Origin of the sequence: Bacillus cereus, from assembly GCF_015071065.1 — a bacterium.
GTDB lineage: Bacteria > Bacillota > Bacilli > Bacillales > Bacillaceae_G > Bacillus_A > Bacillus_A cereus_BA.
Genome location: NZ_VOVA01000003.1, coordinates 173,015 through 229,698, shown reverse-complemented (window position 1 = coordinate 229,698; position 56,684 = coordinate 173,015). Strand labels below are relative to the sequence as shown.

Here is a 56,684-nt window from a genome sequence, read left to right as displayed (position 1 = left end):
CACAAATGGTTCTATCTTGTATGATCAGGACGAACCAACGATTCGGAAAACAAATGATTGCACAAGTATTAACTGGATCGAAAAATAAGAAAGTTATTGAATTCAATTTTCATACTTTGCCAACGTACGGTCTTTTATCAAACCGTAGTGTAAAAGAAGTCAGTGAGTTTATTGAGTTTTTAATTTCAGAAGAGTTAATTGCAGTTGAACATGGTACGTATCCGACATTAAAAGTAACGGAAAAAGGGAGAGAAGTATTACTTGGTAAAGAGAATGTTTTACGCAAAGAACGAGTAGAAACGAGACAAATTGTTCAAGACCATCCTTTATTTGAAGTGCTTCGTGAAGTGCGTAAAGAAATTGCGCAAGGAGAAGGTGTACCGCCGTTCGTTATTTTCTCTGACCAAACGTTAAAAGATATGTGTGCGAAAATGCCGCAAAGTGACTCCGAACTTCTAACTGTAAAAGGGATTGGAGAGCACAAACTTGTGAAGTACGGCTCTCACTTTTTACAAGCAGTTCAGCACTTTATTGAGGATAATCCAAACTATGCTGAAACAATTAAGACTGAAGTTGTTTCAGAGCGTAAAAAAGCAGGAAAAGCTTCAGCGAATTCTCATATAGAAACGTATGAAATGTATAAACAAGGCATTGATCTAAGTGAGATTGCGAAAGAGCGTGGTCTATCGAGACAAACGATTGAAAATCATTTAATTCGTTCTTTTGAAGATGGTATGGAAGTAGATTGGAAAAGCTTCGTTCCAGCAGAGTATGAATCTCTTATTGAAACTGCCGTACTAAATGCAGAAGGCGGTTTGAAATCAATTAAAGAACAACTTCCAGATGAAGTGAGTTACTTTATGATTCGTGCATATTTACAAATAAGAAAATAGAGACATATAAAGGGGATAGGGATATATGCATCATGTTTTCGTTTATGGCACGTTAAGAAAAGGACAAACGAATGCTCATTATATGCAAGGAGCAACCTGCATTGCAGACGGAGCGTGGACGTATGGCAAATTATTTGATACAAACGAAGAGTATCCTGCAATGATTTGCTCAAACGAGGAAAAGGTATATGGGGAAGTTTACGAAGTAGATGATGAGGTTTTAGAAAAATTAGATGAGCTAGAAGAATACACAGGTAATCCTGAGACTGATTTATATGATCGAATTACACAAACGGTATATTTTGCTGATAAAGAACTACATGCTTATGTGTATATTGCTCAGGATAAAGAGATATTAAAGAAAATCATTGATTCTGGGGATTGGCTCGTGTATCAAAAAGTATAATTAAAGCAGCTAGGGATAAAAATTGGAAAGCAGATAATGGAATAATTCATTACCTGCTTTTTATTGTGTTTTCAGTTGAAATTCTCATTTTTTTATATTTCTATAAAAAGAATAGCGTTTTTTTCGTTATATGGATACAAATTTACATTATCTTGATAATAATAGGGCGAGAATCTATTATGTTTAATCAATAATATAATGACACAATTGACAAAACATACATCGGTGTTATAATGATACCCTGTTACCAAGGTAACAAGGTATCGTTTTTTTACGGTAAGGATGTGAAATTATGAAACAAAATAATGAACAAATAAATGAAAAAAATACAAAAATTAAAGTTGAACGTGTGCAAACTGGAATTAGGATGGAAAAAAGAATGGTAAAAGTTTTGAAAGCGATGGCAGAATACCATGATATTTCATTAGGCGTACTTCTTGAAAGAATAGTTCTTCATTCTTTTGAAAACAAACCTGTGTTTAGCGATGAAAGTCTTGAAAAAGTTAAAGCTATAAAAGAAGTTTACGATATGGATTATGGCCTAGAAATAAGTCGTAAGTGGAATGATTCGGATAACTAGAATATTTATAATACCATTTAGATTTATGTAAGGGGTCTATGAAATATAGAAATGAAAATAAATTATCAGGAGCGATATTAAATGAAATTCAGTACATTAACCATATTTGATAATTACCCCGATCGATTATCTCGAACTCCGAGACAATTCTATAATGAGGTATTGGAGCAAGCCGTTCGGGCTGAAGAAGTGAATTTTGATGGGGTATGGTTTGCAGAACATCATTTCTCTGATTTTGGTATTAATCCTTCTCCAGCAGTTTTGCTCGCTGCGGTATCTCAAAGAACGAAGAGAATTCGCCTCGGTGTGGGTGTTGCAGTCCTTCCATTACACAACCCTATACGAGTTGCTGAAGATTATGCGATGGTTGATCTTTTATCAAACGGAAGGTTAGATTTGGGGTTAGGTAGTGGATATGCACAGAAAGAATTTGATGGTTACAATATTTCATTGGAGGACAAAACTGAACGTTTTAACGAGTCTCTAGTAGTATTACGTAAGGCGTGGTCAGGCAAGCTTTTTTCTCATCAAGGGAACTTTTTTCAATACAAAGACCTTAGGCTTAATGTTCAGCCAATACAAGCTCCGTTTCCGCCTCACTGGATTGCAACCTCTAGTGAAAAAGGTGTTAGTCATGTTGCTAGTATGGGAAACAATTTCATGGGGCTTGGGTTTAGTAAATCACGAGATGAATTAGCAAAGCTGATTGATACTTACAAGAATACGTATCTAAAGTCAGGACACGGTAATCCAGAAGAATTGGAAATCCCTGTTGCATTTCATGTTCATGTTGGAGAAACATATGCAGAGGCTGAATCCAATGCAAAAGATCCTTATCAACGATTTATGAATACTCCGCGTGGGACGAATATTTCATATGAAGACCTTAAATGTAAATTCAACCCAGTAATAGGAAGTCCTGATGAAGTTATTAAACAAATTCAGTCCTACAGTGAAATAGGTGTTACGAATTTTATGGCAGTAATGAATTTTGGTGGATTAGAACATCATAAAGTGCTTTCATCTTTAGATTTATTTGGTAAGTATGTAATTCCTGCATGTAAGTGAAAAATTGATTGTTCCCCAAAACAAAAAAATGAATGTAATTCTCATAAATATAGAGAGAAAAAATTATTTTGGGGATACTTCAAAATCTTAGCTTAATGGGTATGGGTTTATCCTTACCTTTTCTTTATTTTGGAAAATTCCCACTTAAACTATTGACTTTATGATTGTGTTTTTTATAGAATTATATCTCGACTGAAAAAATTGGAACGGACAGGAGGGAATCATCAAATGAACAACATTTTTGACGAAGAGTTACAAAAAATGAAAAATACTTTATGTACGATGGATGATCAATTAGAGCAGCTTGAAAAAATCCCAGTTTATTATGGAGAAGATTTCAAAGAGCAAATTCTTGAAAGTATGAGGGAGTCTAATAGACAAAACTTACGTATCGGTGTGCAAGAGCCATACTTTGGAAGATTAGACTTTCAGGAGGATGGAAAGGAAGAAGTTATGCCGATTTATATCGGTAAAGTAGGGGTTTCGGATAAGGATACGATGAAACCAATTGTTATTGACTGGAGAGCACCTGTCGCAAGTATGTTTTATTCATTTACCGGTGGTGATGAATTAGCATTTTATCAATCACCTGACGGGTTAGTAGAAGGCGATGTGTATTTAAAACGAAACATTTCCATTCGAAAGAGAGAACTAGAACGTGTTGCTGATACATATGTAAAAGGAAATGAAGATGTCTCGCATGCTGATGATTTTCTTCTATATCGATTAGGTGAGAATAAAGATAATAAATTAAAAGATATCGTTTCGACTATACAATCGGAGCAAAATGATATTATTCGTGCGGAAAGAAACTTACCATTATTAATTCAAGGGGTTGCAGGGAGCGGAAAGACAACAATCGCTTTACACCGCCTTGCTTTTTTAATTTATGAATACCGTGAACAACTTGAAGCGGAGAGAATGATCGTATTCGCTCCAAACAGTTTGTTTTTAGACTATATTTCGAGCGTACTTCCTGAATTAGGGGTAGGAAATATTAGTCAAACGACGTTTCCAGATTGGGCATTACGTACGTTAGATGGTTCGGTGAAACTAAAGCAGACAGAAGAAAAATTGAAAGAAGCATTTTCAATTAATCGCGATGAAAAAAAGGTTATGCTCGGTAAATTAAAAGGAACGCTGGAGTTTAAGTCGTTTATTGAAGAGAGAATGGTTCAATTTGAAAAAGATTTAGTACCGACAAAAGATTTTGAGGCGTGGGATAGAGCAGTTATTCCAGTGGAAGACGTTAAAAAATGGATGCAAGTTGAATATAAACATTATCCATTAAAGAAAAGAAGAGAACGTTTAGTCGGCCGTATGAAGCGCTGGATTGAAATTGAACTTAAAAAGTTTGGAGAAACAAACGAGAAAAAGTTACTAAAAAAAGAAGCGACAAAGAGATTGAACACATATATGAATTTTTGGCCGAAAATGAGCCCGCTTTCACTATACAGTTCAATGTTGAAAAGTAAAGAAATACTCGAGGTTTTACCTGAAGAACTTGTTCAAGAAACAGAAAAGAATTGTCGTAAAAAAGAAGTATATGGAGAAGATTTACCAGCTCTAATTTACATACATCATCGAATAACTGGAATTGAAATCGGACAGAAGTTTCATCACGTCGTTATTGATGAAGCACAAGACTTCTCACCATTCCAAGTTTATGTACTAAAAGAAATTACACTAGGTAATTCTTTCACTATATTAGGTGATTTATCTCAAGCGATTTATGATTATCAAGGAATTGAAGACTGGAATGCTTTTAAGGAAGTATTCCAAGAAACAGGTTATTATGAACTGACGAGAAGTTATCGTTCTACAAAAGAAATTATTGAATTCGCGAATGAAATAATTAAAAATGCAGAGATTCCAGTAGGACTCGCAACACCAGTTTTCCGTAGCGGAGAAGACGTGAAAGTAATCCGGGCAGAGGACCAATTTACTGAAGTTTTAAAGACATTACAGCATTTACAAAATGAAGATGTGAAAACAATTGCGGTAATTGGAAGAACAGACGATGAATGCCGTGATATATATGAGAAGTTAACAAATGCAGGATGGACTGTTAACGTCATTGAAGCAGATCAAAGTAAATATGAAGGTGGTATTTCGGTAGTACCTGTCTATTTAGCGAAAGGTTTAGAATTTGACGCTGTAATTCTAATTGATGTTGATGAAGAACATTATAAAAATACAAAACATGATGCGAAGTTACTGTATGTCGCATGTACGAGATCACTTCATGATTTATGGATTTTCCATAGTGGGGAAGCGTCACCTTTAATTAAGGAATTAAAATAAATAAAAAATTCAAGAGGCTTTTCTAGTAATAAACAGAAAAACCTCTTGTTTTTCTATATAAAGATATAGGGGGAATGGATATGATTACAAAAGTAATAACAAAAAGAAATTGGGAAATCGCAAAAACAATTGGAGAGATTAATGAAGCCTCACTTAAAGAAGAGGGATTTATTCATTGTTCATTATTAGACCAAGCTTTAAAAGTTGCTCAAAAACATTTCATTCACGAAGAAGAGGTTTTATTACTCTCAATTAATCCATCCCTGATAAAAGCAGAAATAAAATATGAACTTGCTTCTAACGGTCAAGAATACCCGCATGTATATGGAGTAATTAATATTGAGGCGATTGTAGATATTGTTCCATTTTCTAAAGAAAAGGGAGAATTTATATTACCAGAGGTGCATAGTTAAAAGTATTATTGGTATTTAAGTTTATTAGTGAGCTGCAAAAAAATAAGAAAAGCACAAATTATATAGTTTGTGCTTTTCTTATTTTCTGATTTTTATAAAAACCGGTTGTTTTTGTCACAACTATACTGTACGATACATAGTATAAAACATATACTGTATGACATATAGTAATAAAAATGAGGTGGGTGAATGGATAGTTTATTAAATTCATTAATTACAGAGTTAAGAAGAGGGACGTTGACATTAGCCGTTTTAAGCCAACTAAGAACGCCGCAGTATGGATATTCGCTTGTCCAATTATTGGAGCAATCAGGAATTATAATCGATCAAAGTACGTTATATCCACTACTTCGCCGATTAGAAAAGCAGGAACTAGTGACGAGTAGTTGGGATAAAACGGAGAGTAGACCTCGTAAGTATTATGTTTTAAGTGAATATGGACTAGAGATATTTTTACAATTGAAAAAGGAGTGGATAAAGGATTCGAAAGAACTTTATAACCTATTAAAGGAGGAGGACGAGAATGAGTTTGATTGATATGTACGTCCATGAAGTTGCGAAGAGATTACCTGAAAAAAATCGTGAAGATATTACACTTGAACTACGGTCAACAATAGAGGATATGTTACCTGACGATTATAATGAGGAAGATGTGAAGAGTGTACTCGAAAAATTGGGGAGTCCGGTTTCATTGTCTAATGGGTATTTGGATAGACCGATGCATTTAATTGGACCACGTTATTTTGATGTATATACGACGTTATTAAAAATGATTATACCAATTGCAGCTGTTATCGCACTCATTGCAATGGTTGCAGAAAATTTTATAGGCTATACTGGTGATCAAGCAGTATTAAATGTTATTTTAAAATTGATAGGTAAAGGTATTGGGGAAATTGTCGAGGTAGGCCTCCATGTATTTTTCTGGTTGACACTTGTATTTGTTATTTTAGAAAGAACGGATAAAGACAAAGGTACTCAACCGTTGACGACAAGTTTAAAAAAATGGACTCCTGATGATTTAAAAAACATTTCGTATGTTCCAAAGAAAAAGTCGATCTCAAAGTTTGAAGTTTTTGGAGGTTTGATGTGGACAGCAGTTTGGGCTACACTTTACTTTTATGCGAATCATCTTGTTGGCGTATATAATGGCACAGCAAATGAACTGAAGTTTGTCGCGCCAACTTTTAATCAAGATGTTTTACTCCAGTACTGGCCAATCGTTGTAATTATGATCGTTTTCGAAATAGGTATATCACTTTATAAGTTAGTGCAAGGACAATGGACACAAAGATTGGCAATTGGGAATACTATTCTTCAAGTAGCTGGAACAATAGTATTCATTGTAATTGTAGTAAATCCGCATTTATTTAACGAAGGATTTATTACGTATGTGGTAAATGTGTTTACTATTTCCCCAGAGGAATTTAAAACGTGGTTAATCGGCGGTGGAATTTTTATTTACACGCTGTCTGCTGTAATAAATATATTTGATGGTTTCCGAAAAGCTAATATTCGTGTGCGGAAATGAATCAGAAATTTCGGTAAAATAAAGCTGTCAAACAGATAGTGAAAGAAGATAAACATTATGAAAGGAAGAAAACAATGATAAGGGAAGCAACTAAAAGAGATTTAGCATATATTTTAGATATTTATAATGATGCGATACTTTATACAACAGCTGTATATGCATATAAACCTGTAACCCTTGAAAATAGAATAGATTGGTATGAACAAAAAAAGACTGATGGTTATCCGATTTTAGTATACGAACTAGATAATAAAGTAGTGGGATTTGCAACATTCGGTCCATTTAGGGCATGGCCTGCTTATAAATATTCAGTTGAACATTCGATATATGTTGATAAGGAATATAGAAAAAATGGAATTGGGACGTCTTTAATGAAAGAACTAATAGCAATTGTACAGGACAGCGAATATATGACGTTAATTGCTGGAATTGATATGGAAAATGAAAAGAGTATTGCCTTGCATCAAAATTATGGATTTGTTCATGCAGGAACAATAAAAAAAGCTGGCTATAAGTTTAATAGATGGCTAGATTTAGCTTTTTATCAATTGGAGCTTAACGGGCCTGAAAATCCTATAGAAGAATAGAAGTTTTCCGTGGAAATTTATGTTTTTAGGTAGCAGGGAGTAATTCATGCTACCTTTTTTTTATTGTCATAACAAATATAATCTGCCGAAAAAGGTTTTATATATTCTATATTGAATTATTAGAAGGGGATATAACGATGTGAAAAGAGGAATGGAAATGGAAACTGTTATTCAAAAAATGAAAGAGATACAATTTGGTCATGTAGGAGTAGCTATTTATTCTACAAAAAACGAACGTATAGTTGCTTCATATAATGGTGAATTATATATTCCTTTAGCATCAGCAGCTAAAGTGGCAATTGGATTTGTAGTAGCAAATATGGTAAAGGATAAAAATATTAGTTGGAATGACACACTTCATCACATTAAGTATAATCCAAATGAAGATAGTGCGCAGTTATATCCTCATTTACAAGGAAGAGCTACATTAACACTTAGTAAAGCGGTAGAAGTGATGATAGCTTGTCACGACAGTTATATTGCTCACTCGGTTGTTATGCATTGCGGAGGATGGGATACTGTCAGAGAGTATGTTTCAACATACTTTTCGAAGATTCATATACAGGAAAATCCTAGAGATGAGAAAAATGTCGGAGAATTAAATCAAGTTCTTTCGCTTTTAGTACATATTTTTCAAGGTTATAAATCAGAACCAGAATTATGGGAACCCATTATTAATGGAATGGTAAGACAACAAGGAGAGTATGAAGGAATACCGTGTTATCATTTAGCACATATGACAGGTGGATTACCCACCGCTACAATAAATATTGGTATAATAGGAATGTTTCATGAATTTCCGTTTCTTTATGTTATTGGGGGAAGAGATTTACCTAATCGATTTGATAATAAAGAGGTTGATGAAACCATTACTTCAGCTTTGAAGTACATATACAAAGAATATAGTAAAAGTACATACTATGGGGTGAGCGATTGAAAAGAAATTTAAAAACTTCAACGATCATCATTTTAATTGTAACAATTATTGCTCTTGAAGTTGGAATCGCACTATATGATCGTACTTTGTCATTAGATACAATTTATTTTGCAGCGATTCTTATTTGTATTGTATTGCTTTTTGGCACACGTGTTTCTGAAGAGAAAGAAAGTACATCGAAACAGAGACGAAGAAAAACAGCTCTTATATTTTGGCCATCTATTTTATTGTCAATCGCTAGTTTTGCAGTTATAAGTTATGTAAGTGTAGGCTATGTATCTGTACCAGGGATAATTGGTTTTTCATGCTTTGTTACATATGGCGGATTTGTATTTATTAGTATTTTAAAGAGAAGAAATAAAAATTAAATGTAGCTTACTAATTTGAAAGGAAGAAATATATGAAACACATAGAGAATGGTACTCGTACTGAAGGAGAATACATTAAAAATAAAGTAATTCAATATAACATGTCTATCTTAACAGATGAAGTAAAGCAACCGATGGAACAAATAAGTTTCGTAGTGAAAGATGAGGAAGGAAAAATCTTTGGCGGGGTAACAGGAACGATGTATTTTTATCATCTTCATATCGATTTTTTATGGGTTGATGAATCAGTTCGTCATGATGGTTATGGTAGTCAATTGTTACATACAATAGAAGAAATTGCGAAGGAAAAAGGATGTAGACTAATATTACTTGATTCATTTAGTTTCCAAGCACCAGAATTTTATAAAAAGCATGGCTACCGAGAGTATGGTGTCGTTGAAGATCACCCGAAAGGGCATAGTCAGCACTTTTTAGAAAAGAGATTATAATAATATTATGTAAACTAATTGGCAGGAGAAAGAAAATGTACACGTATAAATTACAACATGAACAACCAATCTGTGCAGGGAAAATAAAGCAGCTTTACGATTCTGTCGGCTGGTGGCCAGAAAGAAAAGAAATCGATATTGAAAAAATGTTAAAGAATAGTATAGCAATTGGAGTATGGGAAGAAAATGAATTAATTGGATTTGCTAGAGTTGTTTCTGATAGTGTTTTTCGAGCATACATAGAAGATGTTGTCGTACATGAGAGTGTAAGAAATAAAGGCATTGGAGAGAAGATGCTTACAATGTTACTTGAAGAGATATCTCATATTGATATTGTTAGTCTATTTTGCGGAGAGAAACTAATAAAGTTTTATGGTGAACAGCAATTTCAAGCGACGAAGCAAATCGTGATGCACCGCAATCAAATTGTGGAAGAATAAGAGGTGTCAGTAAGAATGAATGCAACGAGAGCATATTGTTTATCAAAAAGAAAAGCGACAGAAGATTCTCCAGATGGCTGGAGTGCAACATGTATGAGACTTAATAATAAAATATTTGCGATAGTGAACCATGAAGAAGGTGAAAAAGCTGCAATTACATTAAAATGTGATCCAGAACTCGCATTAAGAATAAGAGAAGATTACCCAGAAACAATAATTCCTGGATATCATATGAACAAAAAGCATTGGAATACAGTGTACATACATAAAGATGTAGGACAAGAACAAATTAATAAGATGATAGATTGGTCGTATGATTTAGTACTACAATCATTTTCAAAGAAAAAGCAGCAAGAGTTATTGGATTAATATGTATTAGGAGTGGATGTAATGAAAGACTCAATCAAAGATACGTATGATAAATTAGCGAGTACATATAAAGAAAATCTAGATTTGGCAAATCCATATAATAGTTATTATGAAAGACCAGCGATGATGGAGATTCTTCCAAAGAAACTAGAAGGGAAGAGAATACTAGATGCTGGATGTGCAGCTGGATGGTATACTTCTCAATTCGTAGGAAGAGGAGCAAACGTTACAGCAATTGACGTAAGTTCTGAAATGGTAAAAGCCGCAAAGGAAAGTACAGGTGATAAAGCAACGTTTCTTTGTCATGACCTTCAAGAAACATTACCATTTGAAGATAATGCTTTTGATATGATTGTAAGTTCGCTTACTCTTCATTATTTGCAAAATTGGAGTAATGTATTTCAAGAGTTTCATCGCGTCCTTAAACCAGGTGGTTTATTTGTGTATTCCGTTCATCACCCATTTATGGATTTTACAAAGTTTCCGTGTGAAGATTATTTTAAAACGCAATTGTTAGTAGATACTTGGCGGAAACCCAATATTACAATTGAAGTAAGTTTCTTTAGAAGGTCACTTCAAGATATTATAAATGAAACAACGAGTAATTTTGTATTAGAAGAGTTAGTCGAGCCGAAACCGATTGAAAAGATGAAGGAAGTAGATGAAAAGTCATATTATTATTTAAACACTAACCCGCATTTCCTTATTATAAAAGCGAAGAATACAAAGTGAAACCGTATATAAATAGCTAGTAAAATGATTATATTTTACTAGCTATTTGCAGTTTTACATTATATATTAGGAGATTTTGAAATGAATACGAAACGAAATAGATTACTATATGCAGTGTTTACTATCATTGTTATTATTTTAGGTCTTAGTTCAAGAAAGTTTGCTTTTGCGTTGCCTAATTTATTAAATGATTACTTAGGCGATACGTTATGGGCGTTAATGGTTTTCACTGGATTCGGATTTTTGTTTCCTAAAATAAAAACAAAGAAATTAGCTTTTATTAGTTTGATGTTTTGCTACGGGATAGAAATTAGCCAATTGTACCACGAGTCTTGGATAGATAGCATTCGTGCAACGACTTTAGGTGGACTCGGATTAGGTTACGGATTTTTATGGAGTGATTTAGTGGCTTACACAATTGGTGTTGGAGTAGGAGTGCTTTGTGAGTTTATGTTACGGAAGAAATAAGAATTTAAAAAAGGAGTATTTGTATATGGAGCATGCACTGGAAATTGCAAAGTTTTGGTTTCAAAATGAACATGTAACGGCCATAGTAATTCAACCGAAAGTAACGAAAATTCATTGTAATAATAAAGCGTATATTTTAAAAGAAAAAGGAGCCATCAAGCAGATTCTAAATGAATTAAATGTATTGGAGCAGCTGTAGGAAAAAGGAATTAAGGTACAAAGAGTAGTAGAAACGGAAAATGACGAAAAGTATGTATTATATAAAGAAAAATATTATTGCTTATATGAGTATGTTGCCGGAAGTGTTTTAGAAATAAAAGATACGAACAAACTGATAGGGTTAGCCAGCATAATTGGAGAAGAAATAGCTAATCTACATCAAGCGCTTAATTCGGTGAATAGTGCCAAGGAGTTAATAAAAAGAGATTTATATAAGGTGGTATACAAATGGGCTTTACCGATTTTAGAAAAGCATGAGCATGTTCATCAGGATGTAATTCAAAAAATGCATCAAATACATACGATTTTCAAGGAAACTGTTCATTCATTACCGAAACAAATTATTCATCGTGATATACACTTATCGAATGTAATCTTTAAAGATAATAGATTTCAAGGGTTTATAGATTTTGAAATTTTAGAAGAAAACGTAAGAATATTCGATTTATGCTATTGTTGTACAAGTATTTTAAGTGAGTTATATATTGATGAAACTTTAAGAGGGCGATGGTTACAAATTGTTAGCAAAGTCTTTGAAGGATATTATAAGCAAAATAATTTAACGAGGGAAGAAATACAGGCCATTTGGTATGTTATGCTTTCGATTCAAGTTATCTTTATTACTTATTTTGTCCAGTTACCAGATTTATTAAAGTTGAATGAAGAGATGTTCTTCTGGATTTGTGCTAATAAGGAAGCTATTGAAGGTATCGTAAAGGTATGAAAAGAATAATATTAATTGGTTCTGGTGGTTCAGGAAAATCTACATTAGCTAAGCAGTTAGGAAATAAACTAAATATTAAGGTGCATCATCTTGATGCACTATTTTGGAAACCGAATTGGCAAGGTGTTCCGAGAGACGAACAAATAACAGTTCAAAACAACTTAATTAAAGATGAGAAGTGGATTATTGATGGGAACTATGGCGGGACAATGGATATAAGAATTAACGCAGCTGATACAATCATCTTTCTTGATATTCATAGAACGGTTTGTGTTTATCGTGCTTTTAAAAGAATTGTACAATATCGAAATAAAACAAGACCGGACATGGGTGCTGGATGTGAAGAAAGGTTTGACTTACAATTCTTCAAATGGATATGGGAGTATCCTAAGACGAAAAGACCTTCAATTTTCAAAAGACTAAATCAATTAAGTCAGGATAAAGAAATTATTATTTTAAAATCTCCAAATGAAGTTCAGCGATTTTTAAAAGAAGTGCAGCAAGTATAAATTTATGCACTAAAAGAGTAAATTTTGTTCCATTTTAAAATGGAGGGGATAACATTGAATGAAATCATTCGCTCGATTGATTCTTATATGGTAAAAATTCCAGCAGGAGAGGTAGTATTAAGAGATGATCGAATAAAAAAAGAATGGCAAGTTCAAATTAAACCATTTCTTCTTGCAAAGTATGTTGTAACGATGGAAACATATTATGCTATTACGAATGGTACAGTAAATGATTATAAAGATAATAATAAACCAGTTGTAAATATTTCATGGAATGATGCAATTGCTTTTTGTAATTTACTTTCTAAAAAAGCGGGATTAACAGAGTATTATTCTATTAGTGATGGCGGTCAAAAGGTTAGTTGTAATTTAGAGTCCAACGGCTACCGATTACCTTCTGAAGCAGAGTGGCAACATGCGTGTAAGGCAGGAACTACTGGATACATATATGGAGAGCTTAAAGAGATTGCTTGGTATAATGAAAATTCAGATGGACACATTCATGAGGTCGGTAAAAAAGAACCGAATGCATGGGGATTATATGATATGTTAGGGAACGTTTGGGAATGGTGTTATGATTTGTATGATGAAAAGGTATATGGATCGTACCGAATTTTCCGAGGCGGTAGCTGGGCTGAAGAAGCGAGAGGTTGCGGTGCTACTTGTCGCCGCCGTAGCCATCCTACATTTCATATAGATGATCTTGGGTTTAGGCTTGCTAGGTCAATTTAGCAGGAAAATGATATAAATAACAAAGAAAAGGGTATGGAGAGTATCTATACCCTGAACAACATAGAAATTATTTAACTTAAGGAGTGTATGTAATGGCTAGAGTTTTATTCATTAACGCCGGATCAGAAGGACATATAAATCCAACATTGAAAGTTGTAGAGGAACTGATTTCTCGCGGTGAAGAGGTAGTTTACTTTTCAATAGAAGCTTTCAGGGAGCGTATTGAGAAGACAGGTGCTACTGTACGAACGATTGATGATCAAAAATTTTTACAAGCTTTTCTTTCCGGTGGCAGAAATTATTTACAGGAAAGAATAAACGGCCTTTTACATACAGCGGATGTTATTATACCGAGTGTTCTTGAACAAATTGAAGGTGAACATTTTGATTACATTATTCATGATTCTATGTTTGGCTCTGGCCGTTTAATTGCTCAAATTCTAAAGCTTCCAGCAATTAATTCATGTACATCTTTTGCGCAGGATGAAAAATCATTTAAACAAATGTTAGACCATCTTTCTAAAAATATCCCAGTGGAAGTTCAGGATAGAATACATAATGATTTTCAAAACTTAACTAAGGGAATTGCAGAAAAATATGGTGTTGAAATAAAATCACCGTATGAAGTTTTTTGTAATCCAGCACCACTTACTATTGTGTATACAATTAAGGAGTTCCAACCTTTTGGTAATACGTTTAATGAAACATTTAAATTTGTAGGACCATCTATCTCTACACAAGTGAAAAATGAAGATTTTGATTTCACTTCAATTGAAGTGAAAAGCCCGATTTATATTTCACTAGGTACTGTTTTTAATGAAGCGCTTGATTTCTATAAACTTTGTATTAAGGCGTTTGAGAATAGTAAGCATACAATTGTTATGTCTATTGGCAACAAAACGAAAATAAGTGATTTAGGTGATATTCCTAAAAACTTCATTGTGAAAAATTATGTACCTCAAACTGAACTGCTTACATATACGAAACTATTTATTACACACGGCGGGATGAATAGTACGCATGAAGGACTATATAACGGGGTGCCATTCGTTGTAATTCCGCAAAATGCAGATCAGCCAGTAATTGCAAAGCAAGTGGAGAATCTCGGAGCAGGAGTTCAGTTACATATGAAAGAATTAACCGAGGATCAACTACGTAAAAGTGTAGAGCTAGTATTAAATAACTCTTCATTTAAAGAAGCTGTATTGAATATGAAGGAGTCTTTCCGAAAAACATGTGGGTATAAACAAGCGGTTGATGAAATTTTTAAATTTACAGGTCGGTATTAAAGCTATACATGTGAAAAGTGTCTATATTAAATGATATAGACGCTTTTATGTTATATGAAGCGAGGAATTGATTAAATGGAAAGAGTGAAAATACTAAATGTAAATTTTGCGGATATGACAGCTACACCATTTTTTCAAGTGGAGGCGAAAAATAGAATTAGATTCGATACAGGATAATTTGAGAAAATTAAGAGGGATTTTGATCGTTAGTATTGTATCATATCGCGAAATAAAGAAGGCGGGAGGCATAAGCTGGATAGAAGTTTTATTTTACTCATTTGGTTTATTATTAGGTATACTACCCCTATAAAGTAAAATGGAAGGTGAAAAACATTGGAATCATTTCAAAGGTTAGCCCACTTGTATGCATTAGGGCTAGGCTGTGGACTTTGGAACAGGGAGGATGTAATTTCGTGGTGTGATAGATTGATTGAAGCAAATAATCACCCGCCTTATGAAATCATGGAGATATCCTTAATGTCTACAGCGAAAATAGTGGATATAGAATCGGCGTTACTGTCATTTAGTCGCACAGTTGATGAGAAAACCTCGGTAAACATCCTTCTTTCTGTCATTAATGAAAAACTAATAGAAAAGAAATGGAAGTTTAAACGGGCTATTACATGTTCCACTAGATTACTAATAAACAGAGGCGTGTATTGGGAAGAGGAATATTTTGATTTATACAGCCTTGATGATAGCTATGATTTAGCCAAGGATGGTATCCATTTTGATGAAGAAGATGTGATTTCTGCTTATTTCGATACATTACGTGCTTTTCGTGTCCATTTTAAAGAGTTTGAGGATCTCTATTTAAAAGTCATGAAACAGGAGTGGGAAGGGTAGAAGGCAGGCAAACAGACTTAATGAATCGTAAGAGGTACTTCCCGTATTCATCTAAAAAAGTGATGCAACCTAATTGCATCACTTTTTTCATAATATAGCTTTGACATCTTCAAGCACCACATTCACGTATACTAGAATTGAATAGAATTTACCTGTTTACTATAAGGGGATTTTTCTAAGAGCAAAATTAGAGTAACTTAGAATGAAAAAGAATAGTCTCGTAGTAATTACATCGCTCTACACGTGAGAATTTCTATGATTCGATGCTCCGACATATTCGAGAAACCTAGATCTTTTTTATGGTAGTTCATAATAAATTATAATTTGTACTGATAATATGTCCGCTTATTTTTCCAGTATCGAAATTATATTCTAACGTTTTCGTTTCGTATTCAAATTTCATTACGATGGAAACGGTCGTATGATCTTTCCATGAAATTTCATAAAGGTCTGGCGTATTCGCCTTATTAAAATTTAATACCCTTACTTTTGTTTGTTCTACGAGTTTTTCTTTTTCTTTAAAGGTAATGTTTATGTATTTATCATCCGAGATATGCCTATATGCGATCCCTGTAATCTCTATTTGATTCACTTGGTTTGGTGACGTATCTTTTAAAAGGGGTCCTTCGTTCTCTTGGAAAAAAGTCCGATAAATAAGTAGTATTTCAGATGAATTATATGTTTTTCTAGAGATTAAATAATCCACTGTCCATATAGTGATACACAAAATTGAGCCAATAATGCTAAATATCAATACCATTTTTTAAAGCTTTATTAACTCCTTTTCCGTATGATTGTGCGGAAATATGCTACATGATTTTCATGTTTAACCTCCTCTAAAAATAGCTATAAATGCCTGCGAACGCCCCTTATCGTAAGAATATTCATTCGATTTAAATATAGCATTTACTAATGAAAAACTAAACATGACCACCTGCATTCAGTAAAAAGAAATTGCATAGCAAGGTAATAGATAAATAAATTCAATTTTTATTTTATTATGTTAAGACGTAGTTTTACATGTTAGTAATGATTTCACTGTTTCTGCACAACTCCTGCACATATTCATGTGATTTCTATGTCATTATATATCCATAAAGTGAAATATTTCACAAAAGGGTGAAATATTTATTCACTACAGTGTATGCGTAATATACGCATACACGAAACAAAATTGCCTCTTGTTATTCTTTTACATCAAAGCCCACATTACACTACAAAGTATAACAAGAAGGGGACATGAACATGAATAATCGAATTTTAAAACATCTACAGAACATGAAAATGAACAAAAAAAGTCTAGGAGCTGTTGCATTAACAGCTGGAATTATCGGTACGACACTAATTCCTCAAAATGCATACGCGCACGGTTTTGTTGAAAAGCCTGGCAGCCGTTCCGCTTTATGTAGTCCAACTTATGGTGCACTAAATGTAAACTGCGGCAGTGTTATGTATGAACCACAAAGTTTAGAAGCTCCAAAAGGATTCCCGCAAGGTGGCCCAGTTGATGGACAAATAGCTTCTGCAGGCGGTAAATTTGGTGGTACTTTGGATCAACAAACAGCAGACCGTTGGTTTAAAAATACAATCACTGGCGGAGAAAATACATTTACTTGGAAGTTTACAGCGCCACACTTAACAAGCAAATGGCACTACTACATTACTAAAATAGGCTGGAATCCAAATAAAGCGCTAACAAGAGCAGACTTTGAGCCAATTGGTACTGTACAACATGATGGTTCTGCAGCTTCAAATAATTTAACCCACAAAATCAATGTACCTACTGATCGTAGTGGATATCATGTGATTTTAGCAGTATGGGATGTAGCTGATACAGCAAATGCATTCTATAATGTAATTGATGTTAACCTCATCAACGATGTGAAACCAGACACAGAAGCTCCAAGTATTCCAAATGGACTTCAGGCGCAAAAAGTAACAGCGAATAGTATAGAACTAACATGGAGCACTTCTACGGATAATGTAGGGGTAAAAGGGTATCAAATCTTTCGAAACGGAGAGATGATTGACACAGTACCAGGCACTCATTTTATTAATAAACAATTACAACCAAGTACGGAATACACTTATACTGTAAAAGCAATTGACGCAGCTGGCAATGTATCGAAAGAAAGTACAGCGCTTACAGTAAAAACAACAGTTGAGGCTCCTGATACAGAAGCACCAACACAACCAAAAGGATTACATACCATGGGAACAACAGCGTCAAGTGTGGATCTAATGTGGAGTCCATCTGATGATAACGTTGGTGTAGACCATTACGATATTTATAGAGAAATAGAAGGAACAATGAAAAAAATTGCAACATCCAATACTACTTCTTATATGGACAAAAATTTATTCGCTAATACTACATATAAGTATACAGTGAAAGCAGTTGATGCAGCTGGAAATGAATCCGTACAGAGTGATATATTCACAATTACTACAAAAACTGAAAGCGATTCATATAAAGAGTGGGATGCAAAGAAAACATATAAAAAGGGAGATAGAGTTTTACACGAGGGAAAAGTGTATGAAGCAGTCCAGAATTATCAAGGACACGGGGATTCAAACTGGATTTATGCTTTATCCTTATGGAAAACAGTATAAGCTTCACCTAGGTATCAACTAAGAAATGATGGGCTTTGATGCAAAAGGGAATCTTGAGAATTCATTTTTCTATTAAAAAATAAAGACGACGTATTCAGCGTCGTCTTTATTTTTAAATCTAGAATATTCATCAAAGAGACTTTCAAACGAATAAGAAAAAGAAAGGATACTATATAAATATATATAGTAAATTCATATAATACCCTTTTTCTTACTTCAATACTTTTGTCATAAGAATATGAGGAATACCATCTTCCATAAATATATCCGAAGAAGTATGATAGCCTAATTTTTCATAAAACCCTTCAGCTTGTGTTTGACCGTGTAGTTTCACTTTGTTTGCTTCTTTGTTACGAGCAATCTCTTCTAACTTTTGAATGATTACTTTTCCTAATCCGTATTTGCGATAGTCTTTTAAAATACAAATTCGTTCTAGTTTACCCATTCCGTCAACGAATCGTATACGGCCAGTTCCTACTGGGAGCGCATTATAATAAACTAATACATGTTTGCATGCCTCGCCAATTTGGTCATATGTATCGAATTCATCTTCAAGAGGGACACCTTGTTCTTTTATAAATACTTCTTTTCGAATGTGAAAGGCAGTTTCTAAATCTGTAAGTTCTGTTATGAGTTTGGATTGCAAATTATTCAGCCCTTTCTAGTGTGATATGAATGTGTTTTCATAGTATATCATACAGTATCGTTATAAAAGGAAAAAGAAAAACTGACTTTCAAAAGTCAGCCTTTAAAATTCTTTTATGCCGTTTTCTGTTCCGATTATCGCTTTGCTCGTCATATTGATAAATAATCCTGTTTCAACTACACCGGTAATCATCTTTAACTCTTTATTTGTATCATTTGGATTCAGTATTTTGTTTGGAAAAATACAATCAATAATTAAATTGCCGTTATCAGTTATAAATGGTCCGTCATTTTTCACTCGTAAACGTGTTTCGTATCCTAAAGATTGAATTCTCTTTTCAGTTTGCTTCCAAGAGAAGGTGATGATTTCAATAGGAAGTGGAAAGGCACCTAAGTGTGAAACGAGTTTGGATTCATCTGCAATAATTATTAGTTCTTCAGAGGAGGAGGCCACAATTTTTTCGCGAAGTAATGCACCACCGCCTCCTTTTATAAGCTGTAAATCAGAATCAATCTCATCAGCTCCATCGATTGTAAGATCAAGAGTTTGTACGTCGTTTAACGAAATTAACGGGATGGATAGTTGCTGTGCTAATACTTCAGTTTCCTTTGATGTCGGTACAGCTTGAATGGATAAACCTTCTTGCACACGTTTCCCTAATTTTTGTATTGTCCAATATACAGTTGAACCTGTACCAAGCCCAACCTTCATTCCATCTTTTACAAAGCCAGCAGCATATTCGCCAGCGAACTGTTTTAAATTCATCAGTTTACTCCGCCGGACGTGGTCCAGCATCAAGACCTGAATTTTCGACTGTAAGTACGGGACGAACGACTATATCTTTATGTACACGCATTTGACACGATAAGCGTAAATGATCTTCAATTCCTTTTTCCGTAATCGCGTTTTTTTCATTAGTGTTTGCTTCACAAAAATCACCGGCTATAATTTCTACTCTACAAGTTGTGCAACGAGCTTTCCCGCCGCAACGATGAAGAATGTGTACACCGTTATCTTCAAGAGCTAATACTAATTTTGTCCCTTCCTCAACATCAAAAGTTCCGGTACCTTCAACTGTTAATTTTGGCAAATTGATTCCTCCTCATGTAAAATGCTATATAACATATTTATGACCTGTATTCATGAACATAAACATAAAATTTATTATAAGCCCCGTAACTTTTTTATTTGTTCAATCGTTTAATAACTAAGCGCTGAAAAGGAGTGGTTATTTTGTGCACAAAAGTAACTCAGATTTTAAAGAACCATATCGATATGAATGATTCAAATATAAATTTTTTAATTGAGCAATATGGAGAGTTAAAAAGGTACTGTACATTTTTAACGAAAAACAAATGGGACGGCGAAGATCTCGCCCAAGAAACAGTTTGTAAAGTTCTTCAAAAATACAGTAATAAAGATATTTGTATGACGCTCGTATATAAAATAGCTAGAAATCGTTGGTTAGATCAGATGAAGTTAAAATCAGTTCATGAAAAAATAAGGGAACAAATTACTTTTGAAGAACCACATGAGAAAATTGCAGATTTGCATGAAGTGGTAGGGAAAGTATTATCGGCGTTAAATGTACAACAATCCACAATTTTATTATTAAAGGATGTTTTTCAATATAGTATCGCTGATATTGCTAAAGTATGTTCGGTATCGGAAGGTGCAGTGAAAGCATCGTTATTTAGGAGTAGAAATAGGCTGAAAACTGTAAGTGAAGAAGGGCTTGAAATAGTTGAATTCACAGAAGATATTGAAGTTGTAGTAACGTCTATTCGAGAGGAAAGACCGGAATTGTTAACAAAGCTTCTTCCAACAATAGATTTTACTAAGTTACCATCAATACAACCGGTGTTATTATTCAGTATGAAAAAACCTTCTTCTTACAGTTGTATGCTTAGTGCGGCATAAAATAGATGGAGGGATTTAATATGAATGCAATTCCTTATGTAGTAGAACAAACAAAATTAGGAGAACGCTCCTATGATATATATTCAAGGTTATTAAAAGACCGAATTATTATGATTGGTTCAGAAATTAACGATCAAGTAGCGAGTAGTGTTGTAGCTCAATTATTATTTTTAGAAGCGGAAGATGCAGAGAAAGACATATATTTATACATCAATAGCCCAGGTGGATCAACGACAGCAGGTTTTGCAATATTAGATACGATGAATCTTATTAAGCCAGATGTACAAACACTTTGTATGGGATTTGCAGCATCATTTGGTGCATTGTTACTCTTATCAGGTGCAAAAGGAAAACGATTTGCGTTGCCAAACAGTGAAATTATGATTCATCAGCCGCTTGGTGGTGCGCAAGGGCAGGCAACTGAAATCGAAATAACAGCAAAAAGAATATTAAAGTTAAAGCATGATATTAATAAAATGATTGCAGAAAAAACAGGGCAACCGATTGAAAGAGTAGCACATGATACAGAAAGAGATTATTTTATGACGGCAGAAGAAGCGAAGGAATATGGAATTGTAGATGATGTCGTTACGAAAAAATAACATAAAGTAGGCTAGAGATTATATTTTATTCTCTAGCCTGCTTTTTTAATCTTTTACCCATTCATCGACTAACGATTGATTCTTTTTTATCCATTTTCGAGCAGCTTCTTCTGGATCTTTCGTTTTATTTAACATGACCATTAACGTACCAAGCTGTTCATCGCTCATTTTCCAATTATCAAAGTATTTCACAATATCCGGATGATCTTTTTCGAAACCTTTACGAACGGAGTAATAAATGTCATCTTTTTCACCATATACTTTCTTAGGGTCTTTTAAATATTTTAAGTCAAATTCTGAAAAGCCCCAATGCGGATTCCAAAGCGTCACAGCGATTGGTTTCTTTTTCGTATATGCCTTTTTTAATTCACTCATCATCGCAGCTTCTGAAGATTGGACAAGTTTGAGCTTTATATCATATTCTTTCATTACTTTATTCGTTAAATTCATAAGACTGCTACCGGGTTCAATCCCGACAATTTTATTATCTAGCTCATCTTTATGAGCGTTTAAATCTTCGATACTGTTTATGTTTTTCACATAAGAAGGAACGACTAAGCCAAGTCCAGTTCCTTCATACCATTTTGATTTTAAGACAATATCATCTTTATAACGAGCATTTAGCGGTTTATCCGTAACAGGCAGCCATACTTCTAAATTTGCATCGACATCACCACGAGCGACTCCAGTCCAAATCGCAGCTTTTTCTAAATACATGAGCTCAACCTTGTAGCCTTTTTCTTCTAATAAAACTTTCCACATGTTTGCAGTCGCAATATTTTCTTTCCAACTTGTTACACCTATTTTAATTTTCCCTTTCGAATTTGCATTTGTTGCATTACATGAAGTGAAAATCATAGTAATAAATAATGCAAGGCATATAAGCCATATTTTCTTTTTCATCGAAACCCTCCTAAGAAACGTTTGCCTTTTTAAATAAATGTATAAGTAAGCATTCTTATTATGAACGGAAACGAGAATTTTAAAGAAAGCTTATGAATGTCATTTTTATGTAATATTTCTTTGCAAAATCGCAACACTATGTAAATAGACGGGTAGAAAAGGAGTAGTGACATGGATAATACAAAGGTACGTGTTGAAAATGTAACAAAAGTATTTGGGAAACATCCGCAACGAGCGCTTACCTTATTAAAAGAAGGAAAAAGCAAATCCGAAATTTTAAAGGAGACAGGAATGAACGTTGGTGTGAAAAAGGCAACGTTTGAAGTATACACTGGAGAAATTTTCGTTATTATGGGTTTGTCTGGTAGTGGGAAATCTACATTGGTTCGAATGCTAAATCAATTAATCAAACCGACAGCGGGGCATATATACATAGATGGTGAAGATATCGCAACGATGGGAAAAGAAGAGTTACGAAGAGTAAGAAGAACGAAGATGAGCATGGTGTTTCAAAAGTTCGCTTTATTTCCGCACCGTACAGTGATACAAAACGTTGCGTACGGGTTAGAAATTCAAGGAGTTCCAGTAGAGGAAAGAGAAAATAAGGCGTTAGAATCGCTACAGTTAGTAGGACTTGATCATCATAAAGATAATTACCCAAGTCAACTTAGTGGTGGTATGCAGCAGCGTGTTGGAATCGCAAGGGCACTAACGAATAATCCAGATGTATTACTAATGGACGAGTCATTTAGTGCATTAGATCCACTAATTCGAAAAGAAATGCAAGATGAATTGTTAGAGTTACAAGATAAAATGGAAAAAACAATTATATTTATTACACATGATTTAGATGAAGCGCTTCGCATTGGAGATCGTATCGCATTAATGAAAGATGGAGAAATCGTTCAAATTGGAACGCCGGAAGAAATTATGATGAGTCCTGCCAATGAATTTGTAGAGAAATTCGTGGCGGACGTGAATTTAGGAAAAGTAATTACGGCGGAATCTATATTAAAACGACCGGAGACTTTATTAATTGATCGTGGACCACGTGTAGCACTTCAAATTATGAGGAATGCAGGTGTTTCTACCGTATATGTTGTAAACAAAAAGTATGAGTTTTTAGGTATATTAACTGCGGATGATGCAAGTAAAGCAGTACAAAAACAGTGGCCGATTGCTGATTTATTACTTAACGATATTCCGCATGTGTATTTAGATACTTTACTTGAGGAAACGTATGCAAAAATGGCGGAGATGAAATATCCGTTACCCGTAATTGATGAGAAGAAAAGGCTAAGAGGAATTATTAAACGTGAAAGTGTCATTCAAGCTCTTGCTGGAAACATTGAGGAAGAGGTGAAAGACGATGAATAGTATACCGCGTATTCCATTAGGGGAATGGGTCGATTCATTTGTTGCAAGTTTATATGAGCACTTTGAAGGACTGTTCCGAGGATTCTCCTATATTATCGGTGGATTCGTTGATTTACTCACTAATTTTTTAACAATAATACCAGCCATGTTGATGATTATTATCCTATGTTTCCTCATTTGGTACACAACGAGAAAATTATCTTTAGTCATTTTTACACTCATTGGATTATTATTTATTTTAAATATTAACTACTGGGCACAAACGATGCAAACATTAGCACTCGTACTTACATCTGTTATTATTTCAATCATTATAGGAATCCCAATTGGAATTTTAGCTTCGCAAAATGAACGTTTCTCAAAATTTCTAAAACCGACATTAGATTTTATGCAAACAATGCCCGCATTCGTATATCTCATTCCCGCAATTACATTTTTCGGAGTAGGTGTAGTACCTGGGATTATTGCATCAGTAATTTTCGCAATGCCACCGACAATCAGATTTACAGACTTAGGAATCAGACAAGTTCCAGAGGATTTAATTGAAGCAGCGAATGCGTTTGGATCCACAGCATCACAAAAACTATTTAAAGTACAATTACCGCTCGCAACCGGAACGATCATGGCTGGAGTGAACCAAAGTATTATGCTTTCGTTATCCATGGTTGTAACAGCGTCACTTGTGGGAGCACCAGGGCTTGGAGTTGATGTATACCGCTCTGTAACACAAGTTAATATCGGAATGGGATTTGAAGCGGGACTAGCCATTGTTGTCATAGCGATTATATTAGACCGCATTACACAAGGATTTTATACAAAAAGAAAATAATGAATAAAAAACACACTTTATACTACAAAGTGTGTTTTTTATTGCATCCAACTTACATACGAACAATTACAGAACCTCCAGCTGGTGCACAAACTTGGTTTTGCTGTTGTTCCATTGATTTTATTAAATGATTATTTTCTTCGATTAAAGAGATCAATTTAGCTAATTGGCTTTCAAGGCTTGCGATGCGCTGCATCATGTATTGCGAATCATAATGCAGTGTATTCCTTGCGGTATGGGGGAGTAAGCATATTGTTGATTTATATTTGGATTCCAATGAGGATACATTTGAATCGTTCCTCCTTCAATGAATAACTGATCTTTCTTATAGTAAATGCCTATGTATATGTAATGGTGACTTAAAAATTTCTTCATAAGAAGAGGAGTTTTTAAGGGGAATGAAAAAGTAATATGTTTACAGCTAAAGTACATTTTTTTGGAAATACACAAGCGAAACAGCGAGTATATTAGGTTATAACAACGTTTTATATGGGGAGAACTGATGGGAGGAGAGATGCTATTTTGGCTAAAAATAAAAAAGGAAACGATGCAATGGCAATGGGTGTCGGTATAGGTATTGTAATCGGCGTAGTTCCTGGTTTATTTACGGATAATTTAGCAATCGGAATTGCGATTGGAATTGTAATTGGTATCGGGATTACAGTTTTGAAGAAATAATGAGTTGTAAATTTTAAATATGAAATTTGATTGAATCGTATATATGATTTTAATGGGAGAATTGCAAAGTTAAGTGAGTGAATTTTCGGAATATAAAACCTGTTTTTCCTTTTTTTATGATACTATATATGAAAAGGGTGGTGATAAATATGTCCATAAACAATCAAGCAGAAAAAAACTGCTTCATTTGCGAAAAACATAAGGGAAACATTATAGTTCCAGGCGGCGCTATTTATGAAGATGATTTCATATACGTTGGACATGTCCATTGGGAGAAGGAAGAAACTTACCTTGGCTACATAATGATTGATATAAAGAGACATGTACCTGGTCTTGCTGAATTAACTGAAGATGAGGCAAAAGCATTCGGACTTATAACTAGTAGAGTAAGTAAAGCACTAAAAGAAAGCGAAGGTGCAGAACATATTTATACTTTCGTGTCAGGAAACGGTGTACCACATATGCATATGCACATTATTCCGCGTTATCCGAATACACCGAAAGAGTTTTGGTCACCAACTGAAGTAGCAAATTGGACTGGCGCACCATATGGTGACGCAGAGAAAATTAAAAAAATATGCGAAAGAATACGAAAGTATATGGTAAATAAGTATGCATACAACAAATAATACACAATATTCATGGGTTGGAAATAAGGAAATGTGTTTAGGAGAAAGTTCAGTAAAGCAATATGGTAATATTATACTTGGTAAATACGGCGGGAATATAAGTGCTGGGGCGAAAAAGAATGAAGATGGTGCATTAGTTTGGTCGAATAGTGATTGGGAATTCGCTGTTATATTAGACGGACATAATAGTGCAGAAAGTGTTGATTTAGTAGTACATACAATTGAAAAAGAATATGAAAATATAAAAGCGATAATGAAAGAACCAATTGAAACCGTATTTCGATCTGTTGAAAATCATATACTTACGATTTTTCAATCACAGTCATTTAAAGAAGAATGTGAAAAAATTAAAGGTGAGACAGCTTGTTTAATCTGTGTAAGAAAAGATAACTACATATGGTGGCTATCTATTGGAGACTGTCTAGTGTATGTATTTCATGATGAATTACATAAATTAGGGCAATACGCACTAAATCAACGTCATTTTTACGAATGGATTGGTAATGTAAATACTTTTGATTTATCTGTCCCTTGCTATTCATCAGGAATTCGTGAATTACGTACTGGAAACAATCGAATTGTAATGGTGACAGATGGAGTATTAGAATGCGGGGAACGTCGTTATGAAACGCCATTAAATCTGTATAACGATATGAATGAAAATGATATAGAGCTTAAAGAAAATGTTCACAATGTTTTAGAACATGTGCATCATCAATTGGGGCGAGATAGTGCGACAATTATTAGTTGGGATGCTGAAAATAAAAGGAATGCTACGTATCCGAGTAATCAGCCGGAGAAAATCCAAACGATTAAGTAAAGGAGGATACCTCTCTGTTTCATGTGAAAGTCATTGTATTAGTTTTATGGATCTTATTCTTAGTTGTTTTAGAAAATATAGTGAGAAAAAAGCTGAATATACCGAAACAAAAAGGATGGAATAATAAATATGTGAACAAGTCTCATAAATGGGGAAACAGAATTATTATTTTTTCTTATATAGTGGTTATTATTATATGTTCTTCTCTTTCAAACCCCCTATACATGGGTTTTCTACCTTTTCTGTTTTTAATTACGTTATATAGTTTTGATGCATATATGGAATGGAAATATGACAGGGAATCGAGGGAGTTTTTGATGTCCTTAGGTGGGGCTGTATCGTTAATGATAACAGGGCTGATTCTATATTTTCTTATTTAATACCTATTGATTACAGCCCTATGGCAATGTCATATAATGAGCAATTAAAGGGAGAGAAGAAATGAAAAACCCTCGATTACGTGCGGAAGCAATGATTTTAAATGAAGATCATTCTAAAGTATTAGTACAATGTGACGAGAACGAATCATTTTATCGTTTTCCAGGTGGCTCTATTGAATTTGGTGAAACGTCAAAAGAAGCAATAATTCGAGAATTAATGGAAGAATATGATTTGAAAGTTGATGTTCAAGAGTTAGCAATTGTAAATGAGCACATTTTTGAGTGGAACAACGAAAAAGGTCATCATTGTACATTGATACATTGGGGAACTGTTGAAGAGATAATTACAAATGAAATAAGACATAAAGAACATGCGAATATTATATTAATATGGAAAGGTATAGAAGAATTAAAGACGAAGCCAACATACCCTGAAGGGATTGTAAGTTATTTAGAAAAGGATAACCGTAATATAGTCCACTTTATTTTTAATAATAAATAAAGTAATAGGAGGGATAGTAATGCGAACTTCTACTTTTTGGATTATAAGTATTGTTTTTTGTATAGCTGTCTATTTTTTTGATAAGTTTTTAAGAAAAAAATTGAATATGCCGAATATAGGTTTTTGGGGATATAAGAAACATGTAAATAGTTTACATAAAAAATTGGAAATAGGACTACTTTTTATTTATTTAATAACTAGTTTTATTTTTATCTTTAAATTCGAAAGTGTTAATATTGCTTATGTCATTTTCACTTATTTAGGGGGCACGTTAATCTTAAGAGCATTGATGGAATGGAAGTATGATAGAGAATCGAAAGAATATATATTTTCAATAATCGGGGTATTCACGTTTATTTTTATGACTTCAATATTATTTTACGTCGTTCCACCTGCTGCATAATAAAATGATTATTGATTGTACAAATAATGAGATAATGAAGTGAAAAGTAACCATTTATCTGTTAGATGATAAATGGCTACTTTTTCGTTTTAAAAATGGATATGATTTTAATCATTTACTTTATCTAATATGCATGTAATAAAACTTGTTTTATCCTCTGCGTACTTATGTTTATCATTAGGATTAGTTTGTGAAAGTTGAATCTTTAACTGTTCATACTGCATACGAAAAGTTTTATTGTTTATTAAGTAATCTCTGAATTTTAATTGTTCCATTAAATATGTATTCCCTTGTTCATACATATGAATTTGATGAGTTCTTGGCTCACCTTTATTGAAATAATACCTTTCGGGTAATACATCGTTTCTATATTTATAATTTAATTGTTCTAGCTTTGTAATACATTTTATACCATCTATATAATCTTTTAATTCAATCGCAATATCAATAATAGGTTTCGCGCTTAAATGTGAAATAGAAGTACTTCCTATATGATGTACTGCTAAAATGTGTTCACCGATGTGTTCTTCAATTAATTGTTTTTCTTTTGAAAACTCAAATTCCCACTCTTCGGACCACGGAACTAAAAACACTTTACCATAAGGTAAACCTAGCATTTAATTAGCACCCCTTACATATTTTTTCAATAAAGTTACTTACATTTTCTTGAAGCTCCTCAATACAAGAAACTCCCACACTCTCCACGGAAGAATCTTTTTCGCGAAGATCATAAATTTAATACCTTTTCCAATTGGATATCGTAATGTAGTACGTTTCGCTTCGGCAATCTCAACAATTTTATTAGCAACATCTATTGGATTACCAAATGTATCACTGCCGCTATTAATATGTTTTTGTATTTTATCCATATATTCTTTGTACGGAGAGGAAGTATCAGATTGGTTTTCAGCTAATTGTTTGCCAACCTCCCATATGTTCGTGTTATAAGAACCTGGTTCAACTAAAGAAACATCTATTCTGAAAGGTTTTACTTCTAAACGAAGTGATTCACTCCAGCCTTCTAATGCATATTTCGAAGAAACATAAGGAGATAGACCAGGAAATCCAACTTGGCCGCTAATGCTGCTTATATTAATGATTTTTCCACTTTTCTGTTTCCTCATATATGGTAAGACAAGTTGAGTGATTGATATAGCTCCAAAAAGATTTGTTTCAAATTGTTTCCGGTATTCCTCTATTGGGATTTCTTCGACAAAGCCCCCATTTGCATATCCTGCATTATTAATGAGAATGTCTACTCTGTTTATTTCGTTTAAAAATAATTGGAAGCTTTGTATAGAACTTTGATCTGTTACATCTAATTGTTGAACTTTTATATTTTGCTGTAAGTTGAGTTTAGTAGCTTGAGATAGTAAGTCTACTTGTTTTTCAAGATTTCGCATTGTAGCAATGACTAAATAGTCTTTTTTCGCAAGTTCAAGTGTCGTTAATAGTCCGAATCCACTTGATGCCCCTGTAATAACCGCGATTTTTTTATTCATTGTCCGCTCGCTTTCTTTTTCTTTTATCATAACGAGTTATGGGGATAAAATCTATTTATTGTATAAAGATATTTGTTATAATTGAAAGTGATTATCAATTAAATTTTAGTTTTTACATAAAAGGAGTGTGAATTTCATGGAGACTAACGGTTTTCATGATATTTTTCATAAATACTTTCATGGTTTACAAGTTGTAGAGGAAAGACATATGAATATGCCTAAAACAATAGGTAAGGGTGAAATACGAAGATGGACTTCGTTTTCAGGAATGGAAATTGTGTTATCAAATTATCAATTTCATAAAAATCATCGCATCCAGTTTGCATCTGATGCAGCAATGGTGGAGCTTAATTTTTGTTTACAAGGGTTCGGAGAAGTACAAGTTGGTCATTCCTCGTATGAATTAATGACTGGAAATAGCTATTTATATTTTATGAATAATTTTGATGTATTATTTGAATATGAAAAAGAAACGCCTCTATATTCATTAGCGATTGGGATACCTGTACAATTGTTTAATCATTTCATGATGAATAATGCTATTGAAAAAAGTCTTGATTTTCATTCTATATTAGGAAATCAATCTTTTAAAAAGTTTCAAAATCCAATTGATTCTATAACATCTAATCTTATTAAGAGAATGATAGAACATCCCCAAAAGGATCGTATTAATCAACTAGAAGTTGAAAGTAAAGCGCTTGAATTGCTTTCCATATATTTCGGAAAATTCTTGTTAAATGATCGTGATGAAAAAAGAAGTAGAGTATTATCAAAAAGTGATGCGAATAAAATAAAACGAGCTGAAGAGATATTATTGCAGCAGATGGATTCGCCGCCATCTTTATTGGAATTAGCTAAAAAAGTAGATTTAAATGATTATAAATTAAAACTGGGATTTAAAGAGCTGTTTGGTACATCCGCATTTGCATATTTAAGAGAAAAACGGATGGAACAGGCGATGCTTTTATTACTATCGGGAACTAGTAATGTAACTGAAACGGCAGTAGCTGTTGGATACAATAATGTTAGTCATTTTTCAGAGTCATTTAAAAAGAAGTATGGAATTAATCCATCGGAAATTTTACGTATGTATTAAAAATCCGCTATACCGTAAATTCCTCCGTCATTTGGTAGTTGCTTTTTGTAATGGTCATTATAATTACAAACAACATCCAATTGGAAATAACTTTTTATGGAGGAATTTAAATGAAAGAGCGGAATGAAAGTCATTTTTGGCTATTTGTATTAACAGGGATGTTTCTTATTATAACAACGACTGGATTTGCTCGTATGGCATATGGAATTATATTGCCATTTATGCAGGAAGGACTCCGCTTGTCCACAGCTCAATCAGGTATGCTAGGAACTGTACTCTTTTTAGGTTATTTATTAACAGTCGGAACATCTGGAATACTCACCATTCGTTTTGGAGCAAAATCAGTTTTATTAATAGGGAGTTGGCTCGTCGTTATAAGTTTAATAGGATTGGCATTTGTTTCTTCATTTTTGATAGCTTCTATTTGTATGTTATGTGCTGGAGCAGGTAGTGCTCTTGTATATACACCACTCATGTCAATAACTGTAGGATGGTTTCCAGACAAAAGAGGAACTGTAATGGGGATTTTATTGAGCGGTGCTGGCATAGGCATGTTATTTAGTGGAATAATTGTTCCTTATGTAGTACGTATATTTCCAGAGTATAGTTGGCGTGGTGCATGGTTTTTGTTTGGTGTTATTACATGTATCGTTGTATTCGTCACTTCAATTGTTTTGAAAAATCCAGGAGTTACTGAAGATGAGGGGAAAAGGAATAATAAATCATTTTTATGGAAAACGAAAGAATTATATATTATTGCTTGGATGTATTTTATTGTTGGTTTAGTTTATTTAATCCCGAATATATATCAAACTAGTTTTATGATTGATAGTGGTATTTCGGCATCAATTTCGGGAACTGTTTATGCGATTGCTGGTATGTTTTCAATCGTAGGAGCTCCTGTCTGGGGATTGATTTCGGATCGGATTGGCATAAAGAGGGCGTTATGTATTGCGCTTTTATTAGCTATAATAGGTGATATGATTCCAATTATATTTGGAAATATAACTGGCTTTATCATATCGGCAATTATTTGGGGTTCTAGCCTCGGAGGTATCCTTTTATTAATTCAAGTTGCGGCAACAAAGCAAGTATCTCCCAAATATGTCTCAATGGCAATTAGTTTTATATCCGTTTTCTATGCAGTTGGTCAAATGATTGGACCAGGACTTGCGGGATGGATTATTGGGGAAATTGGTTATACTGCAGCGTATGGATTAGGTACTTTCGGTTTCTTTATGTGCATATGTATGGGATTGAGACTAAAAAGAGGGGATCTTGCAAACTCAGCGTATATAGAGAAGTGAGTATTGTTTTGAAATGAATCTTTTTAACGGGGGGAAGCAAAGTGTTCCATGTTAAAGATATTTTAGCAGATCAGTTATTAGCAAATGCGAATGATCCCAGTTGGTATATTCCATTTTCAGATGCAGTAAAAGATTTATCTGAGAGAGAGGCTTTCTGGAAGCCAAATGAAGAGAGTAATAGTATAGCTGAAATAGTACAGCATTTACTGTATTGGAACTCGACGTGGCAAACAAGGTATAAAGAATCAAATGTTAATGCCGTGCCCGCTATTGGTGATAATAACAAAAGTTTTATGCTTTCAGATAATCAAACATTTGAAGAGTTAAGAGAAAAACTACTAGAGAAACTGTTACAATGGCAAAATCTCATAAATGAAGACAAGGTTGAAAGTGATGTAATTGGATTTCCTGTATCTGCGAAGTGGTGGGAAGTATTAGCTAATGTAACGACTCATAATGCGTATCATATTGGTCAAATTATTTACATTCGGAAATTACAGAAGAGTTTTGATGGTGAATAACGTAAGGATTCTCAAATTGAGTGAACAAAAGTGGACAAAACGAGACTAATGTCTCATTTTGTCCACTTTTTTATTTTTAAATGAAAGAAAATCCCTATTAAATCAAGGGCTGGAAATTGGCACGGTACTTGCAATATAAAAGACGAACAAGAAAATAGGAGGGCTGGACATGTTAAAAACAACTGAAAGTAAAGGGAATGAAATTACGAAAGAACAAGCTCACTGGATGTACGAAAAAATGTTAGAGATTCGTAAGTTTGAAGATAAGGTACATGAATTATTCGCTCAAGGCGTTCTGCCAGGTTTCGTTCATTTATACGCAGGTGAAGAAGCGGTAGCAGTTGGTGTATGTGCCCACTTAACAGATAATGACAGTATTACAAGTACACATAGAGGACACGGTCATTGTATCGCAAAAGGTTGTGATTTAAATGGTATGATGGCTGAACTTTTCGGGAAAGCGACAGGTTTATGTAAAGGTAAAGGCGGCTCAATGCATATTGCCGATTTAGATAAAGGAATGCTAGGTGCGAACGGAATTGTAGGCGGCGGTTTTCCACTTGCTTGCGGTTCAGCATTAACAGCTAAATATAAAGGTACGAAAGACGTGAGTGTTTGTTTCTTCGGTGATGGAGCGAATAATGAAGGAACATTCCATGAAGGAGTTAATTTAGCGGCGATTTGGAAGTTACCTGTTATTTTTATCGCAGAAAATAACGGATACGGTGAAGCAACGACATTTGAATATGCTTCAAGCTGTAATTCTATTGCAGATCGTGCAAAAGCTTATAACATTCCGGGTGTTCAAGTAGATGGGAAAGATCTTCTAGCCGTATATAAAGCAGCAGAAGAAGCAGTGGAACGCGCGCGTAATGGCGGTGGCCCAACAATAATTGAATGTATGACATATCGTAACTACGGTCATTTTGAAGGGGAAGCACAAACGTATAAAACCGCAGAGGAAAAAGAAGAACATTTAAATGAAAAAGATGCGATTGTGAATTTCCGTAAGCATTTAATTCATGAAGGTGTATTAACAGAATCTGAACTTGTTGATATGGAAAAAGCAGTAGATGAAGCAGTGCAACAATCAATTGAGTTTAGTGAAAATAGTCCATATCCGGAAGATGAAGAATTATTAAAAGATGTATACGTGTCTTACAAATAAGAGGAGGGTGAAAAATAATGACTAGAACAGTAAGTATGTCAACTGCAATTAATGAAGCGATGAAGTTATCAATGCGACGTGATGAAAATGTCATTTTAATCGGAGAAGACGTTGCAGGCGGTGCGCAAGTTGATCATTTGCAAGATGATGAAGCATGGGGCGGTGTTCTCGGTGTTACGAAAGGACTTGTACAAGAATTTGGCCGAAATCGTATATTAGATACACCAATTTCAGAAGCGGGTTATATGGGAGCAGCGATGGCAGCTGCGGCAACAGGCTTACGTCCGATAGCTGAATTAATGTTTAATGATTTTATCGGTAGTTGCCTTGATCAAGTATTAAACCAAGGGGCAAAATTCCGTTACATGTTTGGCGGGAAAGCGAAAGTACCAGTTACAATCCGTACAATGCACGGTGCTGGTTTTAGCGCAGCGGCACAGCATTCACAAAGTTTATACGCATTATTTACGAGCATTCCAGGCATTAAAGTTGTCGTTCCGTCCACGCCATATGATGCAAAAGGCTTATTATTAGCGGCAATTGAAGATGATGATCCAGTAATCTTTTTTGAAGATAAAACGCTTTACAATATGAAAGGTGAAGTACCAGAAGGATACTATACAATTCCGTTAGGGAAAGCAGATATTAAACGCGAAGGTTCTGATGTAACAATTGTCGCAATCGGAAAACAAGTTCATACAGCACTTGCAGCTGCTGAACAATTATCGAAAAAGGGACTTGAAGTAGAAGTGATCGATCCACGTTCTTTATCACCACTAGATGAAGATACGATTTTAGCATCTGTTGAAAAAACAAATCGCCTGATTGTTATTGACGAAGCAAATCCAAGATGTAGTATCGCAACAGATATTGCAGCAATTGTAGCGGATAAAGGTTTTGATTTGTTAGATGCACCTATTAAACGAATTACAGCACCACATACACCAGTTCCGTTCTCACCACCACTTGAAAAGTTGTATTTACCAACGCCAGAAAAAGTAATTGAAACTGTATCAGAAATGATCGGAGACCAATCTTTATTACATGTGTAATGAAACGATGAGAAGGGAGAGAGAAACATGGCTGTAGAAGTTGTAATGCCGAAGTTAGGTATGGCGATGAAAGAAGGTATTATTACGAGCTGGAATATAAAAGCGGGTGATAATGTAGCGAAAGGTGAATTAATTGCTAGTATAAACTCTGAAAAAATTGAAACAGAAATAGAAGCACCCGCTGATGGGACTGTACTGGATATAGCTGTAAGCGAAGATGAAGGAGTTCCGCCTGGTACCGTAATATGTTATATCGGTAAACCAAATGAACAGGTAGCTGTAAATGAAACCGTACAGGATACAGAAGAATCCATACTAAAAGCAGAACTTCAAAATGTACAACATTCAGAACCATATGCGAAAGAAAGATCAAAGAAACAAAGAGTAAAAATATCTCCTGTAGCAAAGAAAATTGCAACAGTTGAAAATCTTGAAATTTCCACATTAATAGGAACAGGTCCTGGTGGAAGAATTACAAAGTTAGATGTATTAAAAACACTTGAAGAAAAAGTAACTATCCCAGAAACGTTTGCAAAAGAAGAAAGTAAAGTAATTCCTGTTACCGGTATGCGGAAAGCAATCGCAAATCGTATGCATGCAAGCTTACAAAATAGCGCGCAATTAACATTAACGATGAAAGTAAATGTTACAGATTTAGTTGCTTTACATAAAGAGATAGCGGAAGTTGTACAAAAACGATATGATAACAAACTAACAATTACGGATTTCGTTTCTCGTGCTGTTGTATTAGCACTTGGGGAGCATAAAGAAATGAACAGCGCTAATATAGATGATGCTATCCATCAATTTGAACATGTTCATTTAGGTATGGCAGTGGCGTTAGAAAATGGACTAGTCGTTCCAGCTATTCGATTTGCTAATAATCTATCTTTAGTAGAGTTATCTAAACAAATTAAAAACGTTGCACAAAAAGCAAGAGAAGGCAGTTTAAGTAGTGGTGATATGCAAGGGACAACCTTTACAATTAGTAATTTAGGTAGCTTTGGAATTGAATATTTCACACCAGTATTGAATACGCCTGAAACCGGTATTTTAGGTGTTGGTGCCATTGAACATGTACCGGTATATAAAGGAGAAGAATTACAAAAAGGTAGTATGTTACCTTTAAGTTTAACATTCGATCATCGTGTATTAGATGGTGCGCCAGCAGCTGCGTTTTTACGCACAATTAAACAGTATTTAGAAGAGCCTGTAACAATTCTTTTATAAAGAGAAGGTGAGAGAATGAGTAAATTAGTTGTTATTGGAGGCGGACCTGCTGGATATGTAGCGGCAATTACCGCAGCTCAAAATGGGAAAGAAGTCACTCTTATTGATGAAGCTGATCTTGGTGGAACGTGTTTAAATGTTGGGTGTATGCCTACGAAATCATTGTTAGAAAGTGCTGAAGTGCATGACATTGTGAGAAAAGCGAATGTTTATGGAGTTGCACTTAACAAAGGAACTATATCTATTGATTGGAAACAAATACAAGTAAGGAAGTCACAAATCGTAACGCAGCTCGTACAAGGAATACAATATTTAATGAAGAAAAATAAAATTAAAGTAATAAAAGGGAAAGCGAAATTTGAAACGGACCATAGAGTTCGAGTTTTACAAGGGGATAAAGTAGAACTAGTTGATGGGGAGAAATTCATTATAGCGGCGGGTTCAGAACCTACTGAGTTACCATTTGCTCCATTTGATGGGAAATGGATTTTAAATAGTAGCCATGCGATGTCCCTTGCTAACATACCGAAATCATTATTAATCGTTGGTGGAGGTGTAATAGGCTGCGAGTTTGCAAGTATATATAGTCGCCTTGGAACTAAAGTTGCGATTGTTGAAATGGCACCGCAATTACTACCAGGTGAAGATAAAGATATCGCAAATATTTTAAGAGAGAAACTAGAAAAAGACGGCGTAGAAATTTTCACAGGAGCAGCTTTGAAAGGATTAAATAATTATAAGAAGCAGGCTTCGTTTGAGTACGAAGGAAGTATTCACGAAGTAACTCCAGAATTTGTTCTCGTTTCTGTCGGTCGAAAACCACGAGTACAAGAATTAGGATTAGAAAAGGCAGGAGTTCAGTTTTCAAATAAAGGGATTACTGTGAATGAGCATATGCAAACGAATGTATCAAATATTTACGCAGCTGGTGATATTATTGGAGGGGTCCAGCTTGCTCACGTTGCCTTTCATGAAGGAACGACAACTGCTTTACATGCAAGTGGTGAAGATGTAAAGGTAAATTATCGTGCAATACCACGCTGTATATACACAGCTCCTGAAATTGCCAGTGTCGGTTTAACAGAAAAAGGTGCAAGAGAGCAATATGGTGATATTCTTATCGGAGAATTCCCTTTTACAGCGAACGGAAAAGCTCTTATTTTAGGAGAACAAACCGGTAAAGTAAAAGTCATTGTGGAACCTAAATATCAAGAAATAATAGGGATTTCTATTATCGGTCCTCGTGCAACCGAACTAATCGGACAAGGAACGGTGATGATTCATACGGAAGTTACCGCTGACATAATGAGAGATTATATTGCAGCACATCCAACTTTATCTGAAGCGATTCATGAAGCGTTATTGCAAGCAGTAGGACATGCTGTGCATGCTTAAATGAAAACACAATAAAAAACCACTATTCTCTAAATCAATGAGAGAATAGTGGTTTGAATTTTTAACAGTAGAAATTAAATAATCTATTACTTTTTAACGTCGATTGCTGAAGTTATATCGTTCCATTCAGGAGCTAAATTAGCAGTTTTACCATACCAATCAGCGTGTTTAAATGTAACACCTTTTCCATATCCTTGTGTTGAAGTATGCTCCCAAAGTGTTGTTGAATAACTTGCAGAAGGTGACGCTGTACTTACAGAAGAAATTCTGTCGTTCCAGCTAGATGGTAAGTTTTTAAAGCCGCTGCTCCAGTAAATATATTGGCCACCTTTATCTTTATGTTCATAAAAATCAGTACTACCAGCACCACTGCCTAAAGGATTAATTTTATTTTTAAGTACTTTTTTATCCTTTTCAATATAAGCATCCAATGTTTCTATACTAGTAAAGCCATAAGCTAACCAATCTCCATTTTCATTTTGCTTAGGTAATACCATTGTAATTTGGATGTCTTTTTTATCCTGATCACTTAATTTTGCAAAGGAATTAACATTTTGTTCATCAACTTTTAAATAATCAAATGATTTAATTGTGTTACCTTTTTCTTCAGCGCTTGCTACTCCTAGTCCTCCAGTTAATGCGAAACCCGTTACTAATGTCCCTGCTACTAATTTCTTCAACATATAACCATCCCTTTTTGTTTAGATTTTTGTACAGGTGAATCTTGTACAAGTTAAAATGTATTCTAATTTTATAGTTTTGTAAATATTATGAAATTTTAGAAATAATAGGCGGAATATTTACAGTTTTACATTTTTTCTTTAGAAAAAATGATTATTGGAATGATATAATAAGTGGATATATTGCTTTTATTGGATGTGAAAATGTTTTAGGAGAGAGGTTATTGAAATATTTCACAAGTGATTGGTATAAAGAAATGCAAGTTTCAGGATTTGTACATTTTATAGACTCAATAGAAGAATGGAAAGAACTAGATTCGGATTATATTCAAAGTTTGAAAGACGAAGTAGAGGAAAGAAAAGAGGATTTATTAAATTATCTTCCTGAAACACTACATCCATACTTTCATAACAACACTATTGATTCAGAATTTCCTCCTAATGAATTAAAGAAACTTTTGTTAGAGTGGACAGCAGATTATGAGAAAAGAATGGCACAATTAGATCGATCATACGTAGAATATTTTAATTCCATTAAGAAAAAACTTCCCTCAAATGTCGTTCAGTTACATGAATCATCACTACATGACAGTGTGATTAAAGTAGTAAAGAGAATGTCAGAAGATACGTTGTCTATCGTATTAGATTGCAGTGGTACTTTTAGTGATTTTGATCAACTTCAACTAACTTTTACAGGAGTGAAGAAATGTTCTATGCCAAAGAAATTTGAAGGTGCTTGGTGGCTTTATCATGAAATAGCCCTTACTGAAGATGGCTTTGAACTTGGCGTCTTATTTGATTGTCCATTTGTTGAGGTTACGATTAGTGCAAAAGATGTATTAATTGAGACGAAATAACGATATTGCATACATTGATGTATTAACTTTGGAATTCTTTAGATGTACAGGTTATATGGATGGAAAGTGAATAGGGTGAAAAAACGGATTTGTTCATAAATAAAAGGCTACCAATCATGTGTAAAATGAGTGGTAGCCTTTTTAAACTATAATTTAATCGGATTTAGGAATTTGAACATTAGGACATCGATTTCTTAGCTCCGTTATGAACTCTATTTTGTCTATTGGTAAAACATTGATACTTCCACCGATTGCAGATTTGTAAAATAATTCAATCCCTTTTTCAGATGATGTAATTCGGTAACCAGTGAATTTCTCTTCCGTTGAAGAAACTTCTGTTATGTCTTCGTACGAGATTTTACTTTTAAATGGTCCACCTTTAATTAATAAGTAATCTTTATAGAAAATATATGTAATAGAAGTTGCGTACCATAATATAAAACCTGCAAAAATAAGAAAAATGACTGGGAAAATGATTACAATAGATAATGTTTCATACATAAATAGAGAGAGCAATGGTATAGAGCTCATTATGAAAGTGACTAAAAATATAAAAAATATGAAGGAAACATTAACATTTGCACGGAAAATCATTTTAAAATCACACCCTTTATTATAAATTTTATAGATGTTGAATTTATATATATGTTCGTTATTTAAATTATAATCATTTTTACATAAAATAACAATTCATAAACCGTGCATAAAAAGGAGGTTTATCTGATGGAATACATTGTAAAACGGAAAAAACGTGCATATAATTGAACTATAAATTAAGTTTCTGAATTTTCAATAAAGTTGGTGATAATATGTTCACTGAAGAACGTAGAGAGAAAATTTTGGAATTGCTTAAAATAGAAGGAAGAGTAATCGCAAAGGATCTTGCGGAAAGATTCGATATGTCAATTGATTCTATAAGAAGAGATCTGTCAATAATGGAGAAAGATGGGTTATTAAAAAGAACGCACGGTGGTGCCATTGAACTTGCGCGAGTGAGAAACTTAGCTGTGGAACCAGCTAAACGTTATAGTGATAGTTCAGTATATGAGGACGCAATCGCAAAAAATGCTGCATCTTATATACAAGAAGGTGATTCAATTTTTATTGGCGGGGCTTCTATTCATTATGCGATGTTAAAATATTTACCGGAAATATCATTTACAGTTATCACGAATTCTATAGAAATAGCTAGTAAGTTACGGGAATGTAAGAACATTGATACGTATTTAATAGGTGGTAAGGTAAAATCTTCAGGAAATATTACAGATACATTTGCTTCGGAAGCAATTAGTAGTTTTTCTATTGATCTTTATTTTTCTACAGGTGATGGCGTTTCATTATATGGTATAAGTACTGCAACACCAGAAGTTGCTTATTTCGGAAAAGCAGTAAGTAGAATTGCTCGAAGAAATATTTGTTTAGCGCCCCATAATAAACTTGGTGTCGAGTGTTTTATAAAAGGAGAGTCTCTTAATGAAATTGATCTTATCATTACAGATGAAGAAGCTCATGAAGAAATAATTCAAGGTTTTGAGAATCAAGGTAAAAAAATAGTGATTGCCCAATCTACTCAATAACAAAAGGAGTTTACTATGATTATAAAAGAGAAAGAGTATTGTATAAAAGGACTAGATTATACGATTAGATCTGCAGCCGATCATGATGCAGGTCAGCTATCGGAAATAAGAGTACAAATCGATGGAGAAACTGAAAATATGGATAGAGAAGAAGGTGAGGGATTTATAGATACGAACGGATTTCAGCAAGTAATAAAAACGGATAGTGAAAAGACGAGAAATATCTTTTTAGTTGCGGAAGTTCATAACCGTATCGTTGGATTTTCAAGATGTGAAGGATCTGATTTAAAGAGATTGTCTCATAAAGTAGAGTTTGGCGTTTGTATTTTAAAAGAGTTTTGGGGATATGGGATTGGCAAAAATCTTTTACAAGAATCTATCAATTGGGCTGATGCAAATGAAGTAAAAAAGATAGCGTTACAAGTGTTAGAAACAAACGAAAAAGCAATTCAGCTTTATAAAAAATTAGATTTTGAAGTAGAAGGCGTTCTGAAAAATGATAAGAGGCTGTCGGACGGTAAGTATTACAATACGGTTGTAATGGGTAGGGTGAATAGTACTTTTCATAAAAGAGGTGAAGAAGTATGTTTTACAGAAGGAAATACTATATAGTGAAAAATGAATTCGTTGAAATATTTAATAATCATTTCAATGATACAAATTTACCAAATCAATTAAAGTACGGTTCTCGTTTAATAGGGCGCTGGATGAAGGATAATGATGATGGTACGACTGAAATATTTGCAATATGGGAATATGATAGTTATGAAGATTATGTAGAAATCGAAACGAAAATTAGAAATGATAAAATGCACGGTAAAAAAATATGTGATTGGTATGAAAAGAATGGTGGGAAAGAATATGTTTTACAGGAGTACATATTGGAGATGAGAAATGAGGAGTTAATATGTACTGTAAAGCAATAGAGGAGTGAAGCGTAGTGGGAATTAGAACGAAATTATATATTAGTTTAGCATCTACTATTTTGTTTATACTCGCTGTAACGATATTCTTTTTAAATAGCCATTCGATGAAATGGCTATGGTTATTTATTTTAATAGGATCAATCTTACAAAATATAGTTTTATTAAAAAAATATAAAGAAACTCATTAAGATATTCAAATTATTAACATATTTGTGTCGTCTTTCTAATCGTATTGAAAACGCTTTTAACGAGTTTTATAATAAAAGTATGTTTTTTTACAAATCTCCAAAACAATTAAAGGGGAGATGATACGATGTTGGCTTCACCGTATTACCTACATACATGGAAAAAGTTTGTGGATAAAGGTATCCTCGATTCAGACCGAATAAATAATAGAATTTCAGAGTCATGGTATCGCTGCAAACAAGCGAATGTGAACCCTCATATGAATAAGGGTCAGAAAGTTTTGTCTTCTAATATTTTTCAAGATCAAAAGAAAAAGAGTGAAATCTTCCTTGACATAGCGATACCTCAAATACAAAATATGAGAAAAACCATTGATGAACTACAAATGATGGCTTTATTAATTGATCCAGATGGTTATGTTCTGTCGTTAAGTGGAAATAAACAAACGTTGAAACGAGCGAAGCATATTAATTTCATTGAAGGTGTGAAATGGACGGAAGCAGCTGTTGGTACAAATGCGATAGGAACAGCGTTAGAAATTGAAGAGGCTATTATGATAAGTGGCACAGAGCATTACTCCGTCGCATCTCATAGCTGGAGTTGTGCAGCTGCTCCGATTCATAACGATGATGGGAAATTAATTGGTGTTCTAGATTTATCCTGTCCAATTGAGTTTTCGCATCCTTATATGCTCGGTATGGTAAGTTCAATTGCACACGCGATTGAACGTGAATGTAGTATTCGAGTACATCAAAATGAACTACACTTAATTCACCGTTTTTTAGATGTAATTGATAGTGATGAACAAATAGTTATTTGTAATCATCGTGATGTTATCGTTTCCGCAAGCAAACGGGTTCGTGAGCGAATATCTAATTGGTCACGAATGAAACTTGAAAATTTAATGCAAAATGAATTGAAAATCAAATTAGAAGTACCAGTATATAGTAATGATAGATTAATAGGGAAATGTATTTATGTAAAGGAAAATAAACAAACGAATTTTCATTCTACTTTCCCATTCATAAAAGGGGTTTCTTTTCCTGGAGTTATTGGGACAAGCAGCGCATTTCAACATACATTAGAAGAAATTAAGCTTGTTTCACCGACTGACGCTAGTGTATATGTATGTGGTGAAACAGGTGTAGGGAAAGAATATGTTGCGAGAGCCATTCATGAAAATAGTCCAAGAAAAAATGCTCCTTTTATAGCTGTAAACTGTGGTTCATTGCCGAAAGAATTAATGGAAAGTGAATTGTTCGGTTACGCTGAAGGAGCGTTTACAGGTGCGCGGCGTCAAGGATATAAAGGGAAATTTGAACAAGCTGACGGAGGAACATTATTTTTAGATGAAATTGGTGAAGTACCACCAGAGATGCAAATTGCATTGTTACGTGTATTACAAGAACGAACAGTAACACCAATTGGAAGTTCAAAAGAAGTACCAGTAAATATTCGTATTATTACTGCGACACATAAAGATTTACTACAATTAGTAGAAGAAGGGAAATTCCGTCAAGATTTATATTATCGTTTACATGTTTATCCGCTATATGTTCCATCATTATTAGAGAGAAAAGAAGATATTCCATATTTCATACAGCATTTTTGTGAGCGAAAGAATTGGAATATTGGATTTCCAAAGAGTATTTGTAATCAATTTTCACAGCATACATGGCCCGGAAATATTCGAGAATTAGTAAATGTATTAGAACGCATTTACATTTTGTCGCAAGGACGGGAAATATGCGAAAAACAAATCTCTTTTTTATTACAAACAATGATGGGAAATGAACAACAACTTGAATTGCAAGCTGAAAATAAAACGGAACATACATTAAATTTCCGTGAAAGAATACAGCGTGATAGCATGATTGAAGCATTGCATAAGACGAATGGGAATGTTTCATTAGCCGCAAAACTATTAGATGTGCCCCGTAGTACGTTCTATAAACGAATGCAAAAATTTAGGCTATAAAAGTAGATTTTTGTAATCTACTTTTTCTTTATGTGCTCACGTTCTGTCGGAATGTGCGCTTACCGGGGAAATAATAGAATAGTTAGAAGGGAAATTTCCTATAGGGGGTTCTTTTGTGAAGTATATTGAAATTGGAATCGGGAATAAATGGTTCGTTCGAACGGAAACGGAAAATAAAGACGGCACTGAATTTGAGGAACGAGGAATTATAAAACCGATTTATTTTGAGTCTTTATATGTACGAATTTGGTTACGGAAAACTTGTTTTATTTTAGATACGAAAGAGGGATTTAAGAAAGTAAGAAAAAGTAGAGCTGAGTATAAGTTTATTGTTGGAATGGTGAGTAGGTTAAAACAATAGAATCAAACAGGGGATGTTCTTATGATTAGAATTACTACATTCATACTCGCTATTATTGTAATGGTCTATTCCATCTATAGTTGGAATGATGATTCGAAGCAAAGTATGCTCATTTTACAATTACTTTTAGGTTTCATGCTTGTTGGTATGGGGATACAAAACTTTAAGAAGGATGAAAAAGAGAATAGGAATATGGGGCTTTTGCTATTACTTACATCACTTTTTTGTATTATTGTATCGTTAATAAAATATTTCAAATAAACCGTTACTTAACATATTGAGTAATGGTTTATTTTTTTGAGGTTTTCTCATTAAAAATTTCAGTAGCTGCTTGGTACATTTTTTTATCAATACAAAATTTTTCTGTTATCCAATAAGTAATTTCAGCTGAGGTAAGGATATGTTCTCTTTTCTTGCCTTGGAAATACTGTTTTATACAATATCATTAATAGAAGTTGATATTAATAATATTATATAAAAATTGTTAGAAAATATAGTGTTTATAAGGGGGGAGAAAATCAAATGCCGATGTCATTATATTATAAAAGACTTCGTAAAAAAGTAGGATCTGAACTTATTTTTATGCCAAGTGTAGCTGCTATTATTAAAAATGAGCAGGGGGAAATCTTATTTCAATACCCTGGAGGAGAATATTGGAGTTTACCGGCTGGAGCAATTGAACCAGGAGAAAGACCAGAGGACGCGATTGTTAGGGAAGTATGGGAGGAAACCCGATTAAAAGTAGAAGTGAAAAAAGAAAAAGGAGTGTTTGGAGGGGAAGAATTCAGACATACATATTCGAATGGAGATCAAGTAGAGCATATTGTAGTTGTATTTGAATGTGAAGTTGTCGGTGGAGAATTGAAAGCGATAGATGGAGAATCTTTAAAACTACAGTATTTTCCCTTATTTGAAAGACCGCCATTGGCATTACCATACCCAGAAAGAATATTTTTATAAATGATAAAATAGCACACTTTATAAATGAAGTGTGCTATTTATATAACCCCGTCGTATACATCTCCGTTAACGTATACACAATTTCTTCTAAATCTATCTCTTTATCATTTTGCACAATTGTCCAGAGGAACATTTCATTCATAGAGAACCAACCGCATGCTACAATCTCTTTATTTAACTCCGTTCGTGCTAATCCATTTTCTTGGGAATGAATAATATCTTGCGTAATACGTGCTATAAAACGTTCTCGAATTTCATTCCATTTTTGGTGTATTTCTTCAGAGGTTCCTATTGCTTCTTCCACAACTTGTAATAGTGCTCTTTCTTCCTCAGCTAATTGTAAAAAAGCACGTACTTGACTTTGGATCATATCGCGCGCTTCTATTTTTGTATTAGGAGAAAAAGAGCGCTCAGCAATATCATAAAAGCGATTCATCACATCTTCCATCAAAACGACGAGGAGAGCATCTTTGTTTTTAAAGTATACATATGCTGTTCCATAACCAGTTTCTGCATGTTTAATAATTTGCGTGATTGTAGTTTTCTGAAATCCGTTTTTTATAAAAATAGTATAACCGGAATGTAAAAGTTTCTTTTTCGTTTCTAAGGAGCGGTGTTTTCTTGTTGAAAGAATAGAGTTTTTCAAAGAATCACCTCTTTAAACTGAAATATCTGAAAATGTAATTGTATTGTAAAAGAAGTTCACATATAAAGTCAACTGACATAATATCATTGACGTTATATCAATTAAGATGATATATTTCAATTAGTTAGAATAAAAAGAAAATTAAAAGAAGGTGACACCATGTATAAAGAACCATTTCAACCAACTTATGAGTATGCGCTTGAATGTGATAAACATGATGAACTGAAAGATTTTCAAGCTGAATTTTATAAAAAAGAAGGAACAATATATTTAGATGGAAACTCATTAGGATTGCTTTCAAAAAGAGCAGAGAAATCGTTACTTACTTTGCTAGATTCATGGAAAGAGTTTGGAATTGATGGATGGACTGAAGGTGAGCATCCTTGGTTCTTCCTATCAGAAAAGCTAGGGGAATTGACTGCACCTCTTATTGGAGCTTTGCCAGAAGAGACGATTGTAACTGGCTCCACGACAACGAATATTCATCAAGTAATCGCAACTTTTTATGAACCGAAAGGGATTCGTACAAAAATTCTTGCGGATGAATTAACGTTCCCGTCAGATATATATGCGCTTCAAAGTCAAATTCGTTTAAAAGGATTAGATCCAGAGGAACATCTAGTTCAAGTAAAAAGTAGAGATGGTAGAACACTTTCAGAAGAAGATATTATTCATGCGATGACCGATGATATCGCTTTAATTTTATTGCCTTCTGTACTATATAGAAGCGGACAAATTCTTGATATGAAGCGATTAACAGCTGAAGCTCATAAACGTGGTATTCATATCGGTTTTGACTTATGTCATTCAATTGGCTCTATTCCGCATCATTTCAAAGAGTGGGATGTTGATTTCGCTGTATGGTGTAATTATAAATATTTAAATGCAGGACCTGGTGGTGTTGGGGGCCTTTATATAAATAATAAACACTTTAATAGACTTCCAGGATTGTCTGGCTGGTTTAGTTCTAGAAAAGATAAGCAGTTTGATATGGAACATACATTAACTGCGGCTGATCATGCTGGGGCCTATCAAATAGGGACACCTCACGTATTAAGTATTGCACCATTAATCGGTTCTCTTGAAATTTTTAAAGATGCCCGTATTGAGAGATTACGTGAAAAGTCATTACATATAACAAGATATATGCTCGATTTAATTCAATTGGAGTTAAATGATATGGGATTTACAATCGGAAATCCGCTAGAGGATGAAAAACGAGGCGGGCATATTTATTTAGAACATGCTGAGGCGGCACGTATATGTAAAGCGTTAAAAGCAAATGGAGTGATTCCGGACTTTAGAGCTCCAAATGGAGTTAGACTTGCGCCTGTGGCTTTATACAATACGTATGAGGAAGTATGGAACTCTGTACAAATTTTAAAGAAAATTATGAAAGAAGAAGAATATAAAAACTTTGAAAATAAGCGAGAGGTTGTGGCATAAGCATGAAAACATCGCAGTGGATTGATATTTCACAACCGCTAAATAATGATATCGCGACGTGGCCAGGGGATACACCGTTCTCGTATGAAGTTTCATGGTCAAAAGAAGACAGTGGTTCAGTAAATGTCGGAAAGTTAACGATGAGTATCCATACAGGTACTCATATTGATGCACCTTTTCATTTTGATAATGACGGTAAGAAGGTGTTAGATTTAGATATACACGTATATGTAGGTGCAGCACGAGTTATCGATGTTTCAGGGCTGGAGAGTATCGGTGAAAAGGAATTAGAACGTTTTAACTTAGAAGGTGTAGAGCGATTATTATTACGTACATCTTCACATGGTAAAGCGCAAGAATTCCCAGAAGAAATCCCGTATTTACGTGCTGATATTGCACCTTTTCTATCAAGTAAGGGCATTCGTTTAATTGGGGTAGATGTACCTTCTGTTGATCCTTTAGATGATAAAGAACTAGCAGCACATCATCAATTATTTAAACACGGAATTCACATTTTAGAAAATGTCGTACTCGATCACGTAGCAGACGGCGATTACGAACTTATTGCCTTACCACTTGCATTAACAGATGCAGATGGGAGTCCAGTTCGCGCTGTTATTAGACCAATATAAGTAGAAATATATAAAAGGGGCGTTTGACTAATATGAAAGAAAACGAAAAGGTAATTATGGAAAAAGGGATTCACACTGATTTTAAGGAGAATATGACGTACGGAGAGTATTTACAGCTAGATAGCTTATTATCTAGTCAACAAAGATTATCAGATCATCATGATGAAATGTTATTTATCGTAATTCACCAAGCGAGTGAGCTTTGGATGAAACTAATTTTACATGAACTGAATGCAGCAATTGAATCTATTAAACAAGATAAATTACCACCAGCTTTTAAAATGTTAGCACGTGTATCAAAAATTCAGTCGCAAATTATTCAATCTTGGGATATTCTTGCGACATTAACGCCATCAGAATATATTGAGTTCCGTGATTCACTTGGTCAGGCTTCCGGTTTTCAATCGTATCAATATCGAATGATTGAGTATGCACTTGGTTATAAAACACCACATGCATTAAAGATTTATGAAAAGGACCCAGAATTACATGCTCGTCTTCATAAAGCACTTCATTCACCAAGTTTGTATGATGTGGCGATACAAGCGCTTGTTAAAGAAGGATTCCCAATTCATAAAGATGTGTTAAATCGTGATATTACGCAGCCTTACGAAGAGGATGCGACTGTAGAAGCGGCTTGGATAGAAGTATATGCGGACGTGCAGAAATATTGGGATTTATATCAGCTTGCAGAGAAATTAATCGATATTGAAGACTGGTTACAACAATGGCGTTTCCGTCATATGAAAACGGTAGAACGAATTATTGGTCATAAAATGGGAACAGGTGGCTCTTCTGGCGTATCTTATTTAAAGCGAGTGCTTGATCAATGCTTCTTCCCAGAGCTTTGGAACGTTCGAACGAAATTATAAGAATAAACTTGTCAGCTGATAAAGGCTGGCAAGTTTATTTTTTTGTTTTAAAAACAAATATGATTTAATAGAGAGAACGAGATGAACAACAAATATTACATAATCATTTAGATGGAGGAAGATTACTTGAATTTCGAGCAATTACAAAGTAAATTTGAAAAGAAAAAAGTTAATACATTTCTTGTTTATCAAAAGGGGGAATTAACGACTGAATACTATAAAACGATAGACTGTGCAAATAACTTATTTAAAATTAATTCGATTACAAAAAGTATCGTATCTATATTAATTGGTATCGCAATTGATAAAAGATTTATAAATAATATACATACACAAATCACAACATGGATTCCAAATGTACCGGAGAAAAAGAGGGAACTAACGCTGTATCATTTATTAACGATGACAACAGGAGAAGATTGGCAAGAGTTCGGAAATGGGGTTGTTTTCCCAAATGATTTTGTGGAATCAGACAATTGGGTGCAATACATTTTAGAAAAACCGCTCATTGAAGAAATGGGTACGAAAATGAATTATAATTCAGGTTCTTCTCACTTACTTAGTTACATCATTCAACAAGCAACTGGAATGTCGACGGAGCAGTTCGCGAAAAAGTATTTATTTGAGCCGTTAAACATTACGGAGTATGAGTGGCAACAAGACCCGCAAAGTATATATGTTGGTGGATTTGGTATGAAAATGAAATCTATAGATTTATTAAAGTTAGGAAAAGTATGTTTGCACAATGGATATTGGAAGGGTAATGAAATTGTATCATCGAAATGGTTAGAAGAATCAGGTGAGGCTCTATTTGAAACGTATGAACATGTCGGGGCATATGGATATCACTGGTGGGTATTACATAACGAAAGATTTCACATACCGTATTGTATGTATTTTGCTATGGGATACGGAGGGCAATACATTATTATCATTCCGCAGTTAGAGCTCGTAGCTGTTATTAGTAGTCACATGCCTAAACGTGGCCTCGTACCATTAAAGTTATTTATAGAGCATATAAAAGAGAATTCCAATCATAAATAAGAAGAGGAAGAAGGTGTTTTATGAGGAGTGCAAAAATGATAGCGATTTATAGACTGTTATTAAGTCTTCTAGCGTTTAGTGCACTTATTACTCAATTTGTTACAAGAACACAAGTGAAACCGTTCAATCCAGTTAATTTTTTTAGTTACTTCACAATTGAAAGCAACATTTTAGTGGCGGTAATTCTGCTATTAAGTAGTTTGGGGACAGCCACACTCGGACGTTCCGAGCAGTTTGGAGTTCTTCGCGGTGCAGCTACAGTATACATACTGACAACAGGACGTATTTATTTTTTGTTATTAAGGAAGAAGTACATAAAGAAACCTCTGTCTGTATGTAAAGACGGAGGTTTCTTTGTTTTACCGATTTGTCTTCTGAAAGGACATCTTTAAAAAATTCTCTGTTTTCGTATCAAACTCTACATCCACAAAAACACCATACTCTTTTCCATCCTCACGCAACCACAATTTAAACTTTTCAACTGTTATTTGAACAGTTTTTGGTTTTCTACCTATATGAAGGTAATCGATAATCTCAGCTTTCGGATATTGTTCTTTCGTTTTTTCAACGGCTAGTTTACCCCATTTTGCATAGGGCGGCTGCGCGTAAACTATAGATGGACCAGTATATATATTTGAACATGTTGTTATGAAAAAAAATATAAATGCTGTACGTACGAAGAATCGCTTCATAATAAGCTCCTTTTATTCTTTTTGTATATTGTTTACATATTTCTTCAAGCATATAAGTTTGGATTTTTTTGTCTTCTTTACATAAAAGCGAGGGTTTTACAAAACATAACCATGAAATCATTTCCGTAATTAAGGAGGGAAATACATGCGTCAAAAAGCTGTTTTTAAGATAGCGATCTTGCTTGTCTTTATCGGGCTATCTTTAATGGTAAGTAGTATACAAACCAAAAATGTGGAAGCCTTTTCTAATCAAGTGATTCAAAGAGGGGCATCTGGAGAAGATGTCATTGAACTGCAAACTCGTTTGAAATATAACGGATTTTATACGGGGAAAGTTGATGGTGTTTTCGGATGGGGTACATATTGGGCACTTCGAAACTTTCAGCAAAAATTCGGATTGCCAGTTGATGGTTTAGCGGGTGCTAAAACGAAGCAAATGCTTGTAAAGGCGACGAAGTATGATAAGTCAACCGCTAATAAAGGTACTACAACTAATAAAGGGAATAGCGGTGGAGGTACGCAAGAAAATAAACCACCACAAAGCAAAGGGACAAATGTTCCAAACGGTTATTCTCAAAATGATATTCAGCTAATGGCAAACGCTGTATACGGAGAATCCCGTGGTGAGCCGTATTTAGGACAAGTTGCAGTAGCTGCGGTTATTTTAAACCGTGTCACAAGTGCATCATTTCCAAATACTGTTTCAGGAGTAATCTTTGAACCGAGAGCATTTACAGCAGTAGCAGATGGACAAATATATTTAACGCCAAATGAAACGGCGAAAAAAGCTGTATTAGATGCGATCAATGGATGGGACCCAACTGGGAATGCATTATATTATTTCAATCCAGATACTGCGACAAGTAAATGGATTTGGACTCGTCCACAAATTAAAAAAATTGGTAAGCATATTTTCTGTAAATAGAGCGGAGGTGGAAACATGTTACGAGGTATTATCATCGTATTGTTAACAGTAGGTGTAGTCGGAACAGGGTATTGGGGCTATAAAGAGCATCAAGAGAAAAATGCAGTATTAATTCGAGCGGAAAATAGTTATCAGCGTGCGTTTCATGATTTAGCATATGAAGTTGATTTATTACACGATAAAATTGGAACAACACTGGCGATGAATTCACGTTCCTCATTATCGCCAGCTTTAGTAGATGTATGGCGTTTAACATCAGAGGCTCGTTCTGATGTAGGACAATTACCTTTAACATTAATGCCATTTAATAAAACGGAAGAGTTCCTTGCGAATATCGGTGATTTTAGTTATCGTGCAGCGGTTCGTGATTTAGAAAAAGATCCGTTAAATGATCAAGAATATAAAACGTTACAAGGTTTATATTCAAATGCAGGAAATATACAAGATGAACTGAGAAAAGTGCAGCATCTTGTATTGAAAAATAATCTTCGCTGGATGGATGTAGAAATGGCTCTTGCGTCAAACCAAGATCCAGCAGATAACACAATTATCGATGGATTAAAGACGGTAGAAAAGAATGTAACATCATACTCGTCCACAAACTTTGGACCGACTTTTACAAGTGCACAAAAGAATAAAAAAGGCGGATTTGAGGCAAAAGGAAAGGCGATTTCGAAAGAGGAAGCGGAAAAAATCGCGAAATCATTTTTAAACTTAAAAGGGAATGAAAAAGTAGAAGTTGAGAAAAGTGGAAAAGGTGCAAAAGAATCATTCTACAGTGTGAAAATTCAAGATCCAGCAACGAACAATGAGTATTATATGGATATTACCGGAAAAGGTGGATATCCAATTTGGGTAATGAATAACCGAGAAATTAAAGAGCAAAAAATCAGTTTAAATGATGCAGGAAGTAAAGGATTGACGTTTTTAAAGGATCACAAGTTTACCAATATGGAGCTGTTTGATAGTTCTCAATATGATAATATCGGTGTGTTTACGTACGTTGTAAGTGAAAATGGAGTGCGTATTTATCCAGAAGCAATCCAAATGAAAATTGCTTTAGATGATGGGTCGATTGTTGGTTTTTCCGCAAAGGAATATTTAGCATCGCATCAAAAACGAACGATTCCGAGTGCGAAGCTAACCGCTGCTGAGGCGAAAAAGAAAATTAACCCCGATGTAAAAGTTATGGAAGAACGTAAAGCTGTAGTAGTAAATGACTTGCATAATGAAGTACTTTGTTATGAATTTATTGGTACTTTAGGGAAAGATACGTACCAAATTTTCATTAACGCAAATAGCGGTGCAGAAGAAAAAGTGAAGAAGATGCAAGCTGTTGAAAAAATTTATGATTAAACATCAATGATAAAGTGGTGAAAATAATGAAAATCATTATATATATGTTAATACTTTGTTTCGTCATTACTGGATGTAGCATTGGAAAAAAAGACAATCCTAATGAAAAGCCAGAACAAAAAAATGTCTCCATGAAAAATGTTAATTATACAAACAAATCAAATAAGCCAAACGAAAAAGCTGCTGATCATCTAGCATCTTTAGCTGCAAGTGTACCAGGTGTGAATGATGCGACAGCAGTAGTAGTTGGGAAATATGCTGTTGTAGGTATTGATGTAAAAGCGAAACTTGATCGAACTCGTGTTGAGTCAATTAAGTATTCCGTTGCAGAAAGTTTAAAGAATGACCCAAATGGTGCTAATGCAGTCGTTGTAGCAGATGTTGATACGTATGAACGACTAAAACAAATAGGTAAGCAAATTAAAAAAGGTAAAACTGGTGAAGGTATACTTGATGAATTGGCAGCAATTGTTGGCCGAGTAATGCCGCAAGTTCCAAATGATATGATTGAAAATAGAGAAACGAATCCGATTAAAGATAATGATAAACAATTACCAAAAGATGAAGAACAAGAGCTACGAAAAGAACAAGAAGATCAGTCAAATAACCATTTGAAAAAATAGTGAAAATCCCGTACTAAATTGTACGGGATTTTTCTGTAAGATTAAATATTCAGTTTATTTTTAAAGGAATATATGGTTTAATAATGAGGGGAGGGACAACCGTTATGATGAAAAAAAGCGCACTCATATTAGGTAGTTTATGCATAGGTTTCAGTATGACAGCGTGTGACCAGAAGAAAGAAGTGAAGAAGAAAACAGCTACGTCTTCTACTATAACGGAAAATAAAAAGCAAGATTCCATTAATATAAATCATTTCTCAAATATTAATGAAGGAATGACTTATTTAGAAGTGAAAGAATTAATCGGTTTTGAAGGGGATTTACTCATAGAAGAAGGGGTAGAACATTCTACACAAATTAAACAAATTTTTGCTTGGAAAGGTAGCGATTCAAAATCATTTGCTGAGATTACATTTTTGGATGGAAAGGTGCATTCTAAAACACAGCAAGGCTTAAGCTAATATGATAAAAAAATGGGAGAGTTTAGCATGAACATACATACTGGGGAAATACAATTAGTTCAGTATAAGGAGCAGTATAAAGAGATAATACGATCATTTACTTTACCAAGTGAACAAGTTCAATTCACAGCGAATCCAGGTGAATTATTGGAGAAAGCGAAAAATGATCGAACTAAAAATGTTGTTGTTATTTTGGATTATAGCGGATTACCTATCGGTGTATTTGCATTACAAACAGGTGATAGAGTACAAGAGTTTACAAATAATAATGATGCCATACTTTTAACTTCTTTTTCTATTAATCACAATAAACAAAGAAAGGGATATGCTAAAAAATCATTGGCGTTACTACAAGATTTTGTAAAATATTATTATCCAATAAAAAATGAAGTAGTACTTGCTGTAAATGAAAAAAATATTCCAGCGCAAAAGTTATATGAAAAAGTTGGATTTCAAGATAAAGGGTATAGAAGAATGGGACCAATTGGACAACAATTCATATTACATTTACCTATAACGAGATAATGAGATAACAAAGCTTACTCTTGAAAAATCATGTAGTAAGCTTTGTTGTTTGAGATATTGTCCATGCATGATATGTTAGAGGAATTAAAGCAAGTATCCGAGAAATATGAAGGTGCAAAACAAATCGATTGTTGAGCACTTAAATACGTGAGGAGTAATTATATGACAATTTTCATTGCACTACTGCGGGGAATTAATGTAGGTGGACATAAAGTAATCAAAATGACAGATTTGAAAAAAATGTTTGAATCAATAGGGTTAAAACAAGTGAAAACATATATTCAAAGTGGAAATGTAGTATTTGAATCAGAGGATGATATAAGTTTTCTAAAGGAACGAATTGAATGTGAAATTAAGAACATTTTTGATTTCGATGTTCCGGTCATGTTAAGAGCAAATGATGAATTTATTAATATTATTAAAAAGTGTCCTTACGAGACCCATTCGTTATTAGAAGGAGAAAGTGTACATGTGGCCTTTTTAGCTAATCCACTTTCTGAAGAAGACAGTAAGCGGTTACTTATATACAAAAATGACATAGAAGATTTCCATATCGAAGGAACAGTAGTGTATTTATTTTTCAAAAAAAGCATTCGGAATTCTAAACTAATGAACCAGTTTCAAAAATTACATACGCCAGCTACAGTAAGGAACTGGCGAACTGTGAATAAGCTGAAAGCAATAGCAGAAGGGATTTGAATATAAAAAATGTGGTTTTCTGCATATAGAAAACCACATTTTTTATTTATATTGTTTTGCGACAATGAGTTCAACAATAGGGAAAATAAGAAAGGAAGAACAGAGTGCAATAAAGAGTGGAAGGTTTTTTACACCATCTAAATTGGAACCCATAGAAAATCCTTCTGAGCAGAGTAATATAAGGAACATAACACCTACAAGCACAAAATACGCGATTTTAAAGCTTTTATATGTAATTTGTTGTCCCATCTCATCTTGACTTTCTTTCGATACTCCGTTTGGATCCCCCCATGTAATATGATTAATTAAATTACTAAGTATTAAAGAAGCAGCGAAAATCGTTCCACCCAAAATTGAGCCTTCAGTTGCGTATTTGTATGCGCCATGTCCGAGTATCGCGATTAACGATAAAACAATGATTACAAAGATAATCTTTTTAGTATTCAATATATAATTGCACCTCCACTGTTGTAAAAAACTCTTTACAACCATAGTATAAAATTGGAAAAGTTTCATGTCAAATGTTTTTTACATACAAAATGAATATTTATGATATTTTGTTTAAAGGATGAAGAAAAAATTACATTACATTTGAATGTAAAAGAATGGGCTCGCATATATTTGGAAGGGATGTCAGATTAAATTAGGGGGTAGTTATGTCTATTCTTTTAAAAGCTGGTGCAGATGCAGGAAATAATGGTTTGAAGTTAATGGTGAAAGGGCAGGAACCTATTTTTATTCCGAGTATTTATTCTTTATATATAGGTGAGCCTACGGGGTTGTTAGATGAGAGTGATGTTTCATCGTCAGAATTAGAGAATCACATTGATGTGACCATTAGTTCTCCATCGCTAATGTTAAATAATGTACGATACATCGTTGGAGAAAAAGTGATTCAAGATCAATTAAAAGGTACTGAAGTGGAGAAGAAATCAAATAAATCTACTGATGAGTTGATGGTTATTACAATCCTTTCAGGGCTAGCGATAAGTGCTATGCGTCAAAGTCCAACTTCAAGTCATATTAATATTCGTTATGATTTATCTGTTGCTCTTCCAATGCAACTTATTACACAGGAAATCGCTGCTGAAAATGCGAAACGGTATATGGGGAATCACAAGGTCATATTCCATTATCCAAACGGGCGCGATGTTACGATTAATGTTTCTATTGAGTTTTGTAAATGTCTACCTGAAGGCGCTTCTGGGACGTGGGGGATTGTATATGATGAGGAAGGAAATGTTGTGAAACATAAAATAGAATGTGAACAAAATCAAGTTTCAGAAATTGATTTTGTAGATAAAACTTTATTGTCTTTTGATATTGGCGCGGGGACAACGGAAGAAGTTGTTTCATTAGGGGTAAATTTCCGTCCGCAATTAAGTAAAGGATTATCTTATGGTGTAAAAGAAACGTTACTACAAATTATTACGAGGTGGAATCGGAAATATCCTACGAAAACGATTGATAGCATTACAGAATTTAATCAAATTTATTTAAATGAAAAGCACCCAAGAAATGCATTGTTAGTTGAGGAATCGCAACCAGCATTTTTAGGTTTAGCAGCACGTGTCGCAACGGATATTATTAACAAAATTGATGATATGAAAGACGATCCATATGTATTTATTTATGGTGGGGGCGCAGTTATTATTAAAAATAGCTTAAAAATGATTTTGAAACAAAAAGGACGCTTGAAAAATGTGATTTTTGTAGATAACCCGCTATTTACAAATGCTCGTGGTCTTTTAGTATATACATGTTCGCCAAAATATAGAGAGCATAAGCAAAAAGAGTTAGG

General features: G+C 34.1%; 71 protein-coding genes and 3 pseudogenes (2 of these 74 running past the window's edge). 61 read left to right on the top strand and 13 right to left on the bottom strand.

The window, feature by feature from the left end; all coding sequences use genetic code 11:
- The 22 genes and pseudogenes from recQ to FT637_RS11735 form a co-directional block, all read left to right on the top strand.
- Positions 1-893 carry the final stretch of a DNA helicase RecQ gene (recQ, locus tag FT637_RS11835; protein ID WP_193646459.1) on the top strand. The gene continues 1,225 nt to the left of window position 1, outside the view, so 893 of the gene's 2,118 nt are visible here — the last part of the coding sequence; its start codon lies off the left edge, out of view; the stop codon is at positions 891-893.
- A 25-nt stretch (positions 894-918) separates the two neighbouring features.
- Complete coding sequence (locus tag FT637_RS11830) at positions 919-1,299, top strand: gamma-glutamylcyclotransferase (protein WP_193646458.1); 381 nt, start codon at positions 919-921, stop codon at positions 1,297-1,299.
- 292 nt (positions 1,300-1,591) lie between these two features.
- Positions 1,592-1,879 (top strand): hypothetical protein, encoded by a 288-nt coding sequence (locus tag FT637_RS11825; protein ID WP_097903691.1) that lies wholly within the window; start codon positions 1,592-1,594, stop codon positions 1,877-1,879.
- Between the two features lie 81 nt (positions 1,880-1,960).
- On the top strand, positions 1,961-2,947 hold the full coding sequence (locus FT637_RS11820) for an LLM class flavin-dependent oxidoreductase (protein WP_193646457.1): 987 nt from the start codon (positions 1,961-1,963) through the stop codon (positions 2,945-2,947).
- Positions 2,948-3,175: 228 nt separating this feature from the next.
- Positions 3,176-5,251 carry a HelD family protein gene (locus FT637_RS11815; RefSeq protein WP_193646456.1) on the top strand — a complete coding sequence of 692 codons (2,076 nt, stop codon included), beginning with the start codon at positions 3,176-3,178 and terminating at the stop codon, positions 5,249-5,251.
- Positions 5,252-5,331: 80 nt separating this feature from the next.
- Positions 5,332-5,664 carry a DUF952 domain-containing protein gene (locus FT637_RS11810; protein WP_193646455.1) on the top strand — a complete coding sequence of 111 codons (333 nt, stop codon included), beginning with the start codon at positions 5,332-5,334 and terminating at the stop codon, positions 5,662-5,664.
- A 189-nt stretch (positions 5,665-5,853) separates the two neighbouring features.
- Entirely contained in the window at positions 5,854-6,201 is a 348-nt protein-coding gene (locus tag FT637_RS11805; protein ID WP_193646454.1) for a PadR family transcriptional regulator, read from the top strand.
- Entirely contained in the window at positions 6,188-7,195 is a 1,008-nt protein-coding gene (locus FT637_RS11800) for an HAAS signaling domain-containing protein (RefSeq protein ID WP_193646453.1), read from the top strand. Before FT637_RS11805 ends, FT637_RS11800 begins: the two co-directional genes overlap by 14 nt.
- A gap of 74 nt (positions 7,196-7,269) precedes the next feature.
- A complete protein-coding gene (locus FT637_RS11795) occupies positions 7,270-7,782 on the top strand; it encodes a GNAT family N-acetyltransferase (RefSeq protein WP_193646452.1) in 513 nt (170 codons plus the stop codon).
- Between the two features lie 157 nt (positions 7,783-7,939).
- Positions 7,940-8,719 (top strand): serine hydrolase, encoded by a 780-nt coding sequence (locus FT637_RS11790; RefSeq protein WP_193646706.1) that lies wholly within the window; start codon positions 7,940-7,942, stop codon positions 8,717-8,719.
- On the top strand, positions 8,716-9,087 hold the full coding sequence (locus FT637_RS11785; RefSeq protein WP_193646451.1) for a hypothetical protein: 372 nt from the start codon (positions 8,716-8,718) through the stop codon (positions 9,085-9,087). Before FT637_RS11790 ends, FT637_RS11785 begins: the two co-directional genes overlap by 4 nt.
- A gap of 32 nt (positions 9,088-9,119) precedes the next feature.
- Positions 9,120-9,536: a GNAT family N-acetyltransferase gene (locus FT637_RS11780; protein ID WP_193646450.1), complete on the top strand. Its 417-nt coding sequence runs from the start codon at positions 9,120-9,122 to the stop codon at positions 9,534-9,536.
- A gap of 35 nt (positions 9,537-9,571) precedes the next feature.
- Complete coding sequence (locus tag FT637_RS11775; protein WP_193646449.1) at positions 9,572-9,976, top strand: GNAT family N-acetyltransferase; 405 nt, start codon at positions 9,572-9,574, stop codon at positions 9,974-9,976.
- Positions 9,977-9,991: 15 nt separating this feature from the next.
- Complete coding sequence (locus tag FT637_RS11770) at positions 9,992-10,345, top strand: MmcQ/YjbR family DNA-binding protein (protein ID WP_016091529.1); 354 nt, start codon at positions 9,992-9,994, stop codon at positions 10,343-10,345.
- Between the two features lie 21 nt (positions 10,346-10,366).
- Positions 10,367-11,077: a class I SAM-dependent methyltransferase gene (locus tag FT637_RS11765; RefSeq protein ID WP_193646448.1), complete on the top strand. Its 711-nt coding sequence runs from the start codon at positions 10,367-10,369 to the stop codon at positions 11,075-11,077.
- 81 nt (positions 11,078-11,158) lie between these two features.
- The gene (locus FT637_RS11760) at positions 11,159-11,545 is read left to right on the top strand and encodes a DUF2809 domain-containing protein (RefSeq protein ID WP_193646447.1); all 387 of its coding nucleotides are present in this window, start codon (positions 11,159-11,161) and stop codon (positions 11,543-11,545) included.
- Between the two features lie 25 nt (positions 11,546-11,570).
- Positions 11,571-12,488: pseudogene (locus tag FT637_RS11755) on the top strand (phosphotransferase enzyme family protein).
- Complete coding sequence (locus FT637_RS11750) at positions 12,485-12,997, top strand: DNA topology modulation protein (protein WP_193646446.1); 513 nt, start codon at positions 12,485-12,487, stop codon at positions 12,995-12,997. The pseudogene FT637_RS11755 and the gene FT637_RS11750 overlap by 4 nt, the downstream one beginning before the upstream one ends.
- Before the next feature lie 54 nt (positions 12,998-13,051).
- Positions 13,052-13,729 (top strand): formylglycine-generating enzyme family protein, encoded by a 678-nt coding sequence (locus tag FT637_RS11745; RefSeq protein ID WP_193646445.1) that lies wholly within the window; start codon positions 13,052-13,054, stop codon positions 13,727-13,729.
- A gap of 92 nt (positions 13,730-13,821) precedes the next feature.
- Positions 13,822-15,018, top strand: a complete 1,197-nt coding sequence (locus FT637_RS11740; protein WP_193646444.1) for a macrolide family glycosyltransferase — start codon at positions 13,822-13,824, stop codon at positions 15,016-15,018.
- A 75-nt stretch (positions 15,019-15,093) separates the two neighbouring features.
- Positions 15,094-15,220, top strand: a pseudogene (locus tag FT637_RS29875) (phosphatase); the annotation flags it as partial.
- A gap of 131 nt (positions 15,221-15,351) precedes the next feature.
- Entirely contained in the window at positions 15,352-15,864 is a 513-nt protein-coding gene (locus FT637_RS11735; protein ID WP_193646443.1) for a protein kinase, read from the top strand.
- A gap of 307 nt (positions 15,865-16,171) precedes the next feature.
- On the opposite strand, the gene FT637_RS11730 is transcribed toward FT637_RS11735, so the two are convergent.
- The gene (locus tag FT637_RS11730; protein WP_227493773.1) at positions 16,172-16,570 is read right to left on the bottom strand and encodes a hypothetical protein; all 399 of its coding nucleotides are present in this window, start codon (positions 16,568-16,570) and stop codon (positions 16,172-16,174) included.
- Between the two features lie 539 nt (positions 16,571-17,109).
- Here FT637_RS11730 and FT637_RS11725 point away from each other — a divergent pair.
- Positions 17,110-18,477 carry a lytic polysaccharide monooxygenase gene (locus FT637_RS11725; RefSeq protein WP_193646442.1) on the top strand — a complete coding sequence of 456 codons (1,368 nt, stop codon included), beginning with the start codon at positions 17,110-17,112 and terminating at the stop codon, positions 18,475-18,477.
- Positions 18,478-18,688: 211 nt separating this feature from the next.
- Here the strand turns inward: FT637_RS11725 and FT637_RS11720 are convergent, their stop codons facing one another.
- The 3 genes from FT637_RS11720 to FT637_RS11710 all read right to left on the bottom strand — a co-directional run bounded on the left by FT637_RS11720 (position 18,689) and on the right by FT637_RS11710 (position 20,213).
- On the bottom strand, positions 18,689-19,123 hold the full coding sequence (locus tag FT637_RS11720; RefSeq protein WP_193646441.1) for a GNAT family N-acetyltransferase: 435 nt from the start codon (positions 19,121-19,123) through the stop codon (positions 18,689-18,691).
- A 102-nt stretch (positions 19,124-19,225) separates the two neighbouring features.
- Positions 19,226-19,888, bottom strand: a complete 663-nt coding sequence (rpiA, locus tag FT637_RS11715; protein WP_193646440.1) for a ribose 5-phosphate isomerase A — start codon at positions 19,886-19,888, stop codon at positions 19,226-19,228.
- Between the two features lie 4 nt (positions 19,889-19,892).
- On the bottom strand, positions 19,893-20,213 hold the full coding sequence (locus tag FT637_RS11710; RefSeq protein WP_193646439.1) for a 2Fe-2S iron-sulfur cluster-binding protein: 321 nt from the start codon (positions 20,211-20,213) through the stop codon (positions 19,893-19,895).
- Between the two features lie 143 nt (positions 20,214-20,356).
- Here FT637_RS11710 and FT637_RS11705 point away from each other — a divergent pair, with 143 nt between their 5' ends.
- Positions 20,357-21,043: an RNA polymerase subunit sigma-70 gene (locus FT637_RS11705; protein ID WP_193646438.1), complete on the top strand. Its 687-nt coding sequence runs from the start codon at positions 20,357-20,359 to the stop codon at positions 21,041-21,043.
- A gap of 20 nt (positions 21,044-21,063) precedes the next feature.
- The gene (gene clpP, locus FT637_RS11700; protein WP_193646437.1) at positions 21,064-21,645 is read left to right on the top strand and encodes an ATP-dependent Clp endopeptidase proteolytic subunit ClpP; all 582 of its coding nucleotides are present in this window, start codon (positions 21,064-21,066) and stop codon (positions 21,643-21,645) included.
- Between the two features lie 45 nt (positions 21,646-21,690).
- Here the strand turns inward: clpP and FT637_RS11695 are convergent, their stop codons facing one another.
- Positions 21,691-22,548, bottom strand: a complete 858-nt coding sequence (locus FT637_RS11695) for a glycine betaine ABC transporter substrate-binding protein (RefSeq protein ID WP_193646436.1) — start codon at positions 22,546-22,548, stop codon at positions 21,691-21,693.
- Positions 22,549-22,719: 171 nt separating this feature from the next.
- Here FT637_RS11695 and FT637_RS11690 point away from each other — a divergent pair, with 171 nt between their 5' ends.
- Together FT637_RS11690 and FT637_RS11685 are read left to right on the top strand one after the other, a co-directional pair.
- On the top strand, positions 22,720-23,925 hold the full coding sequence (locus FT637_RS11690; RefSeq protein ID WP_000370622.1) for a quaternary amine ABC transporter ATP-binding protein: 1,206 nt from the start codon (positions 22,720-22,722) through the stop codon (positions 23,923-23,925).
- Positions 23,918-24,754 carry an ABC transporter permease gene (locus FT637_RS11685; RefSeq protein WP_193646435.1) on the top strand — a complete coding sequence of 279 codons (837 nt, stop codon included), beginning with the start codon at positions 23,918-23,920 and terminating at the stop codon, positions 24,752-24,754. The genes FT637_RS11690 and FT637_RS11685 overlap by 8 nt, the downstream gene beginning before the upstream one ends.
- Positions 24,755-24,806: 52 nt before the next feature.
- Here FT637_RS11685 and FT637_RS11680 read toward each other — a convergent pair.
- A pseudogene (locus FT637_RS11680) lies at positions 24,807-25,042 on the bottom strand (hypothetical protein).
- 201 nt (positions 25,043-25,243) lie between these two features.
- Here FT637_RS11680 and FT637_RS11675 point away from each other — a divergent pair.
- The 6 genes from FT637_RS11675 to FT637_RS11650 all read left to right on the top strand — a co-directional run bounded on the left by FT637_RS11675 (position 25,244) and on the right by FT637_RS11650 (position 28,166).
- Positions 25,244-25,432 (top strand): septum formation initiator, encoded by a 189-nt coding sequence (locus FT637_RS11675; protein WP_193646434.1) that lies wholly within the window; start codon positions 25,244-25,246, stop codon positions 25,430-25,432.
- A 128-nt stretch (positions 25,433-25,560) separates the two neighbouring features.
- On the top strand, positions 25,561-26,061 hold the full coding sequence (locus FT637_RS11670) for an HIT family protein (RefSeq protein ID WP_193646433.1): 501 nt from the start codon (positions 25,561-25,563) through the stop codon (positions 26,059-26,061).
- Positions 26,039-26,881, top strand: coding sequence for a PP2C family serine/threonine-protein phosphatase (locus FT637_RS11665; protein ID WP_193646705.1), 843 nt, complete (start codon positions 26,039-26,041; stop codon positions 26,879-26,881). The genes FT637_RS11670 and FT637_RS11665 overlap by 23 nt, the downstream gene beginning before the upstream one ends.
- Positions 26,882-26,904: 23 nt before the next feature.
- A complete protein-coding gene (locus FT637_RS11660) occupies positions 26,905-27,261 on the top strand; it encodes a DUF4181 domain-containing protein (RefSeq protein ID WP_172805419.1) in 357 nt (118 codons plus the stop codon).
- Positions 27,262-27,322: 61 nt separating this feature from the next.
- Entirely contained in the window at positions 27,323-27,763 is a 441-nt protein-coding gene (locus FT637_RS11655) for an NUDIX domain-containing protein (RefSeq protein ID WP_193646432.1), read from the top strand.
- A gap of 19 nt (positions 27,764-27,782) precedes the next feature.
- Positions 27,783-28,166 carry a DUF4181 domain-containing protein gene (locus tag FT637_RS11650; protein WP_193646431.1) on the top strand — a complete coding sequence of 128 codons (384 nt, stop codon included), beginning with the start codon at positions 27,783-27,785 and terminating at the stop codon, positions 28,164-28,166.
- A gap of 107 nt (positions 28,167-28,273) precedes the next feature.
- Here the strand turns inward: FT637_RS11650 and FT637_RS11645 are convergent, their stop codons facing one another.
- Positions 28,274-28,783, bottom strand: coding sequence for a GrpB family protein (locus tag FT637_RS11645; protein WP_193646430.1), 510 nt, complete (start codon positions 28,781-28,783; stop codon positions 28,274-28,276).
- 39 nt (positions 28,784-28,822) lie between these two features.
- Positions 28,823-29,668 carry an oxidoreductase gene (locus FT637_RS11640; RefSeq protein WP_227493771.1) on the bottom strand — a complete coding sequence of 282 codons (846 nt, stop codon included), beginning with the start codon at positions 29,666-29,668 and terminating at the stop codon, positions 28,823-28,825.
- Between the two features lie 136 nt (positions 29,669-29,804).
- Here FT637_RS11640 and FT637_RS11635 point away from each other — a divergent pair, with 136 nt between their 5' ends.
- The 7 genes from FT637_RS11635 to lpdA all read left to right on the top strand — a co-directional run bounded on the left by FT637_RS11635 (position 29,805) and on the right by lpdA (position 37,437).
- Positions 29,805-30,764 (top strand): AraC family transcriptional regulator, encoded by a 960-nt coding sequence (locus FT637_RS11635; protein ID WP_193646428.1) that lies wholly within the window; start codon positions 29,805-29,807, stop codon positions 30,762-30,764.
- A 110-nt stretch (positions 30,765-30,874) separates the two neighbouring features.
- Positions 30,875-32,071 carry an MFS transporter gene (locus FT637_RS11630; RefSeq protein WP_193646427.1) on the top strand — a complete coding sequence of 399 codons (1,197 nt, stop codon included), beginning with the start codon at positions 30,875-30,877 and terminating at the stop codon, positions 32,069-32,071.
- 41 nt (positions 32,072-32,112) lie between these two features.
- Positions 32,113-32,592 (top strand): DinB family protein, encoded by a 480-nt coding sequence (locus FT637_RS11625; protein WP_193646426.1) that lies wholly within the window; start codon positions 32,113-32,115, stop codon positions 32,590-32,592.
- Positions 32,593-32,761: 169 nt separating this feature from the next.
- Entirely contained in the window at positions 32,762-33,760 is a 999-nt protein-coding gene (gene acoA / locus FT637_RS11620; protein ID WP_193646425.1) for an acetoin:2,6-dichlorophenolindophenol oxidoreductase subunit alpha, read from the top strand.
- Between the two features lie 17 nt (positions 33,761-33,777).
- Complete coding sequence (gene acoB / locus FT637_RS11615; protein ID WP_193646424.1) at positions 33,778-34,812, top strand: acetoin:2,6-dichlorophenolindophenol oxidoreductase subunit beta; 1,035 nt, start codon at positions 33,778-33,780, stop codon at positions 34,810-34,812.
- Between the two features lie 27 nt (positions 34,813-34,839).
- Entirely contained in the window at positions 34,840-36,042 is a 1,203-nt protein-coding gene (locus FT637_RS11610) for a dihydrolipoamide acetyltransferase family protein (RefSeq protein WP_193646423.1), read from the top strand.
- A gap of 15 nt (positions 36,043-36,057) precedes the next feature.
- Positions 36,058-37,437, top strand: coding sequence for a dihydrolipoyl dehydrogenase (gene lpdA / locus FT637_RS11605; RefSeq protein WP_193646422.1), 1,380 nt, complete (start codon positions 36,058-36,060; stop codon positions 37,435-37,437).
- Positions 37,438-37,523: 86 nt separating this feature from the next.
- On the opposite strand, the gene FT637_RS11600 is transcribed toward lpdA, so the two are convergent.
- A complete protein-coding gene (locus FT637_RS11600) occupies positions 37,524-38,120 on the bottom strand; it encodes a hypothetical protein (protein ID WP_193646421.1) in 597 nt (198 codons plus the stop codon).
- Between the two features lie 221 nt (positions 38,121-38,341).
- Here FT637_RS11600 and FT637_RS11595 point away from each other — a divergent pair, with 221 nt between their 5' ends.
- The gene (locus FT637_RS11595) at positions 38,342-38,974 is read left to right on the top strand and encodes a DUF4085 family protein (RefSeq protein ID WP_193646420.1); all 633 of its coding nucleotides are present in this window, start codon (positions 38,342-38,344) and stop codon (positions 38,972-38,974) included.
- Positions 38,975-39,127: 153 nt separating this feature from the next.
- Here FT637_RS11595 and FT637_RS11590 read toward each other — a convergent pair whose 3' ends face one another.
- Positions 39,128-39,475, bottom strand: a complete 348-nt coding sequence (locus tag FT637_RS11590) for a PH domain-containing protein (protein WP_227493770.1) — start codon at positions 39,473-39,475, stop codon at positions 39,128-39,130.
- A 308-nt stretch (positions 39,476-39,783) separates the two neighbouring features.
- On the opposite strand from FT637_RS11590, the gene FT637_RS11585 reads away from it, so the two are divergent.
- The 8 genes from FT637_RS11585 (at position 39,784) to FT637_RS11550 (ending at position 44,962) form a co-directional block, all read left to right on the top strand.
- Positions 39,784-40,551: a DeoR/GlpR family DNA-binding transcription regulator gene (locus FT637_RS11585; RefSeq protein WP_193646418.1), complete on the top strand. Its 768-nt coding sequence runs from the start codon at positions 39,784-39,786 to the stop codon at positions 40,549-40,551.
- Positions 40,552-40,566: 15 nt separating this feature from the next.
- Positions 40,567-41,163, top strand: coding sequence for a GNAT family N-acetyltransferase (locus tag FT637_RS11580; RefSeq protein WP_193646417.1), 597 nt, complete (start codon positions 40,567-40,569; stop codon positions 41,161-41,163).
- On the top strand, positions 41,136-41,477 hold the full coding sequence (locus FT637_RS11575; RefSeq protein ID WP_193646416.1) for an NIPSNAP family protein: 342 nt from the start codon (positions 41,136-41,138) through the stop codon (positions 41,475-41,477). Before FT637_RS11580 ends, FT637_RS11575 begins: the two co-directional genes overlap by 28 nt.
- 14 nt (positions 41,478-41,491) lie before the next feature.
- A complete protein-coding gene (locus tag FT637_RS11570; RefSeq protein WP_193646415.1) occupies positions 41,492-41,665 on the top strand; it encodes a hypothetical protein in 174 nt (57 codons plus the stop codon).
- A 125-nt stretch (positions 41,666-41,790) separates the two neighbouring features.
- Entirely contained in the window at positions 41,791-43,641 is a 1,851-nt protein-coding gene (locus tag FT637_RS11565) for a sigma-54-dependent Fis family transcriptional regulator (protein WP_193646414.1), read from the top strand.
- A 115-nt stretch (positions 43,642-43,756) separates the two neighbouring features.
- Positions 43,757-44,002, top strand: a complete 246-nt coding sequence (locus FT637_RS11560; protein ID WP_193646413.1) for a DUF3977 family protein — start codon at positions 43,757-43,759, stop codon at positions 44,000-44,002.
- A gap of 21 nt (positions 44,003-44,023) precedes the next feature.
- Complete coding sequence (locus FT637_RS11555) at positions 44,024-44,263, top strand: DUF3953 domain-containing protein (protein ID WP_193646412.1); 240 nt, start codon at positions 44,024-44,026, stop codon at positions 44,261-44,263.
- A gap of 261 nt (positions 44,264-44,524) precedes the next feature.
- Entirely contained in the window at positions 44,525-44,962 is a 438-nt protein-coding gene (locus FT637_RS11550; RefSeq protein ID WP_193646411.1) for an NUDIX domain-containing protein, read from the top strand.
- A gap of 34 nt (positions 44,963-44,996) precedes the next feature.
- Here FT637_RS11550 and FT637_RS11545 read toward each other — a convergent pair whose 3' ends face one another.
- Complete coding sequence (locus tag FT637_RS11545) at positions 44,997-45,608, bottom strand: TetR/AcrR family transcriptional regulator (RefSeq protein WP_193646410.1); 612 nt, start codon at positions 45,606-45,608, stop codon at positions 44,997-44,999.
- Between the two features lie 159 nt (positions 45,609-45,767).
- Between FT637_RS11545 and kynU the strand changes: the two genes are divergently transcribed.
- From kynU to FT637_RS11520, 5 genes are all read left to right on the top strand, one after another.
- Positions 45,768-47,054 (top strand): kynureninase, encoded by a 1,287-nt coding sequence (gene kynU, locus FT637_RS11540; RefSeq protein WP_193646409.1) that lies wholly within the window; start codon positions 45,768-45,770, stop codon positions 47,052-47,054.
- A 2-nt stretch (positions 47,055-47,056) separates the two neighbouring features.
- Positions 47,057-47,686 carry an arylformamidase gene (kynB, locus tag FT637_RS11535; RefSeq protein ID WP_193646408.1) on the top strand — a complete coding sequence of 210 codons (630 nt, stop codon included), beginning with the start codon at positions 47,057-47,059 and terminating at the stop codon, positions 47,684-47,686.
- Between the two features lie 32 nt (positions 47,687-47,718).
- On the top strand, positions 47,719-48,558 hold the full coding sequence (kynA, locus tag FT637_RS11530) for a tryptophan 2,3-dioxygenase (RefSeq protein WP_193646407.1): 840 nt from the start codon (positions 47,719-47,721) through the stop codon (positions 48,556-48,558).
- 126 nt (positions 48,559-48,684) lie between these two features.
- The gene (locus FT637_RS11525) at positions 48,685-49,602 is read left to right on the top strand and encodes a serine hydrolase domain-containing protein (RefSeq protein ID WP_193646406.1); all 918 of its coding nucleotides are present in this window, start codon (positions 48,685-48,687) and stop codon (positions 49,600-49,602) included.
- Positions 49,603-49,622: 20 nt separating this feature from the next.
- Positions 49,623-49,994, top strand: a complete 372-nt coding sequence (locus tag FT637_RS11520; RefSeq protein ID WP_413773227.1) for a Pr6Pr family membrane protein — start codon at positions 49,623-49,625, stop codon at positions 49,992-49,994.
- Here FT637_RS11520 and FT637_RS11515 read toward each other — a convergent pair.
- On the bottom strand, positions 49,962-50,294 hold the full coding sequence (locus FT637_RS11515) for a DUF3889 domain-containing protein (RefSeq protein WP_193646405.1): 333 nt from the start codon (positions 50,292-50,294) through the stop codon (positions 49,962-49,964). The genes FT637_RS11520 and FT637_RS11515 overlap by 33 nt on opposite strands.
- A 145-nt stretch (positions 50,295-50,439) precedes the next feature.
- Here FT637_RS11515 and sleB point away from each other — a divergent pair, with 145 nt between their 5' ends.
- The 6 genes from sleB to FT637_RS11485 all read left to right on the top strand — a co-directional run bounded on the left by sleB (position 50,440) and on the right by FT637_RS11485 (position 54,883).
- Positions 50,440-51,219 carry a spore cortex-lytic enzyme gene (gene sleB / locus FT637_RS11510; protein WP_193646404.1) on the top strand — a complete coding sequence of 260 codons (780 nt, stop codon included), beginning with the start codon at positions 50,440-50,442 and terminating at the stop codon, positions 51,217-51,219.
- A gap of 15 nt (positions 51,220-51,234) precedes the next feature.
- Entirely contained in the window at positions 51,235-52,575 is a 1,341-nt protein-coding gene (ypeB, locus tag FT637_RS11505) for a germination protein YpeB (RefSeq protein WP_193646403.1), read from the top strand.
- 26 nt (positions 52,576-52,601) lie between these two features.
- A complete protein-coding gene (locus FT637_RS11500) occupies positions 52,602-53,198 on the top strand; it encodes a YhcN/YlaJ family sporulation lipoprotein (protein WP_193646402.1) in 597 nt (198 codons plus the stop codon).
- A 104-nt stretch (positions 53,199-53,302) separates the two neighbouring features.
- Positions 53,303-53,659, top strand: a complete 357-nt coding sequence (locus FT637_RS11495) for a DUF3862 domain-containing protein (protein WP_193646401.1) — start codon at positions 53,303-53,305, stop codon at positions 53,657-53,659.
- A 27-nt stretch (positions 53,660-53,686) separates the two neighbouring features.
- Positions 53,687-54,184 carry a GNAT family N-acetyltransferase gene (locus FT637_RS11490; RefSeq protein WP_193646400.1) on the top strand — a complete coding sequence of 166 codons (498 nt, stop codon included), beginning with the start codon at positions 53,687-53,689 and terminating at the stop codon, positions 54,182-54,184.
- Positions 54,185-54,346: 162 nt separating this feature from the next.
- The gene (locus FT637_RS11485; protein WP_193646399.1) at positions 54,347-54,883 is read left to right on the top strand and encodes a DUF1697 domain-containing protein; all 537 of its coding nucleotides are present in this window, start codon (positions 54,347-54,349) and stop codon (positions 54,881-54,883) included.
- A 42-nt stretch (positions 54,884-54,925) separates the two neighbouring features.
- On the opposite strand, the gene FT637_RS11480 is transcribed toward FT637_RS11485, so the two are convergent.
- Positions 54,926-55,330: a hypothetical protein gene (locus tag FT637_RS11480; RefSeq protein ID WP_002110239.1), complete on the bottom strand. Its 405-nt coding sequence runs from the start codon at positions 55,328-55,330 to the stop codon at positions 54,926-54,928.
- A 209-nt stretch (positions 55,331-55,539) separates the two neighbouring features.
- Between FT637_RS11480 and FT637_RS11475 the strand changes: the two genes are divergently transcribed.
- On the top strand, positions 55,540-56,684 hold the 5' portion of the coding sequence (locus FT637_RS11475; protein ID WP_193646398.1) for a ParM/StbA family protein. It continues 25 nt past the right edge of the window; only the first 1,145 of its 1,170 coding nucleotides appear in the window; the start codon lies at positions 55,540-55,542; its stop codon lies beyond the right edge, outside the window.

Excerpts from the sequence above, each read along its gene's own strand:
- FT637_RS11520 (WP_413773227.1), top strand. The coding sequence starts at position 49,623 with ATGAGGAGTGCAAAAATGATAGCGATTTATAGACTGTTATTAAGTCTT.
- FT637_RS11490 (WP_193646400.1), top strand. The coding sequence starts at position 53,687 with ATGAACATACATACTGGGGAAATACAATTAGTTCAGTATAAGGAGCAG.
- rpiA (WP_193646440.1), bottom strand. The coding sequence starts at position 19,888 with ATGAATTTAAAACAGTTCGCTGGCGAATATGCTGCTGGCTTTGTAAAA.
- acoA (WP_193646425.1), top strand. The coding sequence starts at position 32,762 with ATGTTAAAAACAACTGAAAGTAAAGGGAATGAAATTACGAAAGAACAA.
- FT637_RS11815 (WP_193646456.1), top strand. The coding sequence starts at position 3,176 with ATGAACAACATTTTTGACGAAGAGTTACAAAAAATGAAAAATACTTTA.
- FT637_RS11645 (WP_193646430.1), bottom strand. The coding sequence starts at position 28,783 with ATGCTAGGTTTACCTTATGGTAAAGTGTTTTTAGTTCCGTGGTCCGAA.
- FT637_RS11795 (WP_193646452.1), top strand. The coding sequence starts at position 7,270 with ATGATAAGGGAAGCAACTAAAAGAGATTTAGCATATATTTTAGATATT.
- kynU (WP_193646409.1), top strand. The coding sequence starts at position 45,768 with ATGTATAAAGAACCATTTCAACCAACTTATGAGTATGCGCTTGAATGT.
- ypeB (WP_193646403.1), top strand. The coding sequence starts at position 51,235 with ATGTTACGAGGTATTATCATCGTATTGTTAACAGTAGGTGTAGTCGGA.
- FT637_RS11830 (WP_193646458.1), top strand. The coding sequence starts at position 919 with ATGCATCATGTTTTCGTTTATGGCACGTTAAGAAAAGGACAAACGAAT.
- FT637_RS11805 (WP_193646454.1), top strand. The coding sequence starts at position 5,854 with ATGGATAGTTTATTAAATTCATTAATTACAGAGTTAAGAAGAGGGACG.
- FT637_RS11750 (WP_193646446.1), top strand. The coding sequence starts at position 12,485 with ATGAAAAGAATAATATTAATTGGTTCTGGTGGTTCAGGAAAATCTACA.
- FT637_RS11780 (WP_193646450.1), top strand. The coding sequence starts at position 9,120 with ATGAAACACATAGAGAATGGTACTCGTACTGAAGGAGAATACATTAAA.
- FT637_RS11555 (WP_193646412.1), top strand. The coding sequence starts at position 44,024 with ATGATTAGAATTACTACATTCATACTCGCTATTATTGTAATGGTCTAT.
- FT637_RS11485 (WP_193646399.1), top strand. The coding sequence starts at position 54,347 with ATGACAATTTTCATTGCACTACTGCGGGGAATTAATGTAGGTGGACAT.
- FT637_RS11640 (WP_227493771.1), bottom strand. The coding sequence starts at position 29,668 with ATGAATAAAAAAATCGCGGTTATTACAGGGGCATCAAGTGGATTCGGA.
- FT637_RS11685 (WP_193646435.1), top strand. The coding sequence starts at position 23,918 with ATGAATAGTATACCGCGTATTCCATTAGGGGAATGGGTCGATTCATTT.
- FT637_RS11740 (WP_193646444.1), top strand. The coding sequence starts at position 13,822 with ATGGCTAGAGTTTTATTCATTAACGCCGGATCAGAAGGACATATAAAT.
- FT637_RS11760 (WP_193646447.1), top strand. The coding sequence starts at position 11,159 with ATGAATACGAAACGAAATAGATTACTATATGCAGTGTTTACTATCATT.
- FT637_RS11765 (WP_193646448.1), top strand. The coding sequence starts at position 10,367 with ATGAAAGACTCAATCAAAGATACGTATGATAAATTAGCGAGTACATAT.
- FT637_RS11610 (WP_193646423.1), top strand. The coding sequence starts at position 34,840 with ATGGCTGTAGAAGTTGTAATGCCGAAGTTAGGTATGGCGATGAAAGAA.
- FT637_RS11580 (WP_193646417.1), top strand. The coding sequence starts at position 40,567 with ATGATTATAAAAGAGAAAGAGTATTGTATAAAAGGACTAGATTATACG.
- FT637_RS11800 (WP_193646453.1), top strand. The coding sequence starts at position 6,188 with ATGAGTTTGATTGATATGTACGTCCATGAAGTTGCGAAGAGATTACCT.
- FT637_RS11495 (WP_193646401.1), top strand. The coding sequence starts at position 53,303 with ATGATGAAAAAAAGCGCACTCATATTAGGTAGTTTATGCATAGGTTTC.
- kynB (WP_193646408.1), top strand. The coding sequence starts at position 47,057 with ATGAAAACATCGCAGTGGATTGATATTTCACAACCGCTAAATAATGAT.
- FT637_RS11550 (WP_193646411.1), top strand. The coding sequence starts at position 44,525 with ATGCCGATGTCATTATATTATAAAAGACTTCGTAAAAAAGTAGGATCT.
- FT637_RS11600 (WP_193646421.1), bottom strand. The coding sequence starts at position 38,120 with ATGTTGAAGAAATTAGTAGCAGGGACATTAGTAACGGGTTTCGCATTA.
- lpdA (WP_193646422.1), top strand. The coding sequence starts at position 36,058 with ATGAGTAAATTAGTTGTTATTGGAGGCGGACCTGCTGGATATGTAGCG.
- sleB (WP_193646404.1), top strand. The coding sequence starts at position 50,440 with ATGCGTCAAAAAGCTGTTTTTAAGATAGCGATCTTGCTTGTCTTTATC.
- FT637_RS11790 (WP_193646706.1), top strand. The coding sequence starts at position 7,940 with ATGGAAACTGTTATTCAAAAAATGAAAGAGATACAATTTGGTCATGTA.
- kynA (WP_193646407.1), top strand. The coding sequence starts at position 47,719 with ATGAAAGAAAACGAAAAGGTAATTATGGAAAAAGGGATTCACACTGAT.
- FT637_RS11690 (WP_000370622.1), top strand. The coding sequence starts at position 22,720 with ATGGATAATACAAAGGTACGTGTTGAAAATGTAACAAAAGTATTTGGG.
- FT637_RS11655 (WP_193646432.1), top strand. The coding sequence starts at position 27,323 with ATGAAAAACCCTCGATTACGTGCGGAAGCAATGATTTTAAATGAAGAT.
- FT637_RS11630 (WP_193646427.1), top strand. The coding sequence starts at position 30,875 with ATGAAAGAGCGGAATGAAAGTCATTTTTGGCTATTTGTATTAACAGGG.
- FT637_RS11695 (WP_193646436.1), bottom strand. The coding sequence starts at position 22,548 with ATGAAAAAGAAAATATGGCTTATATGCCTTGCATTATTTATTACTATG.
- FT637_RS11500 (WP_193646402.1), top strand. The coding sequence starts at position 52,602 with ATGAAAATCATTATATATATGTTAATACTTTGTTTCGTCATTACTGGA.
- clpP (WP_193646437.1), top strand. The coding sequence starts at position 21,064 with ATGAATGCAATTCCTTATGTAGTAGAACAAACAAAATTAGGAGAACGC.
- FT637_RS11650 (WP_193646431.1), top strand. The coding sequence starts at position 27,783 with ATGCGAACTTCTACTTTTTGGATTATAAGTATTGTTTTTTGTATAGCT.
- acoB (WP_193646424.1), top strand. The coding sequence starts at position 33,778 with ATGACTAGAACAGTAAGTATGTCAACTGCAATTAATGAAGCGATGAAG.
- FT637_RS11820 (WP_193646457.1), top strand. The coding sequence starts at position 1,961 with ATGAAATTCAGTACATTAACCATATTTGATAATTACCCCGATCGATTA.
- FT637_RS11515 (WP_193646405.1), bottom strand. The coding sequence starts at position 50,294 with ATGAAGCGATTCTTCGTACGTACAGCATTTATATTTTTTTTCATAACA.
- FT637_RS11770 (WP_016091529.1), top strand. The coding sequence starts at position 9,992 with ATGAATGCAACGAGAGCATATTGTTTATCAAAAAGAAAAGCGACAGAA.
- FT637_RS11590 (WP_227493770.1), bottom strand. The coding sequence starts at position 39,475 with ATGTATGAAACATTATCTATTGTAATCATTTTCCCAGTCATTTTTCTT.
- FT637_RS11675 (WP_193646434.1), top strand. The coding sequence starts at position 25,244 with ATGGGGAGAACTGATGGGAGGAGAGATGCTATTTTGGCTAAAAATAAA.
- FT637_RS11565 (WP_193646414.1), top strand. The coding sequence starts at position 41,791 with ATGTTGGCTTCACCGTATTACCTACATACATGGAAAAAGTTTGTGGAT.
- FT637_RS11635 (WP_193646428.1), top strand. The coding sequence starts at position 29,805 with ATGGAGACTAACGGTTTTCATGATATTTTTCATAAATACTTTCATGGT.
- FT637_RS11775 (WP_193646449.1), top strand. The coding sequence starts at position 9,572 with ATGTACACGTATAAATTACAACATGAACAACCAATCTGTGCAGGGAAA.
- FT637_RS11585 (WP_193646418.1), top strand. The coding sequence starts at position 39,784 with ATGTTCACTGAAGAACGTAGAGAGAAAATTTTGGAATTGCTTAAAATA.
- FT637_RS11670 (WP_193646433.1), top strand. The coding sequence starts at position 25,561 with ATGAAAAGGGTGGTGATAAATATGTCCATAAACAATCAAGCAGAAAAA.
- FT637_RS11575 (WP_193646416.1), top strand. The coding sequence starts at position 41,136 with ATGTTTTACAGAAGGAAATACTATATAGTGAAAAATGAATTCGTTGAA.
- FT637_RS11825 (WP_097903691.1), top strand. The coding sequence starts at position 1,592 with ATGAAACAAAATAATGAACAAATAAATGAAAAAAATACAAAAATTAAA.
- FT637_RS11810 (WP_193646455.1), top strand. The coding sequence starts at position 5,332 with ATGATTACAAAAGTAATAACAAAAAGAAATTGGGAAATCGCAAAAACA.
- FT637_RS11725 (WP_193646442.1), top strand. The coding sequence starts at position 17,110 with ATGAATAATCGAATTTTAAAACATCTACAGAACATGAAAATGAACAAA.